The sequence below is a fragment of the Sulfuricurvum sp. genome (assembly GCF_028681615.1).
Taxonomy (GTDB): domain Bacteria; phylum Campylobacterota; class Campylobacteria; order Campylobacterales; family Sulfurimonadaceae; genus Sulfuricurvum.
Genome location: NZ_JAQUHV010000018.1, coordinates 1 through 43261, shown reverse-complemented (window position 1 = coordinate 43261; position 43261 = coordinate 1). Strand labels below are relative to the sequence as shown.

Below are 43261 nucleotides of genomic sequence, written 5' to 3'. Positions count from 1 at the left end.
CTGGCAGCTTCTTGTTTGAACTCGTCTGTATATCTCGGTGGCATTCACTTCTCCTGTCGCCTTTCGCTTCTGTCATATCGACATAATCGGCGTCTTAAAAAGTGTCTACATTTAAGGGGTCATTCCAGCGGTTTAATCTCACTCACTACAAAGACAGCGTTTATATTAACACGCCAAACATTCAGATGATCGAGAAAGTGATTATCTATAATAAGGCACTAAAGAACGGTTTAAACGCTCCATTGTGGCGCATTGAGTTTACAGTGACGATACCGAACGCCCAACACATAGCAATACCGCTTCACGATATGAAAGAGATCATAGACACCATCGAGGGGAATGTATGAACAGCAAACAGCGCAAAGCACTCGAAGCGAAAGCACGAAAGAAGATCAAGGAGATAATGAGGAAACACCCATTATTCAAAGATACGGCTATCACAGTCACGTTTAAACCCTAAGATAACCCTATGGAAATTCAACACCTTAACCCCTTGATTGTGGGGCTTATAAGTAAAAATTCAACAGCAAAAGTTCGATACAAAAACGTAGTAAAAACTTAGCAGTAAGTGGGCAAAGAAATGAACACAAAGGACACACTAAAAGCTCATTGTGTAGGGGCTTATAGAGAAAAGGAGACACTACAATGAACGCTAAAATGGGCGCACAACTCCAATTAAAAATTATGGTTCAGAACTTGAAAAAACTTGAAATCAATCTCAACATTTCTCAACACCTATTTTCTTGCTCAAACAGCAAAACGCAACACCAAAAGGGTGCTCTAATGCCGTAATTTATGGGTTATCGTAAAAAAACGCAACACTATTATTATGATTTATACAAAACAACGAATAAAGAGGCTTAAGATAGGGAGTTAAAAAGAGGTGATTTTCTCTAACCTTAAGAGCTAAAAAAAGATAAAAGCCCTATTTTGTGGGGTTTGCTCATTTAAGAGTCAATCGGCTTAAGGTTGAGATTTTACGCTCTAAACTTAAAGAGCCTATTTATAGGGATTTACTGGTTAACATAATGCGAATTATATTGGAAATAATTTATTACACAAAGAGGGTTTTTAGCCCTTATTGCGGATATTATCGACCGTATCAGCCATTATATCAAATGCTTTACTCTTTGCATAATTATCAACCCACGACGGAACCCACGACGGAACATCCCCTTTATTCCAATTAACAACAGAGTTATAGTTCATCCCTACCAATTCGGAGAACTCTTTTTTACTCAGTCCGACCGCTTTTAAACTCATTTCAAATTCGTTACTATCCACTAAAAGCCTTTATGTACATGATTAATGAGCTAAATTATAGCAAAGGTTCATTTATAATGTGTGATAGCTATTGACTTACAGCACATTTATAGTGTACTATTTTATTTAATTAGTTCACATATAATTAACAAAGGACGAATCAAATGAGAACAGATTACGAGTTGCTAAGCGACAGAATCTATGCAATAGGTCATATTACATCAGCCATAAGAGAATCAGAGCGACACGGCACTCTAACCGATGAAGGCGTAAACAGCGAAGTAACCATGATTCTCCTTGACTTATTGGGTGAGTGTGCAGAGCGTACAAAAGAACTTTATGATAAAGCGTGTGAAGCAGGGGCAAAAGTATAAAGGACCATTAATATTTTAGGAATGGGTGCAGATCAAAAAAGATTCATAAGCCCATTATGCACCCCCATTCGTAAGGGGTGAAAACCCACTGGGTTATTTTGGGTTTAATCCTCTCTCATAGCCTCGACAAGCAAGGATTATAATGTACTTTATAACGTACCTTTTTTACATAAATACCTAAAAAACATCGTAAAATAGGTATGTGTTGGTTGAGCTAGGGTCCACCAGTACACACATACTTTCAATCATCTACCATTCACTATCTCTTTTAGCCAAACAATATAGATTCGTGTTAGTTATATTCAACACCGTTTATACTCTATGTTAAAGTATAATACTCTTCTTATGAACCCATTACTCCGACGTATTCGAAACAGCTTTTTTGTTCTTCTCATTTTTCTCTATATGATTTTCGAGGAACTCATCTGGAAAAGTGCTGTTGCGCCGATCATACGATTTATTAATGCATTTCACCTCTATCGGCGTTTTTTGGACTACATTCAGTTCCAAGCCAGTCCTCTGAGTGTTTTGATCTTATTCATGGTCCCGTTTGCTGTAGGTGAAGTGATCGGTACTTTGTCTGCGATTCTGGCTGCCCAGTTGCATCTTTTAAGTGCCGGACTCCTTTATACGATGAAAATACCGCTCATTGTCGTTGCGCTCGGCATTTTGCAACACGGAAAAGAGAAACTTCTCTCCTACCGATGGTTTGCGCTGTGCTACGGCTGGGTGATGGTTCAGTTGGACAGGCTCCACAGCAGCTTGCTGTATCAGCAAGTACACTCCATACTTATCCGCCTACGTAACCGGTTTTCCAACCGTTCAGGCCATCTTAAACGCTGGATAATACGTGTCTACCGCCGTATCCGTTATTCAAGAAATAAAAGTTGACCAAAAAAAGTATAGAGAGAAAGATTCGATAGATGAATGAGGCAGTCACTCGATAACTAGGAAAGCCTAGCTATCGGGCTGAATCATCACGCCGCCATTTCTTGTTCATCAAGATGCAGATAGACTTGAAAAAATGCATCGATGTCATCAATGTGAAGTGATCTGGAAAGAAGCCATGGAGAACCGTTTTCGGCCTCATAGCTTATAAAATTGTCTTTGTCGATGTATTTCATCGGATAGAGTTCTCCGATGTCCTCGACCATGATATCAAGCGGATAGAGTAGAACATTGTCGTGTCTTAGATCCATTGTTTGCACCCATAGGGTATCCAAACTGCCCATTACATCCACTTCATCGGGTCCAAAATTCATTAATGCGACTTGTCGCATTGAAGTACCTCGAGTATTCATTGTAAATCCTTTCCGTATTTTAAAATCCAAAACGGGTGGAAATCACTCTCTTAGATTCTTTTAAATTTCTCAGTCACATTCTCTATGACCAGACTAGAAAATCATTTTGTCCTGCACTGATTGAAATATAGCACTCTATATTGATAACAAGTATTAATATTTATAGAATAGAAATAAAATCAATTTTATTTAAGTAATCGTTTCGCTACCTCATCCGATAGCGCCGAAACTATTTTCGCAACCGTATCATCCCATCCGCTTGGCGTTTTCTGTCTAAAAAGACGCATCACATTCGGATACCACGGGGAATCATCCCTATCTCGCAACCATCTCCAATCACATCCGACAAAAGGGAGCAATACCCAGCACACTTTGCCTAACGCACCGCAGAGGTGGGCAACCGAGGTATCGACACAAATCACCAAATCCAGCTGGGAAATCAGTACCGCCGTATCGGCGAAATCCTCTATCGCTCTCTCAATGATCGGCTGTTTCACCTGATTGTCACTTAACATCCCCTTTTGCAGACTCACAAAGGTCACATTCGGCACCGACCATAACGGCTCCAATGAGCCAAAACTGTGAAGAGAACGATTAGTATCATTGCCGTGTTCCGAAGATCCTTTCCACACCAAGCCTACCTTGAATCCCCCCTCAGGCAGTATCAGGTTTTCTGTAACCCATTCAGGCCGTATCTTCAGATACGGCAATCGATCGGGTATCGTCTCCAGCGTCATTTCCAAATACAACGGAACGCTTAAAAGAAAACTCCAAAAATCATGTTTTGGCGGCGTTTCTGTCACGTCTAGAATATGGTCTATCGCTGATAATTCCGAAAAAAGGCGTCGCAAAGGTTGTTTGCACATGAGCGTTATTTCTGCCCCGCGCTCTTTTAACAGTGCCGCAAATCGGATAAACTGGATATCATCCCCATACCCCTGCTCCGATACGAGTAAAATCGTTTTTCCCTCCAGCGGCTCGCCGCGCCATTGATCACATGAAAATTCGTATGCAGGAAATGAAGAGTTGACACGCGGATCGTACCGTGTTTCATACAAAGGCCACCCTTCCTTATAACGACCGAGTTCGAGGAGTAAGAACCCTAAATTGGCTTGGGTACGGACACAATCGGGTGCTATCTGTAATGCCGATTTATACGCCGATTCAGCTTCCTCGTAACGGTGCAGTTCTTTGTACATCGTTCCCAAATTTCGATAGGCCTCGGCGTACTGCGGATCGTGCGAAATCGCCTCTTTATATTCCTCTTCCGCTTTTTCAAAACGTCCCGTTTCTCTATGAAGATTGGCAAGATTGTTATAGAGTTTGGCGTCCTTCGGAGCACGTTTTATCGCTTGAGCATACACCGATTCGGATTCATCGAATCGTTTTAAATTCTTTAACAGTATCCCCAACTCATTATATGCATCAATAGCACCATCGTTCATTGCGATAGCACTGCGCCAATACTTTTCCGCTTTATCATCCCTTCCCAATGCACTGGCACTGTACGCGGCGATACTCAGCAGCAATACGCTTACCGCTTCCGGGACAACCCTCTCTATCCCAAATAACACTTCAGAATAGTTCCCTGCCTGATAGAGGGCTAATGCCTGTTCGTACACTGCATGTTGTAAAGTATCGTTTTCGGTAGTATCCATCCCTCTATTCTAGTCAATTCCAACGTGAAAATCAATTCGTGCCGCTTTATTACGGACATTAACCTTTTTGTATCAAACACTCACTATAATTACATAATTTTTTGTTCAAAAGGAACTCTATGAGATTATCTCACCTCTTAGCTTCACTCGTTCTCTCTTCTTCTATTGCTTTTGCAGCTCCGACTACACTTGCTACCGTTAACGGAAAAGCGATTACCTCTAACGATGCCAACGCCTTTTTAGCCAAAGCGATCCCGGGTATGAGTTTTGATAAACTGGATCCTAAAATGAAAAAACAAGTGGTGGATCAACTTGTGAATCAAAAGTTGATCAAAGATCAAGTCCTCAAAAGCGGTATAGAAAATACGGCTGCGTTTAAAGCGCAATACGCTGCAATCAAAGATGATCTTGCCGTCGATATGTGGATGAAACAGCAAATGGCAAAAATCACGGTAACCGATGCGGAAACCAAAGCGTTTTACGATGCTAACGGCGACAAAATGAAACAAGGGGATAAAAAACTCTCCTATGATCAAGTCAAAAAAGAGATCGCTCAATTTTTAAAAGTTGAAAAATTCAAAGCATACATGAACAAAACGACAGAATCACTCCGTGCTTCGTCCAAAGTAGAAGTTAAACTCCCGTAATCATTTGGAAAACGTGCGAACAACTCAGCCGTTTATCCTCTCAGTAGGTATTCATATCGCGCTGATCACCCTTTTTTTCGGGGGAATCAGTGTACTGCGAAAACAAGAGCCGATATTCGTAGAAAAAATCGCTCTCAAGATTTTATCTCAGCCCTCTACTCAGCCAGTAACACCTCTGGTTCAACCCAAAAAATCTGTTCCGGAACCTCCAAAGCCGACAGCCGTACCTAAATCGGTACAACCGCATGTCGTAACTCCGCCTAAAATTCAACCTGCAGTTGAAAATACTGCACCCGTACCAAAAGCCGTTATTCCTGCACCACAGCCTCCGGTACCTGTTATTGCCAAAGCATCGCTCAGCGAGCCGACAGAAGTTAAAGTACCGGCTGCGCAACCGAAAGAACAACCTCCTAAGCATCAAAAAGAAGAATACGTTTATGCCCATGCGGATAAGGTTCAGGAAATTCTAAATCAACGAAAAGTATTTCCAAAGATAGCACGAAATCTAAAACAGTCCGGAGAAGTTATCATAGCGTTTGACTTTACGCCGAGCGGTGAAGCAAACAACATCCGCATCGTTAAAAGCTCCGGCTTCGAGTCGCTCGATGATGCGGCGAAAGAATTAATAAAATCATCTGCTTCTCTCTTCCCGAAACCTCGGGAGAACGTACCGGTTACAGTACCGATCGAATATATGCGCTAATTATCCCCGCGCAGCCAATCCGAGCGCAAGGGCCTGTTCGATTTCATGTGAATATTTAGGATTTGCCTGACGAAGTGCTTTCTCAAACCGTAAAACAAGTTTGGAATCGGTGTGGGGATGGATACATAGTGATTCGAGCAGATTTTTATAGACAGGAAGCGCAGACTGTGAGATCGTTCCGAAATGGTTTACAATCATCTCAACCGCATGATTCAGCTGCGCATTGCTCGAAGCACGATTTTGGATTACGGCACTGAGCGATTCAAAGGTCTCGATTGACTCCGGAGAGGTGGATGGAGGTACTTTGCCCTTCGAACTCCATACATAAATTCCGACTAACGCGATTAGAACAAAGAGCAATCCTGCGATTGTGAATATCAAGTTGACTGTGATCATAATGGACTTACTTTTAAATTGGTTTGGGAAGTATTGTAGCGGAAAACAAATGAAGGAAAATCATTCCCGCAGATGCGGGAAGAAAAGGAGAAAGAATACGTCGTTAAAGGATTACCAGTTAACTTCGGTTGTAAGCATCCAGCTTTGTTTGTCGATCATGTCACCGACAGTTGCACCGGCATCAGTTGACAATGCACCTGCAAGGTCTGATTGTTTTGCATTTACTGTTTTACCAGAAGCAATGAATTTAACGTTTTTGTTATAGTCATATGCTACACCGTAAATGATTTGTGTACCGTCATTTACATTGTTGGTATTGTTTGCAGCATTGTTTGTATATTCTGTTTTTACGCTGTCATAGCGAGCCAATACTGTCCAGTCTTTTACCGGGCGGATTTCACCATTCACAGACCAAGTTTTAAGTTTTCTATCATTTGAGTTAGTGGTCGCATATTCATATTTTGTTACATCGTATTGTGCTGCAATCAAGAATTCAGGTTGGCTATAAACCGCGTGGAACCAATATGCATTTTTATCGTATGTTTGACTGTCATTTTGTGTTGACCCATCATACTTTTCGTCTTGGCTTCTGATACCTGCAAATGAAATATTTGCATAAGTGTCTTGATCCAATTTGTATTTACCGACTTTTTCACCGTTGCCCATTAAGTGAGCAGTCAAACGCCATTCTTCTGACAATCCAGTGCTCAATTTTTGATTCGTAGCCGGGTGATACCCTTCACCGTCAAATAGTCCAAGTTCGCTTGAGAAATATGGAGTTTTAGTTTGGAAATTCACACCAAGGTCAGCTGAGTTCATTGTATCAACTGCAAGGCTTTTACCAGTAGTAGGATTTACACTGAATTTGTCTTCCATAATAACTTTGTTGATTGAACGGTAGTACCATGAGTTATGTTCCTCATAGTCGATCCATGGACGGTGAGCAACCCCGATTTCTACACCGGTGTATGGAAGAACTTTATCAAGGTATAAGTATGCATATTTAACATACATGTTTGCATTACCGGTTGATGATTCAAGCTCATCTGTTGTATCCATTGTTACACGGAAATAATCTTTATCAGTGAAAAATGCTTTTGCTTGAAGATAGTTACGACGGAATTCGAAACCTCTAGATGTATCATTGCCTTGAGCATTGTTAGCACCGTATGTGTTACTTGTTAAACCGAAGTAATGTGTACCGCTGAAATCAAGAGTTTTAGCATGAGATTTAACGTTAACGTATTTTTTCATCCCCTCTTTGTACTCAGAAAATGCTGACTCACTGTCACGTTGAGCCATATCAACACTTTTTGCATCGATGAAATCACCCATTTCTGTACGGCCTTCACCCGGGGTCGTAAATACTTGCCCTGTTTTAGCATCTGTATAAAGTGTTAATGTATCGGCATAAACTGCACCACTCATCATTGCCGCAGCAAGGGCAGATAACGCTACTTTTTTCATAAGATTCACTCCTGTTATTTAGTGGCACCATTGTAGAAAAAATAGATTACATGCGTGTTACATTACAAAATGATTACGATAAGGAAAATAAATAATTAATAGTGGAAAAGCAACAAAAAAACTCAAGCCTGAACGCATACGCAAGGACAGACTTGAAAAACTTAAGGAATTGAAAGAAGAAGAGAGATTAAATGTGCCACTGGGGCACCTTTAAACGTACATTATACGCTTAGAGGTACCACCCCATAAGGGTGGGGGGATGAGAAATGAAATTTATTTGTTTTCTGCCCAGTATTCGCGAACAAGGTTTGTTGTTTCAACAGGAAGAGGGATATAGCCGAGTTTAACCGCTGCTGCATCACCGTTACGGTATGCGTAGTCAAAGAATTTGATTACTTCTTGGTTCGCTTCCGCTTTTTCTTTCGGCATAAGGATAAATGTAGCTGCAACGATCGGATATGTTTTATCTCCGTTTTGCATTACAAGAGAGCTATAGAAACTGTCTTTTTTGCTCCATTTTGCTTGTTTAACTGCCTCTTGGAAGTTTGCAGTACGTGCACTTACCCATTTTCCGCTCGCAGTTTGAAGCGTAGCCGCTGTAAGGTGATTTTTCTCTTTATATGCGTTTTCAACATATCCGATAGTGTAAGGAGTTTGTTTGATAAGGTTTGTTACACCCTCATTCCCTTTTCCGCCGATACCTGTTGCCCAACCGATCGCTTTACCGACACCGAATTGGCTTTTCCAGTTTTTAGACGCTTCACTCAAGAAGTCTGTAAATACATACGTAGTTCCTGATCCGTCTGAACGGTGAGCAACGATGATTTTCTCAGCCGGAAGTTTTACACCTGCATTGTCCGCTGCGATAGCTGCGTCATTCCACATAGTAATTTTACCTGCGAAGATGTCAGCAACAACGCTGTTTTTAAGTTTAAGTTGTTCATCCGCAACACCCGGGATGTTTACAACAACATCGATAGAACCGATTACCGCAGGGAATTGAAGCAATTTTGCTGCAGCAAGTTCTTTAGGAGTCATCGGAGCATCAGTTCCGCCGAAATCTACGATACGTTCAGAAATTTGTTTAATACCGCCGCCTGAACCGATTGCTTGGTAGTTAACACGAGTATGTGTCGCTTTTTGGTAGTTATACGCCCAATCATAATAACATGGTGCCGGGAATGTAGCCCCTGCTCCACTGATTTTGTCGGCGGCCATGATTGATGTCGCTGCAACTGCTGCGATTACGAAACCTTTAGTAACTTTGCTTAGCATTGGATATGTCCTTGGTATTTGATGGCGACATTGTAAAAGCTTCGGGTAACGAAACGATTACAAAGCACAAAGTCCCTCTGTAATCTCACGGTTATAAAGTAACGTTATAATCGCGCACTATCATTTACTATAAAGGCACATGAATGCTACCACGCTATGAAAACAAACTGAACGAAATCCGTGGAATGATTTCAACTCTACTATCTCAAATCATCCACTCAAGCGAAGAGACTCTCCACGCTTTCGAAAACGACAACATTGATTTGTACGAGACGTCACGGGTCTATCTCAAAAATCTTCAACTTGACGCCAATAAGATCGACAATGAAATCATCAAAACCTTTGCCCTTTTCGGTCCTGAAGCGGACGAATTACGCTTATTGGTAGCGTATTTGAAAATGACCAACGAAATCGACCGCATCGGCGATGCGGTTAAAAAATACAGCAAACGTTTGCATGACCATTGTGCCGGCGGATGCGATATGACTGTTTTAAGCAGTGCAATTGTTCAACTGCACAAAACGACTCTGCATGCGCTACAATACATTGCAGAATGTTTGCAAGACATGGAACGATGCGACGCAGATGATGTGTATCGCAAAGTCATGGTTGAAGAGTCTAAAAACGATGATCTTTTTTCAATTATGGAAAAAGAGCTTTTAACCCTGATTATCAATGCCAATGAACTCTCAATCGAATACGTCAAAGTGTTGGGAACATTGCGCAAATTGGAGCGTATCGGTGATCGTGCCGTTAATATCGCTTCGCTCATGCTCTACGCACAAAAAGGCGGAGAGATTCAACTCTACAACTAAAAGAAAGGACAAGCCGTGAGTTCGTTAATTGTGATCGTCGAAGATGAAAAAGATATTTTGGAACTGATGGAGTATCATCTTGCCAAAGAAGGTTTTGAAACGATCGGTTTTTTAACGACGAAACATGTCCAGGAAGTTTTAGAAGAAGAACATGTTGATTTGATATTAATGGATCGCAATCTCCCCGGTGCCGAGGGGAGTGAGTTTGTCGAGTCACTCCGTAAAAAAGGGATTCATACTCCCGTCATCTTTGTCAGTGCCAAACATAAAGATGAAGATATCGAGCAAGGATTTGAGCGCGGCGGAGACGATTATATTACCAAACCTTTCAGCATGAAAGAGCTTGTACTCCGGGTCAAGGCGATGCTGCGCCGTACAAAAAAACTCTCATCCGAGGGGAATCTCACCTACCGCGATATTGTTCTCAATCTCGCGGCACGTTCTGTAACGATAGAAGGTGAAAACATCGAACTGACCAAACTCGAATTTGATCTTCTTCATGCATTGATTGTAAACCAAAATGTCGTTTTGGACCGCGATTACCTCCTCGAACACGTCTGGGGAGGCGAAGAAGTATTCCAAGACCGTACCGTAAACGTCGCCATCAACCGTCTCAAAGAAAAAATTGATCCCGACAAGACCAAAGAATATATTAAAACCGTACGGGGAGTCGGATATACCCTGTGCTAAGAATCCATCAGCTTTTTTTCCTCAATATATTAGGTCTCTTTACCGCCGCCCTTTTGGTTGCCTCGGTTATTAGTTTTTATACCCTCAAAACAATGATTATCGAGGATGGTAAAGAGCGGCTTATACAAAGTATTGAGCTTCTTGAACCCCAAATCGTTGCTTCTAACGATCTCGATTCTCTCGCCCACTCTATCGCACAAAAAGCCCATCTGCGTTTAACGGTCGTTGCAGAAAACGGAGTGGTCATAGCTGAAAGCGACACCGATAAAAAAACGATGGAAAATCATTCGAACCGTGTTGAAATCATGGAGTCGATGCGAAAGCCTTACGGAATTACGATTCGCTACTCCAAAACTCTAAAAACCGACTTTGTTTATGTTGCAAAAAAAATATCCACTCCGCACGGCATACTCTATTTTCGTCTTTCCATGAGTTTAAAAGGAGTTATGGACCACTTCTATACGCTTTGGATCAAACTCTTTATCGCCTTTACCGTGTTGGTTGCCATTGCACTTGTTATCGCCTATAAAATATCGAAAAAAGCACGTCATGATATTTTGCAAATAACCCATTATTTAGATCAAATCTCCGCTAAAAACTATAAAGCCATTCTCAAACCCGAATATTTCCGCGAGTTTTTACAAATTTCGATAATGCTCAAAAACTTGGTCAAAAAGCTCCAAAACCGCGATAAACAAAAACGTAAGCACACTGCCAAACTTCGTCTCATCAACAAACAACAAAATGATATTCTCTCAGCCATCAGCCACGAGTTTAAAAATCCGATTGCCGCGATCATGGGATATGCCGAGACATTGCACGATGACTTGAATATTGATCCTAAAATCAGAGAAAAATTTCTGGACAAAATTCTTGCCAATACCCATCGAGTAACCCTCATGCTAGACCGCTTAGCACTCTCTGTCAAACTTGAAAACAACGATCTCTCGATCAAACCGACCCTATTTGACATCTCCGAAGTTTGCCATGAATCGATCTCTATTTTGCAGATCAAATATCCTTCACGTTCTATCAAGTATATGGGGCTTTCCAAAACCGTATACGCCGATCGAACGATGATCGAACTCATCATTACCAACCTTATCGATAATGCGCTCAAATATTCCGAAGAAGAGGTAAGTGTTACCCTTAGCGATCATAGTTTTAGCGTTACCGACAAAGGGATCGGTATCGCTCACTCAGAGCTCGATAAAGTCACCTCTAAATTTTATCGTGTCCATAAAAACCGCTGGGACAATTCAATGGGGCTGGGGCTCTCTATCGTCAGCTATATCCTCAAGCTCCATGATTCCACCCTCACTATCGAGAGTACATTGGGAGTCGGTTCAACATTTGGCTTTTCGCTTGATTCTTTAATCCAAAAAAACAAACTGACCAAAAAATGATCTCCCTTCCCGACCCCTTACTGCACCTGATAGAACATCTTGACAGGGCCGGAATTAAACCGATACTTGTCGGAGGATTTGTCCGTGACACGTTCACAGGGCATCCGACAAACGATCTGGATATCGAGCTCTATGGAGTCCATTCGATTGAATCGCTCGAAACACTCCTCCAGCCGTTTGGAAAATTGAATCTCATCGGTAAAAGCTTCGGCGTCCTAAAGCTGGCCTATGCAGGATATACGATTGATTTTGCCCCTCCTCGCACCGAATCCAAGTCCGGATTCGGACATAAAGGATTCGATGTAGCATGGCAAAGCGATATTGATTTTACCGACGCCGCCCGTCGACGTGATTTCACCATCAATGCTATCGGTTACGATCCCATCACAAAAACACTGCTTGATCCCTTCGGAGGGGTAGAAGATTTAAAAAACAAACGTCTAATGTGTGTGGATCCCGAAACGTTTATCGACGATCCGTTGAGAGTATTGCGTGCCGTACAGTTTGCGGCACGATTTGAACTAACCTGCGATAAGCGTCTGCTGGAATTATGTCGGAGTATGATCGAACATGGTGCACTTGAAGAACTTCCGAAAGAACGTATTTTTGAAGAGCTGAAAAAACTTCTGCTCCAGAGCGCACGTCCCTCACTCGGGCTTATCCTGCTAAAAGAGATGGGTGCACTTGCTTTTCTCTCTCCGCTCGATCGATTTGAAACCACACCTCAAGATCCTCAATCTCACCCTGAGGGCTCCGTATGGAACCATCTGCTGATGGGCATAGATGTCATGGCTTCCATCCGTACCGGAGAGAGTAAACATGACCTGATTTTAATGTTAGCGATGCTGCTGCATGATATCGGGAAACCCGATTCTACTATTATTGCCGATGGCGTTTTAAATGCCCCGAAACATGCTGAACGCGGAGTCGATATTGGCCGAGCATGGTTATCTAAAATTACAGAAGACAAATCTCTTATCGATGCTGTTTTACCTCTAATCCGGTATCACGGCTCACCGAGGAAACTACATAAAACTCACGCTTCGGACAGTGAAATTCTTCGTCTCAGTACACATGCGTGTATCGAGGATCTAATCCACATTGCCAAAGCCGATTTTTACGGACGCACTTTTATCGGTACAATACCGAAATCTTTTGAAGCCGGAGATTGGCTATTTGAGCGTGCAAAAGCCTTGGGCGTATTGTATGAACCGCCTCAGCCGCTGCTAATGGGACGGGATCTGATTGCGTCCGGATTGACGCCGTCTGAAACGTTCAAAAGTATTTTGGATAGGGCCTATGAAGCCCAACTTAATCAAGAATTCAGCACGCATGAAGGGGCATTAAAGTGGCTCGTAACAGTGTTGTAATCATGATGTAATAAAATTTCTTACCTATTCTAAGGCAAGGTGTTGCATGATCGATAAAATCTTCTCCAATCTAACCCGTTTTAGCGCCCTGCTAATCCTCGTGATTGTCGCATGGATATTCGTAGAGCTCTTTAACCAGTCATTGGAAGCTATTCACGCATTCGGTTTTGATTTTATAACCAAAGACGAATGGGCTCCGAATCTCGAAAAATTCGGTGCATATGCCGCCATTTTCGGCTCGGTCGCTTCGACATTTTTAGCAATGCTTTTTGCTATCCCTGTGGCCATCGGTGTTGCAATTTTCCTTAGTGAAATCGCTCACGACAAAATCAAAGGCTTTTTCGGAGTGAGCGTTGAACTCCTTGCGGCTATCCCATCCGTCATCTACGGTATGTGGGGATTGTTTTATTTTGTCCCTATTATCCGCGATATATTCGGCGGAATGGGGATCGGTCTTCTCAGCGCCGGTATCGTCCTCTCCATCATGATTTTGCCGTTTATGGCAGCGGTTACCCGCGATGCGATGAATACGACGCCTGATATTCTCAAAGAGTCAGCATATGCCCTCGGCGGTACGCAATGGGATGTTATCAAAGATGTTATCATCCCTTATGCACGTGCCGGAATCATCGGTTCGATCATTTTGGCGCTAGGCCGGGCAATCGGTGAAACAATGGCGGTTACATTTGTTATGGGGAATGTCCATCACACTCCAAAGGCGATTACCGATCCGACCACTTCTATTCCGGTAACGCTCGCCAATGAGTTTGCCGAAGCCGATGGATCGCTTTATTTCTCGAGCTTGTTCGAGTTGGCTCTGATTCTTTTGGTGATGAGTTTCGTTGTCATCGCAGTCGCCAAGTTTTACTTTTTACGTAAAGAAAGGAGAGGAGTATGACAGCGGTCCAAAAACGGGTTTTAGTCAATAAAATCGTCCTCGGTCTCTCAACACTGAGTGCAGTTATCGCTATCGCATTTTTGTTTTGGATTTTGGGCGTTTTAGTCATGAAAGGGGTCGGTGCTCTCAACTGGAATATTTTCATTTTTGAAGGTTCTCCTCCTGGATATGAGGAAAGCGGTCTCAAACATGCGCTCGTCGGTCAAGCTATCCTTGTCGGATTGGCAACCGTTATCGGTGTTCCTCTCGGTATTTTAGCCGGAACCTATCTCAGTGAATACGGTAAGAACTCAAAACTTGCCCATTTGATCCGTGACATCAGCGATATTATGATGTCTGCACCATCAATCGTTATCGGAGCGTTCGTCTACGCCGTCGTCGTTATGCCGATGGGACACTTCAGTGCATGGGCAGGTTCTATAGCTCTGGCCATCATTATGATTCCGATCATTTTACGCACGACCGATGATATGCTTCAGCTCGTACCCGGTACACTTCGGGAAGCGGCATTTGCCCTCGGCGCACCGAAATACAAAGTGATCATGGACGTCGTCTATCGCGGTGCCAAAGCCGGGATTTTAACCGGTGTACTACTCGGTATCGCACGTGTCGGAGGGGAAACGGCACCGTTGCTCTTTACCTCGTTTAACGATAACTTTTTTACAACCAATCTGAACGATGCGATGCCTTCGCTTACAGTTACGATGTTTAACTATGCGATCAGCCCTTACGATGATTGGCAACAGCTGGGATGGGCAGCGGCCTTTATCCTTTCGATGTTTATTCTGGGTCTCAATATTGTGGGACGACTTATCTTATTCTTTGGAAAAAGGAAATAACCTATGGCAAGTATTATCGATATCAAAGACGAATGCGCACTTCAAGTACGTGATTTTGAATTCACTTACAAAGGCGCTGAAGCACCGAGTTTGAAAAAAGTGACCATGCCGATCGCCAAAAACTCGATTACAGCGCTTATCGGTCCATCAGGATGCGGTAAAACCACCCTCTTGCGATCATTTAACCGAATGCACGATCTTTATCCCGGCAATGCCTATAAAGGGGAAATCGAGTTCGAAGGACGTAATATCCTCGATGCCAAAGAAGACTTGATCCATCTTCGAACCAAAATCGGGATGATTTTCCAAAAACCGACCGCGTTTCCGATGTCAATTTTCGACAACGTTGCATACGGAATGCGTTTGCAGGGGATTAAAAACAAAACGGAACTGAGTGACCGTGTCGAAAAAGCACTCAAAGACGCGGCCATCTGGAAAGAGGTAAGCGACCGTCTCAAAAACGATGCAAACGGTCTTTCGGGCGGTCAACAGCAGCGTTTGTGTATCGCCCGCGCGATTGCGGTAGAGCCTGAAGTTCTTTTGTTTGACGAACCGACATCGGCGCTTGACCCGATCTCTACACAAGGGATCGAAAAACTGGTCATCGAACTCAAAGAAAAAGTCAGCATCATCATTGTAACCCACAATATGCAGCAAGCAGCGCGTGTAAGCGACTATACCGGATTTATGTATTTGGGAGAACTCATTGAGCTCGGGCATACCGAAGAACTCTTCGTCACTCCGAAAGAAAAACTTACCCAAGAGTACATCACCGGTAAATTCGGTTGATTTAGTATTCCCCTATTCCCGATTGAATCGGGAATCTATCCTTCTTCTAATTATTTCTCTTTTACTATTTTTTCACTATCAATTTCTACTACTGTATGAACGTTTCCGCGAGGGTAGTAATCTGCAACCACTTTTAAGCGCTTAGGAGCGATTTTTTGCTCAAATACACTGTAGATCTCATTTGCACTGTTTTCATGCGAAATATGGCGGTTTCTGAATGAATTAATGTAGAGTTTGATGGCTTTCAGTTCAGCCACCCATTTATCCGGCGTATATTCTACGTAAATGGTTGCAAAATCGGGATATCCGCTGCGCGGACACAAACAGGTAAACTCAGGTAATGTTACTTTAATCACGTAGTCCCGTTCATGTTGATTCGGCCATATTTCGAAATCTTTTTCGATGTCAAAATTTTCGACAATTTGTTCTCCGTATTTCATATCTATCCTTTAATTTAATCTAAACGCCAAAGGGACAAAACCTTTTTGACCTATATTTGATCCATAGTTAAAATTCTACCTAGATAGTTGCCTTGCCGATAGTTGATTTTCAGCGATTGGACAAGATTATCGGTATATTCATCCTCTATCATGGATATCCATGTTTTGGCTCCGCACAAATGCGCACTCAGATTAAGCCCCTGAATGATATTCTGATATCCCGCTTCTTTTATATGACGGGTATAAAGAGAATCAAAGCGGACAACATCCACTTCCAACTCTTTTAAATACAACAGCGTCGTATGATATCCTCCCAAACGATCGAGAGCGATTTTATACCCTGCTCTTCTGTAATGGCTGATTTGGTGCACAAACCGCTCTAATTGATAGCAATACTCTTTTTCTTCAAACATCAGCGTTATTTTATTTCGAGCTGACGGAAAACGCTCAAATAAAGTCATAGCATGTTCAAAGAAATGGGGATTACGCAAGGTAACGGGAGAGATGGTCACAATAAAATCCCGTTTCCGTTCATCACATAAAGTGGCAATTGTTTCCAATACATCGCTTTCAAGCCAGCGCATTCTGTTGATTCTGTTAAGAACCGGAATATAGCGGCTTTGATGGATGAATCTTCCCTGTGAATCAATCAGTTTGACGGTCGTATCATAAATCGGATGGGTCTCACAGCATACCGGCCAGAATCCGATAGAAAAACGCTTCTCATCCAGTGCCTCAATGATTTCGTTTTCCAGTTGATTAATGGAATATATTTCCTCTTTTTCACTACTGATCCGGTCATTATGAAGCTCGTACAAACGGCTGATCAATAACTCAATATCATCGGAAAGACGTGAATCGAGCATCACTGCCTCAAGGCTGACTTCAATTTCATTATCAACATAATGTTGATATTTACTCAGCAATAATTCAATCAAAGAATTATATTTTTCTTTTTCACCCGGTAAAAAGAGTAAAAAATCACCCCCTTTAAAACGGCATATAGGGAGTTTTTCTATCTTTTTATCGTAAAAAAAATGATCTAATTTCATCACCGTATTTTGTAAAGCAATATCACCGTTTTTTATCCCATAGCGTTCATTAATCGACCATAAATTTTCAACGGTAATCAATAGAAGGGTTTGCGTATTTTTAGTAAGTGCTTTGGAAAAAAGACGGGAAAAATATTCCGGTGTGAATGTATGTGTGATCGTTTCAGTAATATTTTCCTGAGTACTTTGATAAATCAGATAAAAAATAAAATAGACCATTACTCCTAACAAAGCAATAGACAGAATGATTAAAGAGGTAAAAGTGGTGTAAGCCTGTGTAAACAGGGCAGTAAGGGTAACCGCACTTAGAAAAAAGATCGGTAATCCCATCCGTAATGCTAATGCAAAACGGTGTTCCCTCTCTTTTTGTTCAGTATAGGTCATAAAAAATTAGATATCCAAATGTTTGACGTCTTTAGCGTGCGTTTCAATGTAGTTACGGCGAGGTTCGACATCATCACCCATAAAGAGATTAAATGAATCACCTGCAGATTCGGTATCTTCGATCGTAATACGGAGCAATACACGATTTTCAGGTGTCATTGTCGTTTCCCAAAGCTGTTCCGGATTCATCTCCCCAAGACCTTTATAACGTTGGATGTATGAGCCTTTCTTCGCGAAATCGGTGATTTGGGTTAAAAGTTCTAACAAATCACCTTTTAAAGGTAAATTCCAATCCTGAATTTTTTGATAAATATAGTTCGCTTCGGCAAAATGCGGAGATGCAAACAGTTCATCATTGATATGAAGTTCTTCCAAGCCCTCTTTTGTTTGTACAAAGAGATGCATGTCTTCATCACTGACACTCTTACTGAGGATATTATTCCCTTTTGCAGTAAGGAATACTTCAACTTTAGTGTACAACTCTTGAAGCGGTAATGCGACTAAATCCGGATTTTCAATGAAATAACGGATCAATTCCACAAGAGCATAACGGCGTTCCAAAGCATCAAGTGTGCTGCGGTAATGATCCACCATTTTAAAGAAAGATACAAGATCATTGACACCGATATTGAGTTCTTCAGACTCCAATGCTTCGATTCCGTTCTCGATTAAGAAAGCGTTCATCACACGATCGTCTTTAAAGTAAATCTCTTTTTTCCCTTTTTTATAGCGGTATAGAGGCGGTTGTGCCAAATACAGATAGCCGTTTTCAACAATTTTCGGAAGATATCGGAAAAAGAATGTCAACAGAAGTGTTTGAATATGGCTGCCGTCGACGTCGGCATCGGTCATAATAATGATCTTATGGTAACGAAGTTTCTCTTCGTTAAACTCTTCTCCGATTCCACATCCAAGAGCCGTGATCATATTGGTAATCTCTTCGGATTTGAGAATTTTGTCCAAACGGGCTTTTTCAACGTTGAGAATTTTACCTTTGAGAGGCAAAATTGCTTGGAATACACGGTCACGCCCCTGTTTTGCCGAACCGCCCGCAGAGTCCCCTTCCACCAGATACAATTCGCTGATTGAAGGATCTTTACTCTGGCAATCTGCCAATTTACCCGGCAACGTTCCGACTGTCATCGCATCTTTGCGTCGTGTCAATTCACGCGCTTTTTTTGCCGCTTCACGTCCGCGTGCAGCCATAAGGGCTTTTTGAACGATTGCTTTGGCTTGGATCGGGTTTTCTTCGAAATATTTAGTCAATTTTTCGTAGGTAACTTTTTGCACCAACGGTCGAACGTAGGTATTTCCGAGTTTTCCTTTAGTTTGTCCTTCAAACTGCGGCTCGGGAACACGTACCGAAACGACACAGATAAGCCCTTCGGAAACGTCTTCACCCGTTAGAGGTACATCTTTTTCTTTGGCATTACCGTTTTGTTTGTTGTAGTTTGAGATAACACGGGTAAGCCCTGCTCGGAAACCCGCTTCATGGGTACCGCCGTTAGGGGTATTGATGTTATTGACAAACGTGAAGGTTTTATCATCATAGCTGTCGTTATACATGATGGCGATGTCCATCTCGATATCTTCGATTTTTTCGCTAAATGCAAACGGAGTCGCAACAACGGTTTTTTTATTTACATCAGTAACGAATTGGCTGATACCACCCTCGAAGTGATAGGTATTGCTCGCACCGTTTCGTTCGTCTTTAAAAATGATCGTAATGCGCGGATTAAGATAGGCTAATTCACGGAACCGTTTTGCCAAATAGTCATAATCGAAAATAATCGTTTCGGTAAAAATAGACGGATCTGGGAAAAATTCAATCGTTGTTCCACGTTTACGAGTTGTTCCGGTTACCGCTAACGGTTCTTGAGGAATACCGCATTTGAAATTTTGCTCAAACGATTGACCTTCACGGAAAATGGTCATTTTCAAATCGGAACTGAGTGCATTTACTACCGATACCCCTACCCCGTGCAAACCGCCTGAGACTTTATAGGTATCTTTGTCGAATTTTCCCCCTGCGTGCAATACGGTTAAAACAACCGTAGCCGCAGAGATCCCTTCCGTCGGATGCATGTCGGTAGGAATACCGCGACCGTTATCGCTAACCATCGCCGTACCGTTTTTGGTCAATGTTACCGTGATCGTATCACAATGTCCTGCCATCGCTTCATCGATCGAGTTATCAACGACTTCGTAGATCAGGTGATGAAGTCCGCGATGACCGGTATCACCGATATACATACCCGGTCGTTTTCGAACGGCTTCGAGACCTTTTAGGACTTTAATATTACTAGCACCGTAATTTTCCATTGTTGCTCCAGCTTTTAAGCGTGTTTAATGCTTTATTTTAGCGAAGAAAAACTAAAAAGAAGGTTTTATGAAGATATAACCCTCCTAGAGGGTTTAAATGGGGATAAAAAGGGAAAGGTTAAATCACAATCGGCATTACGATTGTTTTAAAATTTGCATCTTTGATTACGAATGGCTGATTTGATTCATTTGCTTCGAGAGTAAATTCAGTGCTGTTGACTTGAGATAAGAAATCCAAGATATAACGGCTGTTGATTGCGAGAATAAAAGGAGTTTCAAATCCGTTTTCAATTTCTACGGCAGTTTTTGCTTCGATGTTATCATCGCTTAAACTTTCAAACAAAATAGCGTCTTGTTGGAACGTGAGTTTAAGATCATTGGAAATAGTCGTTATTTGCTTAATAGCGGTCACTATAGCGCTTTTCGGCAATGTAATGGAGCGTTGAGCTTCTCTAGGGATAATTCGGCTGTAATCAGGGAATTTACCGTTGATGAGTTTGGTATAGAAAAGTGAATCTTCGGATTTGATAATGAGATGGGTGTTGTCGTAATAGATTTCAATATTGTCGGCAAACAGTTTTTGGATTTCGATAATTGCTTTTTTAGGGACAATGATAGAAAGCTCTGCATCATTTTGGCTGTCGATGTGAACAAGGGCAAGACGACGAGTATCGGTAGCAACAAAATTGATTTGATTGCTTTTGATATCGATCAATGCTCCGTTGAGTTCAAATTTAGGATTATTGGTATCGGCTGCAGGAGTTATTTTTTTGAGGGATTCAATCAATACGTGAGAGTTAATCACAATATTCGGTTTGCCTTCTGTAGTTGGGAAAGAAGGGAATTCTGAACTTTTATACGTAGGAAGTTTAAAGTTTGAGCGTTTTTGACGAATGTGAAGAGTGTCTTTATCAAGAGATAATTCGATTTCTTCGTCTTTTAAAATACGAATGATATCGAGCAACTTTTTACCGTTAGCAGTAAGAGAGCCCGGTTCTTCTACAGTTACGGAATTGGTTTGAATGACAAGTCCTATTTCATAATCGGTTGCTTTGGCTGTAAGGGTTCTACCATCAGTCGAAAGCATGATGTGTGATGTGATTTGGGAGGTATCTTTTTTTTCTAAAAAAGGCTGTAGGTGTAGAAGGATATTTTCCAAAACCGATTTGTCAACGGTAATTTTCATAAAAGACTCCCTTTATTATTATATATCATAAGTTATAGTAGTTAGTAATAAGGGGGTGTGAATGGGTGAAAACACGCCATAAACTCCCATCTCTCCTGCTTTTGCAATGTGATGAAACGATTTGGTTTCATTCACATCTATTCACTTAGTACGAATTATATCTTTTTTAAAACCTCTTTACAAACAGAAATTTTATTCGGAAGTGGCCATTGAGACTTTATTGGAGAGCTCTTCGACTTTTACACGGAAATCTTCATCGTTTTTCATGAGTTCCTGGATTTTTTTCATCGTATGACTGACGGCGGTATGATCTTTCATTCCAAAATACTGCGCAAGCTGCGGCATTGAGTTCGGAGTTAGAGAACGTGCGAGATAGATAGCGATACGACGCGCATATACAATGTTGCTATTTCGGCTTTTGGATCGGATTTCACTCGGTTTAATATTGAGTTCTTTGGCTACGGTATCCATGATGAGATCGGTCGTAATATTGCTTCGTTTTTCGGCCATTTGTTCTTTTAGGACATTTCGGGCAAATTCGATAGTGATATCCACACCCATTAGCTGTGAATAAGCATTGAGTTTAGAAAGAATTCCCTCGATTTCACGAGTGTTATTTTCAATAATCGTTGCAACGTAGTTAATAACATCACGGTCGAGTTTCACACGGTTGATTTCACATTTTTTCTTGATAATTTCGATTTTGGTTTCGAGTTCCGGGGGCTGAATATCGGCAACAAGACCCGATTCAAAACGGCTTTTGAGACGCTCTTCGAGTCCGCCGATTTTTTTCGGGGGTTTATCGGAGGTGATAATGATCTGCTTGTTTTCATTTCGCAATGCGTCAAAGGTGTGGAAAAACTCTTCTTGTATTTGGTTTTTGTTACTCAAAAACTGGATATCGTCGATCAGAAGCAAATCACATTTGCGGTATTTATCTTTGAACCGATCCATAGTCCGATTGCTCAGATGGCGGGTAAAGTCATTTAAAAATTGTTCTACAGAGGTATAAATGACGGTTTTGCCCTGTGCAAGCATGACGTTTCCGACTGATTGCATAAGGTGGGTTTTACCTAAACCGACACCGCCGTATAAAAAGAGGGGATTATATGCAATTCCCGGTTTTTCACTGACGCTTTTTGCAGCTCCGAAGGCAAATTCGTTTGAGCCGCCTACAACAAAGTTTTGAAACGTATAAGACGGATTAAGTAAAGAACCTCCCGGACGTTCGCTCGGAACAGGGGCAACGACGTTTTGATGTGATGAGGAGGTTGCCGATTTGACCAATATAGAGACGGTTGGTTTGACATTGGTTTTAATTTCAAACAAATGAGCTATTTTGTCGGCAAATTTAGTTCTGACCCAGTTGGCAATAAGGGCATTAGGCGCGCGAAATACGGCTAAGTTGCTTTTTGATTCGGCTTCATCGTAAGAGAGTTGTTTTATATAGCGTTGATAGTCAATCTCATTGATTTCACTTTTGAGCGCATTTAAAACTTGTGTACCGATCGAATTCATCTTTTCCCTTACCCTGTGAATAGTGTTGACGAATAATATCGATTTTTGCCTATAATTAGGATCAAATTAGATGTGAATAGAGTTTATTCACTGATGTGAATAGGAAAAATAATGAATATTTTGGGAATCGATCCGGGAACGAGAAATTGCGGATATGCAATCATAGCGATCGAGGGACAAAAATTGCGCCTTGTTGAAGCCGGACTTATTAAGATAAAGGCGGAAGAACTTCAATACCAGATTCCGCAAGTGGCTGAAGCGATTGAACAACTGTTTCATTCTCATACAATCGATGAAGTGGCAATGGAAGATATTTTTTATGCTCATAACCCAAAAACGGTTTTAAAACTGGCACAGTTTCGCGGAGCGATCACTCTTAAGCTTTTACAGGAGTTTGGAATGTTTGCGGAATATACACCGTTGCAGGTAAAAAAATCGTTGACCGGAAAAGCAAAGGCGGCAAAAGAGCAGGTAGCATTTATGGTGAAACAGATTTTAGGGATTACAAAAGAGATAAAACCTCTGGATATTACCGATGCGATGGCGGTAGCCATAACTCATGCACAAAGAGTGAAGTTGGAAATAAATCAAAAAAGCAGGGAGAAAAAATAAACGGGCTTTCTGCCGAAGAAAACAAAGTGGTAACGTAGTCAAATGAACTTTGCTCATTTGGCGTAATAAAATGAATAGTAAAAGCGACCAACACACCAGGAGGGTCGCTAAGTTAGAAGTTTATCCAAAGAGTCTTAGATATCCTTAATGATTTTGGATTGATCATTCCTTTAAGTGTTTATCTCTGTTATCACACTAAAAGATTTCTTAATCAGTGAAAAAAATGTATTTTTTTTTAAAACTGTGTAATATTCACACTGTGATATCGTTGTGAATAAGTTCTTCTACATTTGTATCAAAACAGGATAAAAAACTTCCTGATTTAAGAAATAATTTATCTAAAAATACCCTGAATTCACCTTTCTTCAAACCGCCTTAAACCCCATAAAATAGGGATTTGATCAAATTTCAACCCTTTAAATATTTATTAAGCCGCTGTTATAAAAAGTTATTCACATTCATGAAGATTTTTTTTTCTATTTTTTGCACGTAATCTATCAGTAATCAAAACGTAATCTCTTTGAAATGCATATTGTTTAATCTTTCAAAAATAAGAAACACAAATAAGTGTCTCTCTTAAAAAGGGTAAATACGATGGTTAGTGCAGAATATATTTTACGCAAAGAACATCCGAAAGTATTTCAATATCCCTCACTTGTCAATAAAACGATTGTCGGATTAACGAGATTGCTTCTCCATGAAAAATCTATCAATCGATTTATGGAACAGCATGAAGAGAAAAACGGATTGGAATTTATTGATGCCGTTTTGAAATATTTAAATGTTTCATATAAAACAGTCCATCGTCAGATTGAGAACATTCCCACTATGGGAAAAGTGATCATCGTTGCCAATCATCCTCTGGGTGCTCTGGATGCTCTTTGTTTGATCCAAATGGTATGTTCGGTACGTCAAGACAAAAAAGTAAAAATTGTCGCCAATAAAATGCTTGGTGAAATTACTCAGCTCAAAGAGTTCATGATAGGGGTAGATAATTTTAACGACAAACTCTCTAAACATGCTCTTCGTCAAATCGATAATGCACTTCAGACGGAAGAGGCGGTAATATTTTTCCCTTCGGGAGAAGTTTCACGTGCGGGATTGTTCGGAGTGAAAGAGGGATTATGGAAAGGGGGATTTGTAAAATTTTCCAAACGTAATTCGGCCCCCATCTTGCCGATCCATATTAAAGGTAAAAACAGTCCGCTCTTTTATGCCGTTTCCTGGATTTACAAACCGTTAGGGGCTCTGCTGCTAAGTCATGAGATATTTGCTGCACGAAATCATGTTTTTGATTTTACGATCGGAGAGATGGTAAGTGAAAAAGTCATTGGTGATTTCAATCTAAGTGAAAAACGGCATGCCAGATTGTTCCGTAAACACCTTTTACGGATCGCAAAAGGGAAAAAAGGTATTTATCCTACCGAATGCTCTATTGCGCATCCTGTATCGCGTCAGGAGCTTCGTAGCGAGCTTCGCAAAGGTGAATTGCTAGGACATACCAGTGACAACAAAGAGATCTATCTTATAGAGCATGAAAATGCTCCGAATATCATCAATGAAATCGGACGTCTTCGTGAATATTCATTTCGCAAAGTGGGAGAAGGGAGCGGTCATGCACGCGATATCGATGCATATGACCGTTACTATCACCATTTGGTATTATGGGATGACGAGGCCTTGGAAATCGCCGGAGCGTATCGTATCGGCGAATGTGAATGGATTCTTTCGTGGTTAGGCAAAGAGGGATTGTATATGAGCGATTTATGCGACATGAACGATCAATTCGATTCCGTATTGGAAGATGCGATTGAACTGGGACGCAGTTTCGTGCAGCCGAAATATTGGGGCAGCCGTGCATTGGATTATCTCTGGCAAGGTATCGGTGCTTATCTCAGTCATAACCCGCAGGTTAAATATATGATGGGACCGGTGAGTATATCCGGGAGTTTTCCAAAACATGCCAAAGAGGCACTGGTCTATTTTTATAGCCTTTATTTCGGTTCCGACAATACGATGGTAAGGGCAAAGTCCCCTTATTTTCTGTCGGATTACGTACGTTCAGAATTTGAAGAATTATTTGATGGAAATAATTATACGGAAGATTTTAAACGGCTGAAAGATTACCTCAAGGCTCTTGATGTTTCTGTCCCTACCCTCTATAAACAATACAGTGAATTGTGTGAAGAAGGGGGAGTTCAATTCATGGATTTTGGAATTGACGAAGACTTCAATAACTGTATTGACGGCTATATATTGGTCGATATTCGTAAGATCAAAGAGTCAAAAAGACAAAGATACATTAGAGCGGGTGAATAAGTTTCATCGCTTCAAAGCACTCTTTTACAAAATCTTTTTCCGAAACAATACGATAATGCTCACTCTCATAGGTGAACTCAAGCGAATGGGCGTGAAGCAACAGACGTGTTGAACTCCCAATTCGTAGCCGTTCTTCTGCTGACAACTCTTTGTTAATAAACCGAATGACATCTTCTTCCGCAGGACCGTATACCGGATCACCGATGATCGGATGTTTCACGTGGAACAAATGAACACGTATTTGATGCGTGCGTCCGGTTAGCGGTGATGCTTCTACGAGGGTCATATCCTGCTCAGGAAAGTATCGGAGAGGCTTAATAAGAGTGTGAGCCGGTTTCCCCTTCGGATCAACTTTAACGACCATACTGATTAATAGATTGGGATGGTCAATTCTAAATAGGGGCTCTTGTATGTCAAGATCGTGTTTGACATGACCTTTTACCATTGCAAGATAGCGTTTGGAAATAGCTCGTTCTGAGAATAACTTTTTTAAAACAGTCTCACTGGTTTTAGTACGGGAAACTAAAACCAATCCGCTCGTTTCTTGATCGATACGATGTGTCGCGTTAGCATCGTCACCAAACTGATGTTTGATCTCATCATTCAGTGTATAGGGGGAACGTCGGCTATGAGGATGAACGCTCAAACCGCTGGGTTTGTCGAAAACGGCAAAGTCGTTAGTAACAAACATCGGTTTGAAACCACGCGATAACGGTTCAAAACAGATGAACTCAATATCACCTTCAATATATCCGAATTGATCGTCCATAACGGTGCCGTTTTGTGTTAGACGCCCTCTTGCTATAAGACGTTGAGCTTCACTTCGGGACAGGCCCAGTTCACTCATTAAAAATGAGAGGGCGGTTTGGCGTATTGGAGAATGGAGCTTTTTAGTGATAAAAGGCATTATAATTATTTTACTTTCATTGCTTCAAAACATTGTGTAATGAAGTCTTCTCTGGAAACTATGTAGTAGGGATTATCACCATACACAAATTCGAGTGAATGGGCATGAAGTAAAAGACGGGATGCACCGGTATTTTTAAAACGCTCTTCTACGGACATTTCTCTATCTAAAAAACGGACGGCATCGTTTTCGTCTTGGTTATATATAGGATCTCCAACGATTGGATGTTTCACGTGAAACAAATGGACACGAATCTGATGCTGTCGTCCCGTATAGGGGGAAGCCTCTACAAGGGTAGTGTCCGTCTCGGGAAAATAACGCAGAGGAGTGATAAAGGTACGTGAGGGTTTACCTTCGGGATGAACGCGTACAATCATTCGTACAATAGTACTTTCATCTTCACGACGCAAAAGAGGCTCTTGGATATCGAGAGGCTCTTTTAGATGGCCTTTAACCATAGCGAGATAACGCTTGGTGATTTCACGGTCTTCAAACATCATTTTCAAAACACGTTCAGAGGTTTTATTGCGTGCCGCTAAAACCAGTCCGCTTGTCTCCTGATCGATACGGTGAGCAATGTTGGCATCATGCCCGAAGCGATGTTTGATCTCATCATTGAGTGAATAAGGGGTGTGACGGTTTTGAGGGTGAACGAGCAAACCGCTGGGCTTATCATAGACAGCAAACTCTTCAGCAACAAACGTCGGATTGAGTCCCATCGATAACGGCTCGAAACAGACGAAATCAAAATCCCCTTCGATAAATCCGGCGTTGTTGGACATGGCTACACCGTTTTGAAAAAGTCTCCCTTTGGAAATAAGACGCTGTGCTTCACTTTGAGAAATTCCCAACTCTCGCATTAAAAACAGGAATGCTTTTTGACGGGTAGGAGCATGGAGCTTTTTGATGACGAAGGGCAATTTAATTCCTTTTTAGGGAGGGTTGGATAAACTCTATTTATATAATAAGATGCGCATTTTAGCATAGTAAGGAAGCAGATATGGTAGATCGTTACGCCAGAGAAGAGATGAAATCAAAATGGAGTATCCAAGCAAAATATCAAGCATGGCTCGATGTCGAGAAAGCGGTTGTTGTTGCGTGGAATAAATTAGGTCTTATTCCGGATGAAGATGCTAAAAAAATTGTCGAGAACGCAGGGTTCAGTGTTGAGCGTATCGATGAGATCGAAGCGATCACTCGCCACGATTTGATCGCGTTTACTACTTCCGTTTCTGAAACTCTCGGAGAAGAGAGTAGATGGTTCCATTACGGAATGACATCATCCGATACGGTTGATACGGCTGTCGCTCTTCAGATGCGGGATTCATTGGCATTGATTATCGAAGATGTAAAAATGGTCATGGAGTCGATCAAAAAACGTGCGGAAGAGCACAAGATGACTTTGCTCGTCGGACGTTCACACGGGATCCACGGTGAGCCGATTACGTTTGGTTTGGTGTTAGCGGTTTGGTATGATGAAATGGCTCGACATTTGACGAACTTGGAACAAACGATGGAAGTGATTTGTGTCGGCCAAGTATCCGGAGCGATGGGAAATTTTGCTCACGCACCGTTAGAGCTTGAAGAATATGCGTGTGAAGCATTAGGACTCAAACCGGCTCCGGCGTCTAACCAGGTTATTCAGCGTGACCGTTACGCACGTCTTGCTTCGGCATTGGCATTGTTGGCAAGCTCGATCGAAAAATTTGCCGTGCAGGTTCGCCATTGGCAACGTACCGAAGTGTATGAGTGTGAAGAGTTTTTTGCCAAAGGGCAAAAAGGTTCATCCGCAATGCCGCATAAACGCAATCCGATTTTGACCGAAAATATCACCGGGTTAGCCCGTATGGTTCGTGCCTATGTTATACCTGCGATGGAAAACGTCGCGTTATGGCATGAGCGTGATATCTCTCACAGCTCAACTGAGCGTTTCTGGCTACCGGACAGTTTTGTAACAAGTGACTTTATGCTTCACCGTTTTAACAGTGTTATTGCAAATCTCGTGGTCTATCCTGAGAACATGATGCGTAATCTCAACTTGACCGGAGGACTCGTTTTCTCTCAACGCGTTTTACTCGAGCTTCCACTTAAAGGGGTAAGCCGTGAAGATGCGTACCGTATCGTTCAACGCAATGCGATGAAAGTATGGGAAGGATTGCAGCAAGGCAAAAGTGCGATCAACGAAAAGGGTGAGAGTCTCTATCTTCAATATTTATTGGATGATGAAGAGCTACGTCAAAGTTTGAGTGAAGAAGCGATTCGCGAATGCTTTAATTATGATTATTATACTAAAAATGTCGATAAAATTTTCGCGCGGGTGTTCAAATAATTATCATAAAAATAGTTTCTTTCGGTATAAGAAACAATACAATATTGAGTGATTATAATACACCATATTGTCTGTCTCATTTGAGACAGATACGCCAAAGAGATTCTCTTTTTGGTATTCAAAATAGACGGATTATTAAGGGAGAGAGATGCTAACTATAGTTAAACGAAACGGCCGCCGTGAACCGTTGGATATTTCAAAAATTCAAAAATATACTTCTGCTGCTGTTAAAGGGTTGATAAACGTATCGCAAAGCGAATTGGAAGTCGATGCACAGATTCAGTTCCGTGACGGTATCCATAGTAATGAGATTCAGCACACCCTGATTAAAACAGCGGTTGACAAGATCGACATCGATTCTCCCAATTGGACGTTTGTAGCATCCCGTCTCTTTTTATATGATCTTTATCACCGTGTAAACGGTTTTACCGGTTATGGCTCATTAGAGAGTTATTTTGAACGAGGTGAAGCTGAAGGACGTATTTTACTCGGTCTGCGTGATAAATTCGATTTAGCGGATTTGGATGCGTATATCGTACCTGAACGTGATCTTGAGTTTAACTATCTCGGCGTAAAAACTCTTTATGACCGTTATCTGATCAAAGACCGTAACGGCGATCCGATCGAGCTGCCTCAACATATGTTTATGGCCGTTGCAATGTTCTTGGCACAAAACGAAACCGACCGTCAGGGATGGGCGAAAAAGTTCTATGACATGATGTCCAAATTCGAAGTGATGATGGCGACCCCTACTCTCTCCAATGCCCGCACCAATCGTCATCAGCTTAGCTCGTGTTATATCGGTTCTGCGCCGGATAATATCGAAGGGATTTTTGACGCCTACAAAGAGATGGCATTGCTCTCGAAATTTGGCGGAGGAATCGGCTGGGATTGGACACAGGTCCGTGCGATGGGTTCATTCATCGACGGGCATAAGAACGCGGCCGGCGGAACCGTACCGTTTTTGAAAATCACCAACGATATCGCGATTGCGGTCGATCAGCTCGGAACCCGCAAGGGAGCTATCGCCGTGTATCTCGAGCCATGGCACATGGATGTCAAAGATTTCCTCGATGTGAAGAAAAACTCCGGAGAAGAGCGCCGACGTGCGCATGACTTGTTCCCAGCGCTGTGGATCAACGATATGTTTATGAAACGTGTCGTAGAAGACGGAATCTGGACGATGTTCGATCCGTTCGACGTAAAAGAGCTCAGTGAGCTTTACGGAGATGCGTTTGAGAAACGTTATCTCGAACTCGAACAAGATCCAAATATCGTAAAAGAACATACCAAAGCGAAAGATCTTTGGAAAAAGATTTTGACGTCGTATTTTGAAACGGGAAGCCCGTTCCTGTGTTTTAAAGACAGTGCGAATCGTGCCAATCCGAATGACCATTACGGCATTATCCGCAGTTCAAACCTTTGTACCGAGATTTTCCAAAATACGCAGCCGAACCATTATCTGATCAAAATCAAATACGAAGACGGATCGTTTGTCACTTTTGAAGAAGATGAGATCGTAAAAGTCGACAGCGGAATCGAAAAACCGGCGAACAAAGTTACGGCACTCGATTCTCTCGGAGGCCGTCCGATCTACATCGTGGAAAAAGAGAAAGTCGACGGTGCAACAGCGGTGTGTAACCTCGCATCGGTTAACCTCTCCCGTGTCCATACGAAAGAGGATATCGACCGTATCGTTCCGGTAGCGATTCGTGCTCTTGATAATGTTATCGATCTCAACTTCTATCCGTTGGAAAAAGTAAAACGTACAAACATGCGCAGCCGTGCAATCGGTTTGGGTGTTATGGGTGAAGCGCAAATGCTTGCCGAAAACAAAATCGTTTGGGGCAGCCAAGAACATTTCGACAAAGTCGATGAAGTGATGGAGTCGGTGAGCTATAACGCGATTCTCGCTTCCAGCAACCTCGCCGTCGAAAAAGGAAAATATGCCGAGTATGAAGGCTCAAAATGGAGCCGCGGAATCCTCCCTATGGATCATGCGACTGCAGAAGTTCAAAACCTCGTGGATCGCGGCGGATTGTTTGCACCGAATTATGAGTGGGATGAGCTTCGTGAAACGATCAAACGTCAGGGGATGCGTAACGGCTATCTGATGGCGATCGCACCGACCTCTTCTATCTCTATTCTTACCGGTACGACACAAACGATCGAGCCGATCTACAAACGCAAATGGTTTGAAGAAAATCTCTCAGGATTGATTCCGGTTGTTGCACCGAAACTCAGTCCGGATACATGGGGATACTATACTCCAGCGTACGATCTCGATCAAACGATCCTCGTCAAAGCGGCGGCAATCCGTCAAAAATGGATCGATCAGGGGCAAAGTCTCAATATCTTTATCACCCTAGATCGCGCCAGCGGGAAATATCTCAACGATATCTACATGCTCGCATGGAAACTGGGTCTCAAATCGACCTACTATCTACGCTCACAATCGCCGGAGCAAAAACAAGACACAGCAGACCGCTCGATGGAGTGTGAAGGGTGCCAGTAAAGCCCCTGAGCGTCTCAACGCTCAAAAACCTGCTAGAGCGTATCGATTTTGCCCGACAGGGTGAAATCCGCTCCCTTACCCCCCTATCCCCTACTTCCATCGAAATCCGTTTCAGTGTTCAGGATATCGCACGCGGTTATGACTGGATCGATGTGATGTTTCGAATAGAAGGTGTGAACGACGCCAAACTCGTGAGTGATAATGTTCTACGTGCATTGGATATGTCGGAGGGGATAACGGTAGAGCTAACACCTAACAGTGCCGCGTTAGCGATCGGCAGTTACAGCGGACGTTGTGACGAAGCACCGTGTTATATTCTCGGAACCTCGATCGGATACGAAGAACTCCCTTTTAGCGGGTAAGGAGCTTTTTTACGCACGATTCGATCATCGTATATACGTGCTCGAACCCTTCAAATCCGTCAAAAAAATACGGATCGGGGACATCTGCCCCCTCGTGCCCATAATCTCCCAATTTCACTAAATTAGTACATCCCATCGCTTTGAGATCGTTATAGTTGCTTTGATCCAGTGCGACGATCAGATCAAAGGTTCTGAAGTCGGCTTTGCAGACCTGACGGGCACGAAGTTTTGAAATATCAATATTGTGATTATGAGCGACGGTAACAGAGTGTTTGCAGGGAGGTTCTCCGGCGTGCCAATGGCTCGTTCCGGCAGAGTCGACCGTGATGTTGTGGCCGCCCTCTTCTATCAAACGGCGTGCAACCCCTTCGGCGATCGGTGAACGGCAGATATTTCCCAAACAGACAAAGAGGACGGATTTCACTTTTTCTCCAACAAACAGATAAAGAACCCGTCGATGGTATCGGTCGGCAAAATACGGACGGCATTTTGGATCCGTTCATCGAAAACCTCTTTTCCCCACCGTTTTAAAGGCTTTTGGATGTTATAGAAGGGCAAAGTCAGGGGCAATGTCGTTAAATGCTCTCCATGACGCTCTAAGAGGTGCTGGAGAGGGCTTTCATTCTCTTCGGGAGAAAATGAGCAGGTACAATAGAGCAATTTACCGCCCGGTTTGAGGGCATCGAATGCGGAGAGGAGCAATCGGCGCTGGAGTTTCGAGGTCTCTTTGACCTTGTGGATCGTCCAAAACGACATCGATTTAGGCTCATGGGTTTTGAACCGCGCTTCGGAGGAACACGGTGCATCGAGTAAAATACGGTCAAACATCTCGGGACATTTTTTCCCCACGCTCCGTCCATCGGTCATGTAGGTGTGGGCATTGGTCACCCCTTGGCTTTCCAGATTGTCGCGCAGTCGGAAAAAACGTTCTCGCGACAGTTCTACCGCCGAGAGCCATCCCGTGTTTTCCATCATCTCTGCAAGCATCAGCGTTTTACCTCCGGGAGCGGCGGCGAGATCGAGTACCGTCTCTTCGGGCTTGGGGGCGAGGATGAGCGGTGCGATCATGGAGGCGAGATTTTGGATATAGAGCCTGCCGCCGTAAAAGGGATCGCTCTGGGTGAGGCGAAGTTTCTCTTCGGGAGCGATACGGTAGACGCCCTCCAGCCACCCTACCCGCTCAAAGGGGATATCTGCGGCAGTTAACTCCGCTTCGAGGGCTTCGGGTGTCGATTTGAGCGTATTGACCCGAAAGGTGACCTGTTTAGGAGAATCAAAGGTACGGATGATGGAGTCAAACTGTTCATGTGGAACAATTTGGGAGAGTCGCTCGACAAAAGCTTCAGGAAGGGTTGTCATCGTTTGCGTACCGCCATACGGACAACCGAAGCGATTCCGATATGCCCTCTTCCCTCGTTGAGTTCCGTTTCGGTTTCGCAGAGTTCGAGTATATCGCACGGTGTTTGTTCTAAAAGTGTGCGTAACTCATCGGCAGTATAGAGAAGCGTTTCATCTTTAGGGCCGCCGGTAGTGCGTGGAAGCTGATGTATAGAGAAAAACTCTCCTGCGAAAATAGCACCGGGTTTGAGATGGTCGATGACTTTTGAAAACACATCACTGCGGAGCGGTTCAGCGAGGTGGAGAAAGGAGCAGAAAATCGCATCATAGTGTTCACCCGGCTCCCAGTCTTCCAAATCGATGTGAATAAGGCTCAGGGTAAATCCAAGCGAGTGTGCCAAAGCTTCTGCTTTTGCCAAACCGATATCGCTGGCATCGAGTGCGGTGACGGTGTGCCCTTTACTCAGGGCATAGGCTGCGTTGCGCCCTTCCCCCTCTCCTAAAAAGAGGATATTTTTCCCCTTCTCCAGCGTGTCGATGTGGGAGGCGACGTATCGGTTCGGCTCTTTACCGTAAAAATACCCCTCTTTGGCGAAGCGTTCGTTCCAAAATTCGCGCTGATCACTCATCGTACCACTCCGTCCAATACCGGAACAAAATCGCATACTTCGAGGGGATCTTCATGGATGACGCCGCCCCGCTTTGTAAATCGGGTGATGACCTGTTCACGCCCCCGCTCCATAGGTGCCAAGAGTATTCCCCCTTCTCGCAGCTGATCGAAGAGTTTTTGAGGGATGGCCCGTGCCGAAGCGGAAAACAAAATACGATCGAATGGGGCATACTGCTCCCATCCGTTTTGTCCGTCATCGGTTCGGGTGTGAATATTTCCCAAATGGAGATGTCGGAAGCGCTCTTTTGCCTCCAGCAGCAGCGATTCGATACGCTCGATCGTAAAGACACGGCGGAAAATTTTGGACAATACTGCCGCCTGATAACCGCTGCCGCATCCGATTTCGAGTACGCTGTCGCACCCTTCGGGACTGAGGTACTGGGTCATTTTCGCCACCGTCAGCGGTGAGGAGATGTATTGCTGCGCACCGATCGGCAGTGCATCCAGACGATAGGCATTGTGCCGCATAGCGATCGGGACAAACATCTCCCGATTGGTATGGACGATCGCCTCTTTTATGTTGGCGCGAAGAGGGAATTTTTTAGCGATCTCCTCGGCCATGCGTGAGGTTTTAATGATGGTGATTTTATCGATGCTCATTCGATTCCTACATTGAGATATCGGCGCATTGAGAGGACGGTACGCTCTTCAAAATGCGAGGTTAAAAGTTCGGCTCCGCTGTTACGGATCTCCCCGCCGAAGGGGGTAATGATGCCGCTCATGGCACTGGTATCCTCATTGGCTGCATCAGAGGCGATAACATAACATTGATTCATGAGCGCAAGTGCGTTGGTTAAAGTGGTGAAATGGTCTGCTCGAAGTTTCCCCCATTGAGCCGGGAGTGCGATGATATCGCACCCCTCCATACGCTGCCAGAGTGTTTTAAACCGCAGTTCGAAACAGATGAGGATACCGATGGTGATCCCCTCGAATACAAAGGGGGTTATCGCACCCTCTTCTCCCGCAGTAAAATGCTCATGTTCCGCACCCAACGCAAAGAGTTTCGCTTTGGCTTGTCGGTGAAGAATGCAATCGTTGTGAAGCATATACGCGACGTTGTAAAAGTTATTGCCCTCTTTGGTAATCGCGGTGAAGATCAAAAGGCGATTCGGTACACATTTACGCAGTTTTTCAAGTGCTGCAACGGTAAATGCCGCAGCTTCGTCAAATCGATCATAAGCAAAGCCGCTTAGAGCAACTTCCGGGGCAACGATAATGGCATCTTCGGGAGATTGGTCGATCAGTGTGATGAGACGGTCGAGGTTTTTTTCAAAATCCTCGTCCGTTTCAAAACAAAGCGATACGATGGAGCGGTTTTTAGAAGTCGTCAAAGCTGAGGCTTCCTTTGGAATAGTTCGTCACGGTTCCCTCAAAGAAATTCGTTTTTTGATCATTGAATTTCGAGAAATCATCCACCCATTTAATCGGATTGGAGACATTGTAGAGGGGTTTTAGCCCGACTGCGGTGAGGCGGTTGTCGGCAAGATACTGAATGTATTGTTCCACGATTTCATTGGTAAGACCCAAAATTTGTCCTTGGGTAATGTACTGACCCCATGCCACTTCTAATGCGACCGCTTTGCGGAACATATCATAGACCTCTTCGATGAGTGTTTCGGTGAAAAGATCGGGGCGTTCGCGGCGCAGGGTGTTGATGATGTTTTGGAATAAAACGAGGTGGGTCACTTCATCACGCTGGATAAAGCGGATCATCTGTGCGCTTCCGAGCATTTTACCTGAACGCGCGAGGGTGTAGATATAGGTAAATCCGCTGTAAAAATAGATCCCCTCTAAAATTTGGTTTGCAAAACAGGCTTTGACAAAAGCGCTTTCACTTGGATCATTCGCAAGCTCGGTATAACGTGCCGCAATCGAGTCATTTTTGGTTTTAAGCATCATATCACGTCGCCAGAGATCGTAAATCTCTTCACTGTTTTGGCTGATAGAGTCGACCATGACCGCGTAACTTTGAGAATGAAGCGCTTCTTCGAAACTTTGGCGTACCAAGATGAGGTTGATTTCCGGTGCCGTCACATACGGGTTGACGTTATCCATCAGGTTGTTCGTTTGGAGACTGTCCATGAAAATAAGCTGGGAGAGTGCTTTGTCGTATGCGGTTTTTTCCATCTCAGTGAGGTATTTGTAGTCGACCGCATCGCGTGTCATATCGACCTCTTTTGGGAACCATGTGTTGTTGAGCATCATTTCCCAGAGGTTATATGCCCATTGGTATTTGATGTTGTTTAACTCGAAAATACCGGTCGGATTACCGCCGAAAATCTGGCGATCGTTTACATGTTCTTTGGAGGTTGGATTGTAAATTTGTTTACGCTTCATTACGGCTGTCCCTACTGTGCAGTTAAAGTAAATGATTATGTCGAAATATAGATTTAAGTATGATAAAATGAAAAGAGTTTTTCGATGGGGGTAACGAGATGAATAAAGGGATAATCCTCAAATCGTTGGCAGCAGGCGTGGCGATTTACAGTGCAGCAGGTTTTTTAGGAGTACCGTATCTTCTCAAAAACGTTGTTCCCCAAAAAGTGGATGAAGCAACACATGGGGGAAAATTGTCGGTTCAGGCGGCATCATTCAACCCCTTTACCTTTCACTTAAAGCTTAAAAATTTCTCCTTTAAAACGCCTCAAAACGGCGATTTCTTTGCCCTCAAAGCTTTTTCGATCAATCTCGACCCCACGGATTATTTGTGGCGCGGCGGTTTGGTTATCAAAGATATCCGATTGAGCGAGCCTAAGATCACGATTCGCCGTGATCAAAACGGAGATTTTAATTTCAAATGGCTTACTGAACTAGGGGACAAAACGGAGACAGAAAAGAAACCTTCTGAGCCTTTGGGACTGATTATCAAACATTTCGCTCTGAATGAGGGGACGCTGGATTATAACGATTTTTCAGACGGAAAAGCGTATAGCGTCGGGTTGGGACCGATAGGATTCAATCTCGATAATATCGATCTGCGGCACCTTTCTAAAGCAAATGGAAAAATGCGTGTGTATGCAACGATCAACGAGGGGGGATTTATTGAACTGAAAAGCAAAGTCAACTCTCTCTCCCCGCTTACGCTGGATGGAAGCGTAGCGTTTGATTCGGGAAAACTCTATACGCCATGGCGTTATTTTAAAGAGAAGTTTCCGATTGAAGTGGCTGATGGAACGGCAGGCTTCAGATTTGATTACCGTTTTAACAGCAATGACATCAATGCGACCGAACTCTCAAACCTCCATTTTGAAATGGACAAACTGCGCGTCATACCAAAAGGAGAAGATCGTAATCTCCTAACCCTTGCTTCGCTCAAAGTCACAAACGGTAACGTTCAGCCTCTGCGAAAGATTTTTAATGCGGAATCTCTCAATGTGGGAGGGGTCAATTTGGCTGCACAGCGGTCGCATGAGGGGAAAATCGATTGGCTCGACTATATCGATCAGATCCAAAAAGCATTCCCGGAAGATAAAAATGAGACTAAAGTTCCTTGGCGTTTTGCATTGGGAAATGTGAACGTCGAAAATGTCGGAGTTCAGTGGAGCGATTTTGCCCCGCGTGAACCGTACACGGCAAGTCTGAATAACTTCTCCCTTCACACCGGTGCGCTTAGCAGTGACGAAAAGACTCCGTTGACACTCTCATTGGGAACAGAAGCCGTTCGCGTAACACGCAAAAGTGATAATGCTCAAGCTTTCGGGATCGAGGGAATCGGAGTGGAAGGGGTTGAAATCAACCGTTTCGACCATATGGCAACAGTGAAAAAAGTGTTGATTTCCAAACCCTCAGCATCGTTAAAGCGGCTTAAAGACGGTTCGATCGATGTGACCCGCTATCTGTATGCTTCACCACAGAAGGCCGAGTCAGAGCCATCTGTTCCATGGGGATATCAACTGGATGAAATTACTCTTAATGACGGAACTTTCGGATTTACCGATGAGGTCCCTCACAAAAAGGTAGCGTTGAATTTTGAACAGTTGAACGGGAATGTTCGCTATTTTAGCAGCGATGCGAAGGCTAAAAATGATATTTCCCTTTCGACGAGAGTCAATGAAAAAGGATCATTAGAACTCAAGGGGGATCTTGTTCGGGCTCCGCTTCGAAGTAACGGAACGTTTACCCTAAAAGGGATTGATTTATCGATTTTTGACCCGTATCTCGAACCTGCCACCTATGCATCTCTGCGTCGAGGGACGCTGGCGGTTGCAGGAAATTATGACTTTACCCCTGCAAAAACCTCGGTAAAAGGGAAAGTAGCACTGAGCGATTGGGTTGTCAATGATACGAGAGACGACAGTGTATTGTTGGGATGGCAGAATATCGGTGCGACACCGTTTGTCTATGCCTACCCCGATAATCGGCTTAAAATCAACCAGCTGGCGATTGACGGATTCTATACCAATACTCTGATCGATTCGAAAAAAGTTCTGAACTTCTCCACGTTGAGTAAAAAAAGCCAAAACGATACCAATACAACTGCGACCAAGTCGTCGGGGAACCCTTTTGGAGTTGATATCGTCAAATTGGTTTTGAGAGACAGTAGTGCAAACTTCAGTGACATGTCTTTGCCTCTGCCGTTTAAAACGTATATCCATGATTTGGAAGGTTCGGTACTGGGGATTTCGACGACGAAAGACGTCACGACGTTTGTCAAACTTCGCGGGGGTGTCGATCAATACGGATTGGCAAAAATCGACGGCCAGCTCAATACGGCAGCCCCTAAGAAATACACCGATATCAAAGTGGGATTCGACAATCTCGATCTCAAAAACTATACTCCGTATTCTCTCGAATTTTTGGGGTATAAAATTGACGGGGGGAAACTCTTTTTAAATCTCGGATACAAAATCGACCAGGGACAAATGAATGGAGACAATAAGGTCGTTATCAAACAGATTCAGCTGGGTGCCGAAAAAGAGGGGGGATCACCGTGGCCGATGCGGCTGGTCGTTGCATTGCTCGAAGACAGTGATGGGGTTATAGATGTCAGTCTCCCGGTTGAGGGGGATGTGAATAAACCCGATTTCAAATACGGCAGTGTCGTATGGCAGGTGATTAAAAATCTCTTTACCAAAGCGGTAACGTCACCTTTCCGGCTGCTTAGTTCGATGCTGGGGATTGAGAATGACAAACTCGCTTCGATCGATTTTGAGGGGGGATCAGCCGTTCTGCAGCCTCCTCAGATTGAAAAACTCGACCAGATTGCCGGTATGCTCGAAAAACGTCCTAAATTGACATTGGATATCTATGGCGGATGGGACACGGTTTCCGATACACACGCCCTTAAAGCAAAAAAACTGGTCCAAGCGGCATTAAAACGGAATAAAAATTTAAAAATCGATACTCCTCAGGCCATGAGTCTCGATCTCCTCGAAGATATGGCAGATGATTCTCTGGATTCCAAAGAAATCAAAACGATTAAAAACAATCTGGAAGAAAAATATCCGGAAGAAGCGGCATTTGTACGCCATTTCAGTGATGCATTGATAGAGAAACTCATTGCGATTCAAACGCTTACACCACAGGAGACACAGCTGTTGGCACATCAACGTGCAGAAGCAATACGATTATACCTGATGAAAAATGCGGGTCTGGAAAAACGACTGGTACTCAAAGCAGAAGAGGCAGCCAAATCTTCAACAGGCGGAGAAATTCCGACTCGGCTGGAGATCGTTGTACCATAATGGTGAATATTTGGTTCAATCGGGCTTATTTTTAAATTTGTCCGATTCTCCCTATAATGTCATAATTGAATTTTATAGGAGAAGCGATGCCATTTTCACCTGCAAAGCGTAAAGGTACCCTCAGCGGTATCCTTTTTGTCGCCATCTTTGCCGCAGCCGCGACGATGATTGCCGACATCAGTGCCATTAAAAATCTTGGAATTTCACCGTTAGTTGTGGGGATTGTGTTGGGGATCTTTTTTGCCAATACCCTACATAACCGTATCCCTTCCGTCTGGGAAGGGGGGATTACTTTTTCAGGTAAAAAAATCCTCCGATTCGCAATCGTGTTTTACGGTTTTAGAATCACATTTCAACAAATTGAGCAAGTGGGAATAGAGGGGTTTATGGTCTCTTTGATCATGCTTTCCACCACGTTTATTCTCGGAACTTTTTTAGCTCAAAAGTTTTTTAAACTTGACCGGGATACCTCAATGCTGACTGCTGCAGGTGCATCGGTATGCGGAGCTGCAGCCGTTCTGGCAACAGAGCCTGTTTTGAAAAGTGAAGAGCATAAAGCTGCCGTCGCTGTATCCATGGTGGTCCTTTTCGGGACTATTTCAATGTTTTTATATCCTGTATTGTATGCTGCCATCATCGCTCCCGCAACAGGGTTTTTGCATATGGACCCTTCAACGTTCGGAATGTATGTAGGAGGTACAATTCATGAGGTAGCTCAAGTCGTAGCCGTACCGGCATCCATTCCGGGTGCCGATCAATCAATGGCCAATACAGCGGTAATTGTAAAAATGACACGGGTTATTTTGATCGCTCCGATGTTGATTGTATTGGGAATTTATCTCTCGTATGCTGCCAAGAAAAGCGGGACTGCAGGCGGCGGTGTGAAATTGGTCATCCCTTGGTTTGCCGTATATTTTATCGGTATGGCCGGTGTCAATTCGCTTATACTGAACTTTACAGATGCACATACGGGTGAAGCGATTGCCACTACGATCACTTCTGCGATTGCAAATATCAATATCGTCGATACGTTCTTGCTTACGATGGCAATGACAGCACTGGGAATGGGGACACGATTCGCTAAATTCAAAGGATTAGGCTTGGCCCCTATTTATGCGGCAGGATCCATGTTTATTTGGTTGGTAGTAGGTGGTTTTGTCATTACCAAATGGGTTGTGGCAACATTTTAATTATCTTTTCCGATAGCTCAATGCTTCAAGCAGATGAGCTTTTCCAATATTATCTTCCCCTTCGATATCGGCGATCGTCCGTGCGACTTTAAGTACACGGCTTACCGCCCGAAATGATAACCCGAATCTTCCTATGGCCTGATCGATTACTTGCTGAGTTTCCGAATTTAACGGACAGTATTGGGTTATTTCCGCATCACTCAGCGCACCGTTTAATCGTTCTTGCCCCCGTTGTTTCTGACGCAAAAAGGCTTGACGTACGATCGCATGTAGATCGCGGGAAGTGACACTGGGTTTGTCTTCGGAACTGACAGCATGCATCTGAACATATAAATCAATGCGATCCAAAAAAGGGTCTGAAAGACGTGATTTGTACCGGCTGATTTCTAAGTCGCTGCACCGGCAGGCTACGGATGTGCTAAAAAGATTTCCGCAAGGGCAGGGATTCATGGCGGCAACAAATAAAAAATTGGCATCGTAGGTCACTTTTGTATTGACACGTGAAATGCGTATATGGCGGTCTTCCAGCGGCTCGCGTAATGCTTCAAGAACGGTTTTAGAAAAATGGGGGAGTTCGTCAAAGAATAAGATTCCGCCGTGTGCCAATCCAACTTCACCGATTTGGGCTTTATGTGTGCCGCTGACAGATTCATTAAACTATGCTACAATCAAGAGCTTACTACGGAGTTAATCAAATGAAATTTCATTTAACTTTACTACAAAATATAGTTAACTGTGCTACAACCTTTCCAAATACCAATAAACTGTCCTACAATATTTCTGGAGTAGCAGTATGAAAATCTCGATGAAAAATAGAAAGATCGGTTATACCTATGGGAGCGTGTCAGGACGTTATTCATTTCGTAAAGAAAAAACTATTGCGTTTGAGTCAATGCTTGAAAAAGATTTTATTACGTTATGTGAATATAACGACCTTGTCTTGGATGTGATCGAACAGCCGGTAACGCTTTTATATATTAATGAAAATGGCAGAGAAGTACCTTATACACCAGATTTTTTGGTCTATTTTAAATCGTCGCCTTACTCTGGTGTCATATCTGATCATCCAAAGCCAATGTTGGTTGAAGTAAAACCTGCTGATAAGCTCAAAGAACAGTTTTGCGAATACCGACATAGATTTAAAGTAGCTACGAGATATGCGATGGAAAATGGTTTTGTTTTTAAAATTTTTGACGAAAAGAGAATCCGTGGACAGCAGCTTAAAAATATCAATTTCATTGCCCGACATAAAAACCTTGTTTACTCGGAAAACGAGGAAGAAAGGATTTTGGGACATCTAAAAGCTATCGGGCATACCGCAATCGATCATTTGCTTGCATATTTGTTTGTTACCGAGGTTCAAAGGGGAATAGGGCTTGGTCAAGTATGGCATTTACTTGCAAATAAAAAAATTGCATGCGATATGAGTTTGCCTTTGGGACATCATACGGTCGTATGGCTCAATACACCAAATTATTATGAATCCAATGAAGAGGAATTTTGAAATGACGGCACAGAGCACAGGGCATAAACTCGATAGAAGACTTTTAAAGTTTATGGCTGAAGATTATGTTGAATGTGGTGGTAAAGTCTATCAGATAAGTCTGATCATCGATTTTGATGAAGTGATCGGCATTGATATCGAAACAAAACGTCCCGAACGTTTACTAATTAGAGATTTAAAACCTGTGAGTTTGGATAAAGTTCAAGACAATGGATTTATTCATCGCGATCTTACAGATATAAGTGACGATGACTGGAGGGAGCTGGAAAGAAGATTTGCTGCCATTGCACCGATATTAAATGGAGCGAGCCGAGCTGAAATTGAACAACATGCAAAAAGCATCAATATTCACTTTACGACTCTATATCGGTGGTTGAGAAACTATAAATCTACTGGGACACTTACGGGACTTCTTCCAAAAAAGGAGGGTAGAAAACCTGGAGAAATTAGAATTGACAGCCGTGCAGAAAAGATTATTCATGAAAAGATTAATGAGCATTATCTAACACGAGAGCGTCATTCGATTCAATTTGTTATGAATAAAATATTCGATCAGTGTAATCAGGAAAATTTGGTTTCGCCAAGTAAAAATACGATCCGTAACCGCATTTCTCGAATTACTGAATATGAACGACTGAAAAAGCAGGGGAATGCTTCGGTAGCAAAGGATAAATTTGCACCCGCGCCCAACAAATATGAAACGGATTATCCTTTGCAAGTGGCACAAATTGACCATACCCAAGTAGATATCATTTTGGTTGATGACGATAGTAGATTGCCGATTGGGCGGCCATGGATCACCTTGATGATTGATGTGTACAGTCGGATGATAATGGGATATTTTTTATCATTGGATGCGCCGAGTACGACATCGGTTGCAATGTGTATCGCCAATGCGGTTCTTCCCAAAGTGGAATGACCCCTTAAATGTAGACACTTTTTAAGACGCCGATTATGTCGATATGACAGAAGCGAAAGGCGACAGGAGAAGTGAATGCCACCGAGATATACAGACGAGTTCAAACAAGAAGCTGCCAG

At 43.0% G+C, this 43261-nt stretch carries 41 protein-coding genes and 1 pseudogene; 21 read left to right on the top strand and 21 right to left on the bottom strand.

The window, feature by feature from the left end; genetic code table 11:
• Positions 1 to 101: 101 nt before the first annotated feature.
• The gene (locus PHE37_RS12380) at positions 102 to 347 is read left to right on the top strand and encodes a hypothetical protein (RefSeq protein WP_299994333.1); all 246 of its coding nucleotides are present in this window, start codon (positions 102 to 104) and stop codon (positions 345 to 347) included.
• 724 nt (positions 348 to 1071) lie between these two features.
• On the opposite strand, the gene PHE37_RS12375 is transcribed toward PHE37_RS12380, so the two are convergent.
• Positions 1072 to 1284, bottom strand: a complete 213-nt coding sequence (locus tag PHE37_RS12375) for a hypothetical protein (RefSeq protein WP_299994331.1) — start codon at positions 1282 to 1284, stop codon at positions 1072 to 1074.
• A 143-nt stretch (positions 1285 to 1427) separates the two neighbouring features.
• On the opposite strand from PHE37_RS12375, the gene PHE37_RS12370 reads away from it, so the two are divergent.
• Both PHE37_RS12370 and PHE37_RS12365 read left to right on the top strand, forming a co-directional pair.
• Positions 1428 to 1637 carry a hypothetical protein gene (locus PHE37_RS12370; protein ID WP_299994329.1) on the top strand — a complete coding sequence of 70 codons (210 nt, stop codon included), beginning with the start codon at positions 1428 to 1430 and terminating at the stop codon, positions 1635 to 1637.
• 345 nt (positions 1638 to 1982) lie between these two features.
• Complete coding sequence (locus PHE37_RS12365) at positions 1983 to 2528, top strand: hypothetical protein (RefSeq protein WP_299994327.1); 546 nt, start codon at positions 1983 to 1985, stop codon at positions 2526 to 2528.
• A gap of 86 nt (positions 2529 to 2614) precedes the next feature.
• Here PHE37_RS12365 and PHE37_RS12360 read toward each other — a convergent pair whose 3' ends face one another.
• Entirely contained in the window at positions 2615 to 2938 is a 324-nt protein-coding gene (locus tag PHE37_RS12360) for a hypothetical protein (protein WP_299994326.1), read from the bottom strand.
• 185 nt (positions 2939 to 3123) lie between these two features.
• On the bottom strand, positions 3124 to 4596 hold the full coding sequence (locus PHE37_RS12355; RefSeq protein WP_299994324.1) for a tetratricopeptide repeat-containing glycosyltransferase family protein: 1473 nt from the start codon (positions 4594 to 4596) through the stop codon (positions 3124 to 3126).
• Positions 4597 to 4715: 119 nt separating this feature from the next.
• Between PHE37_RS12355 and PHE37_RS12350 the strand changes: the two genes are divergently transcribed.
• The gene (locus PHE37_RS12350) at positions 4716 to 5243 is read left to right on the top strand and encodes a hypothetical protein (RefSeq protein WP_299994323.1); all 528 of its coding nucleotides are present in this window, start codon (positions 4716 to 4718) and stop codon (positions 5241 to 5243) included.
• 13 nt (positions 5244 to 5256) lie between these two features.
• Complete coding sequence (locus tag PHE37_RS12345) at positions 5257 to 5946, top strand: energy transducer TonB (RefSeq protein WP_300008683.1); 690 nt, start codon at positions 5257 to 5259, stop codon at positions 5944 to 5946.
• Here the strand turns inward: PHE37_RS12345 and PHE37_RS12340 are convergent, their stop codons facing one another.
• From PHE37_RS12340 to pstS, 3 genes are all read right to left on the bottom strand, one after another.
• The gene (locus PHE37_RS12340; RefSeq protein ID WP_300008681.1) at positions 5947 to 6342 is read right to left on the bottom strand and encodes a hypothetical protein; all 396 of its coding nucleotides are present in this window, start codon (positions 6340 to 6342) and stop codon (positions 5947 to 5949) included.
• Positions 6343 to 6453: 111 nt separating this feature from the next.
• Positions 6454 to 7809: a hypothetical protein gene (locus PHE37_RS12335; RefSeq protein WP_299994316.1), complete on the bottom strand. Its 1356-nt coding sequence runs from the start codon at positions 7807 to 7809 to the stop codon at positions 6454 to 6456.
• A gap of 273 nt (positions 7810 to 8082) precedes the next feature.
• Positions 8083 to 9084 (bottom strand): phosphate ABC transporter substrate-binding protein PstS, encoded by a 1002-nt coding sequence (gene pstS / locus PHE37_RS12330; RefSeq protein ID WP_299994315.1) that lies wholly within the window; start codon positions 9082 to 9084, stop codon positions 8083 to 8085.
• Between the two features lie 143 nt (positions 9085 to 9227).
• On the opposite strand from pstS, the gene PHE37_RS12325 reads away from it, so the two are divergent.
• Genes PHE37_RS12325 through pstB form a run of 7 tightly spaced genes read left to right on the top strand, consistent with a single transcriptional unit; the run spans position 9228 to position 15891 of the window.
• Positions 9228 to 9899 carry a PhoU domain-containing protein gene (locus PHE37_RS12325; RefSeq protein WP_299994313.1) on the top strand — a complete coding sequence of 224 codons (672 nt, stop codon included), beginning with the start codon at positions 9228 to 9230 and terminating at the stop codon, positions 9897 to 9899.
• Positions 9900 to 9914: 15 nt separating this feature from the next.
• Positions 9915 to 10589: a response regulator transcription factor gene (locus tag PHE37_RS12320; protein WP_299994311.1), complete on the top strand. Its 675-nt coding sequence runs from the start codon at positions 9915 to 9917 to the stop codon at positions 10587 to 10589.
• Positions 10583 to 11995 carry a HAMP domain-containing sensor histidine kinase gene (locus tag PHE37_RS12315; RefSeq protein ID WP_299994309.1) on the top strand — a complete coding sequence of 471 codons (1413 nt, stop codon included), beginning with the start codon at positions 10583 to 10585 and terminating at the stop codon, positions 11993 to 11995. Before PHE37_RS12320 ends, PHE37_RS12315 begins: the two co-directional genes overlap by 7 nt.
• Positions 11992 to 13365 (top strand): HD domain-containing protein, encoded by a 1374-nt coding sequence (locus PHE37_RS12310; protein WP_299994308.1) that lies wholly within the window; start codon positions 11992 to 11994, stop codon positions 13363 to 13365. Before PHE37_RS12315 ends, PHE37_RS12310 begins: the two co-directional genes overlap by 4 nt.
• Positions 13366 to 13411: 46 nt before the next feature.
• The gene (pstC, locus tag PHE37_RS12305) at positions 13412 to 14263 is read left to right on the top strand and encodes a phosphate ABC transporter permease subunit PstC (RefSeq protein ID WP_299994306.1); all 852 of its coding nucleotides are present in this window, start codon (positions 13412 to 13414) and stop codon (positions 14261 to 14263) included.
• Positions 14260 to 15102, top strand: a complete 843-nt coding sequence (pstA, locus tag PHE37_RS12300) for a phosphate ABC transporter permease PstA (protein ID WP_299994304.1) — start codon at positions 14260 to 14262, stop codon at positions 15100 to 15102. Before pstC ends, pstA begins: the two co-directional genes overlap by 4 nt.
• Positions 15103 to 15105: 3 nt before the next feature.
• The gene (gene pstB, locus PHE37_RS12295) at positions 15106 to 15891 is read left to right on the top strand and encodes a phosphate ABC transporter ATP-binding protein PstB (protein WP_299994301.1); all 786 of its coding nucleotides are present in this window, start codon (positions 15106 to 15108) and stop codon (positions 15889 to 15891) included.
• A 50-nt stretch (positions 15892 to 15941) separates the two neighbouring features.
• On the opposite strand, the gene queF is transcribed toward pstB, so the two are convergent.
• From queF to dnaA, 5 genes are all read right to left on the bottom strand, one after another.
• Positions 15942 to 16331, bottom strand: a complete 390-nt coding sequence (gene queF, locus PHE37_RS12290; RefSeq protein WP_299994299.1) for a preQ(1) synthase — start codon at positions 16329 to 16331, stop codon at positions 15942 to 15944.
• A 50-nt stretch (positions 16332 to 16381) separates the two neighbouring features.
• The gene (locus PHE37_RS12285; RefSeq protein WP_299994298.1) at positions 16382 to 17767 is read right to left on the bottom strand and encodes an EAL domain-containing protein; all 1386 of its coding nucleotides are present in this window, start codon (positions 17765 to 17767) and stop codon (positions 16382 to 16384) included.
• Positions 17768 to 17773: 6 nt separating this feature from the next.
• Positions 17774 to 20089, bottom strand: a complete 2316-nt coding sequence (gene gyrB / locus PHE37_RS12280) for a DNA topoisomerase (ATP-hydrolyzing) subunit B (protein WP_299994296.1) — start codon at positions 20087 to 20089, stop codon at positions 17774 to 17776.
• A 118-nt stretch (positions 20090 to 20207) separates the two neighbouring features.
• Complete coding sequence (gene dnaN, locus PHE37_RS12275) at positions 20208 to 21275, bottom strand: DNA polymerase III subunit beta (protein ID WP_299994294.1); 1068 nt, start codon at positions 21273 to 21275, stop codon at positions 20208 to 20210.
• A gap of 192 nt (positions 21276 to 21467) precedes the next feature.
• Positions 21468 to 22793 carry a chromosomal replication initiator protein DnaA gene (gene dnaA / locus PHE37_RS12270; protein ID WP_299994292.1) on the bottom strand — a complete coding sequence of 442 codons (1326 nt, stop codon included), beginning with the start codon at positions 22791 to 22793 and terminating at the stop codon, positions 21468 to 21470.
• Between the two features lie 111 nt (positions 22794 to 22904).
• On the opposite strand from dnaA, the gene ruvC reads away from it, so the two are divergent.
• Both ruvC and PHE37_RS12260 read left to right on the top strand, forming a co-directional pair.
• Positions 22905 to 23405 (top strand): crossover junction endodeoxyribonuclease RuvC, encoded by a 501-nt coding sequence (gene ruvC / locus PHE37_RS12265; RefSeq protein WP_299994290.1) that lies wholly within the window; start codon positions 22905 to 22907, stop codon positions 23403 to 23405.
• 594 nt (positions 23406 to 23999) lie between these two features.
• On the top strand, positions 24000 to 25724 hold the full coding sequence (locus PHE37_RS12260; protein WP_299994288.1) for a lysophospholipid acyltransferase family protein: 1725 nt from the start codon (positions 24000 to 24002) through the stop codon (positions 25722 to 25724).
• Here the strand turns inward: PHE37_RS12260 and PHE37_RS12255 are convergent.
• Positions 25708 to 26631, bottom strand: coding sequence for an RluA family pseudouridine synthase (locus PHE37_RS12255; protein ID WP_299994286.1), 924 nt, complete (start codon positions 26629 to 26631; stop codon positions 25708 to 25710). The two genes, PHE37_RS12260 and PHE37_RS12255, sit on opposite strands and share 17 nt — an antisense overlap.
• A 5-nt stretch (positions 26632 to 26636) precedes the next feature.
• Entirely contained in the window at positions 26637 to 27551 is a 915-nt protein-coding gene (locus PHE37_RS12250; protein ID WP_299994284.1) for an RluA family pseudouridine synthase, read from the bottom strand.
• A gap of 80 nt (positions 27552 to 27631) precedes the next feature.
• Here PHE37_RS12250 and purB point away from each other — a divergent pair, with 80 nt between their 5' ends.
• From purB to PHE37_RS12235, 3 genes are all read left to right on the top strand, one after another.
• Positions 27632 to 28960: an adenylosuccinate lyase gene (purB, locus tag PHE37_RS12245; protein WP_299994283.1), complete on the top strand. Its 1329-nt coding sequence runs from the start codon at positions 27632 to 27634 to the stop codon at positions 28958 to 28960.
• A gap of 148 nt (positions 28961 to 29108) precedes the next feature.
• Positions 29109 to 31475: a ribonucleoside-diphosphate reductase subunit alpha gene (locus tag PHE37_RS12240; protein ID WP_300008679.1), complete on the top strand. Its 2367-nt coding sequence runs from the start codon at positions 29109 to 29111 to the stop codon at positions 31473 to 31475.
• Complete coding sequence (locus PHE37_RS12235; RefSeq protein WP_299996869.1) at positions 31466 to 31837, top strand: hypothetical protein; 372 nt, start codon at positions 31466 to 31468, stop codon at positions 31835 to 31837. Before PHE37_RS12240 ends, PHE37_RS12235 begins: the two co-directional genes overlap by 10 nt.
• Here the strand turns inward: PHE37_RS12235 and PHE37_RS12230 are convergent.
• Genes PHE37_RS12230 through PHE37_RS12205 form a run of 6 tightly spaced genes read right to left on the bottom strand, consistent with a single transcriptional unit; the run spans position 31827 to position 36182 of the window.
• A complete protein-coding gene (locus PHE37_RS12230; RefSeq protein ID WP_299996867.1) occupies positions 31827 to 32261 on the bottom strand; it encodes a low molecular weight protein-tyrosine-phosphatase in 435 nt (144 codons plus the stop codon). The two genes, PHE37_RS12235 and PHE37_RS12230, sit on opposite strands and share 11 nt — an antisense overlap.
• Positions 32258 to 33196 carry an RsmB/NOP family class I SAM-dependent RNA methyltransferase gene (locus PHE37_RS12225; protein ID WP_299996865.1) on the bottom strand — a complete coding sequence of 313 codons (939 nt, stop codon included), beginning with the start codon at positions 33194 to 33196 and terminating at the stop codon, positions 32258 to 32260. The genes PHE37_RS12230 and PHE37_RS12225 overlap by 4 nt, the downstream gene beginning before the upstream one ends.
• A complete protein-coding gene (locus tag PHE37_RS12220) occupies positions 33193 to 33804 on the bottom strand; it encodes a class I SAM-dependent methyltransferase (RefSeq protein WP_300008677.1) in 612 nt (203 codons plus the stop codon). The genes PHE37_RS12225 and PHE37_RS12220 overlap by 4 nt, the downstream gene beginning before the upstream one ends.
• The gene (locus PHE37_RS12215; protein ID WP_299996860.1) at positions 33801 to 34445 is read right to left on the bottom strand and encodes a protein-L-isoaspartate(D-aspartate) O-methyltransferase; all 645 of its coding nucleotides are present in this window, start codon (positions 34443 to 34445) and stop codon (positions 33801 to 33803) included. Before PHE37_RS12215 ends, PHE37_RS12220 begins: the two co-directional genes overlap by 4 nt.
• Positions 34442 to 35176 (bottom strand): carbon-nitrogen hydrolase family protein, encoded by a 735-nt coding sequence (locus tag PHE37_RS12210; RefSeq protein ID WP_299996857.1) that lies wholly within the window; start codon positions 35174 to 35176, stop codon positions 34442 to 34444. The genes PHE37_RS12215 and PHE37_RS12210 overlap by 4 nt, the downstream gene beginning before the upstream one ends.
• On the bottom strand, positions 35163 to 36182 hold the full coding sequence (locus PHE37_RS12205) for a ribonucleotide-diphosphate reductase subunit beta (RefSeq protein ID WP_299996854.1): 1020 nt from the start codon (positions 36180 to 36182) through the stop codon (positions 35163 to 35165). Before PHE37_RS12205 ends, PHE37_RS12210 begins: the two co-directional genes overlap by 14 nt.
• A 98-nt stretch (positions 36183 to 36280) precedes the next feature.
• Here PHE37_RS12205 and PHE37_RS12200 point away from each other — a divergent pair, with 98 nt between their 5' ends.
• Together PHE37_RS12200 and PHE37_RS12195 are read left to right on the top strand one after the other, a co-directional pair.
• On the top strand, positions 36281 to 39529 hold the full coding sequence (locus tag PHE37_RS12200; protein WP_299996852.1) for a DUF748 domain-containing protein: 3249 nt from the start codon (positions 36281 to 36283) through the stop codon (positions 39527 to 39529).
• 86 nt (positions 39530 to 39615) lie between these two features.
• Complete coding sequence (locus PHE37_RS12195) at positions 39616 to 40719, top strand: YeiH family protein (protein WP_299996849.1); 1104 nt, start codon at positions 39616 to 39618, stop codon at positions 40717 to 40719.
• Here PHE37_RS12195 and PHE37_RS12190 read toward each other — a convergent pair whose 3' ends face one another.
• Both PHE37_RS12190 and PHE37_RS12185 read right to left on the bottom strand, forming a co-directional pair.
• Positions 40720 to 41040 (bottom strand): hypothetical protein, encoded by a 321-nt coding sequence (locus PHE37_RS12190; protein WP_299996872.1) that lies wholly within the window; start codon positions 41038 to 41040, stop codon positions 40720 to 40722.
• Positions 41032 to 41352, bottom strand: a pseudogene (locus tag PHE37_RS12185) (ATP-binding protein); the annotation flags it as partial. The gene PHE37_RS12190 and the pseudogene PHE37_RS12185, both read right to left, overlap by 9 nt.
• A gap of 160 nt (positions 41353 to 41512) precedes the next feature.
• On the opposite strand from PHE37_RS12185, the gene PHE37_RS12180 reads away from it, so the two are divergent.
• Together PHE37_RS12180 and PHE37_RS12175 are read left to right on the top strand one after the other, a co-directional pair.
• Entirely contained in the window at positions 41513 to 42223 is a 711-nt protein-coding gene (locus PHE37_RS12180) for a TnsA endonuclease N-terminal domain-containing protein (protein ID WP_299996845.1), read from the top strand.
• Position 42224: 1 nt separating this feature from the next.
• On the top strand, positions 42225 to 43142 hold the full coding sequence (locus tag PHE37_RS12175; RefSeq protein ID WP_299996842.1) for a helix-turn-helix domain-containing protein: 918 nt from the start codon (positions 42225 to 42227) through the stop codon (positions 43140 to 43142).
• Positions 43143 to 43261 lie beyond the last annotated feature (119 nt).

Coding starts and splice junctions, on each gene's coding strand:
- PHE37_RS12370 (WP_299994329.1), top strand. CDS start 1,428: ATGAGAACAGATTACGAGTTGCTAAGCGACAGAATCTATGCAATAGGT.
- PHE37_RS12365 (WP_299994327.1), top strand. CDS start 1,983: ATGAACCCATTACTCCGACGTATTCGAAACAGCTTTTTTGTTCTTCTC.
- PHE37_RS12360 (WP_299994326.1), bottom strand. CDS start 2,938: ATGAATACTCGAGGTACTTCAATGCGACAAGTCGCATTAATGAATTTT.
- PHE37_RS12355 (WP_299994324.1), bottom strand. CDS start 4,596: ATGGATACTACCGAAAACGATACTTTACAACATGCAGTGTACGAACAG.
- PHE37_RS12350 (WP_299994323.1), top strand. CDS start 4,716: ATGAGATTATCTCACCTCTTAGCTTCACTCGTTCTCTCTTCTTCTATT.
- PHE37_RS12340 (WP_300008681.1), bottom strand. CDS start 6,342: ATGATCACAGTCAACTTGATATTCACAATCGCAGGATTGCTCTTTGTT.
- PHE37_RS12335 (WP_299994316.1), bottom strand. CDS start 7,809: ATGAAAAAAGTAGCGTTATCTGCCCTTGCTGCGGCAATGATGAGTGGT.
- pstS (WP_299994315.1), bottom strand. CDS start 9,084: ATGCTAAGCAAAGTTACTAAAGGTTTCGTAATCGCAGCAGTTGCAGCG.
- PHE37_RS12325 (WP_299994313.1), top strand. CDS start 9,228: ATGCTACCACGCTATGAAAACAAACTGAACGAAATCCGTGGAATGATT.
- PHE37_RS12310 (WP_299994308.1), top strand. CDS start 11,992: ATGATCTCCCTTCCCGACCCCTTACTGCACCTGATAGAACATCTTGAC.
- pstC (WP_299994306.1), top strand. CDS start 13,412: ATGATCGATAAAATCTTCTCCAATCTAACCCGTTTTAGCGCCCTGCTA.
- pstA (WP_299994304.1), top strand. CDS start 14,260: ATGACAGCGGTCCAAAAACGGGTTTTAGTCAATAAAATCGTCCTCGGT.
- pstB (WP_299994301.1), top strand. CDS start 15,106: ATGGCAAGTATTATCGATATCAAAGACGAATGCGCACTTCAAGTACGT.
- queF (WP_299994299.1), bottom strand. CDS start 16,331: ATGAAATACGGAGAACAAATTGTCGAAAATTTTGACATCGAAAAAGAT.
- PHE37_RS12285 (WP_299994298.1), bottom strand. CDS start 17,767: ATGACCTATACTGAACAAAAAGAGAGGGAACACCGTTTTGCATTAGCA.
- gyrB (WP_299994296.1), bottom strand. CDS start 20,089: ATGGAAAATTACGGTGCTAGTAATATTAAAGTCCTAAAAGGTCTCGAA.
- dnaN (WP_299994294.1), bottom strand. CDS start 21,275: ATGAAAATTACCGTTGACAAATCGGTTTTGGAAAATATCCTTCTACAC.
- dnaA (WP_299994292.1), bottom strand. CDS start 22,793: ATGAATTCGATCGGTACACAAGTTTTAAATGCGCTCAAAAGTGAAATC.
- ruvC (WP_299994290.1), top strand. CDS start 22,905: ATGAATATTTTGGGAATCGATCCGGGAACGAGAAATTGCGGATATGCA.
- PHE37_RS12260 (WP_299994288.1), top strand. CDS start 24,000: ATGGTTAGTGCAGAATATATTTTACGCAAAGAACATCCGAAAGTATTT.
- PHE37_RS12255 (WP_299994286.1), bottom strand. CDS start 26,631: ATGCCTTTTATCACTAAAAAGCTCCATTCTCCAATACGCCAAACCGCC.
- purB (WP_299994283.1), top strand. CDS start 27,632: ATGGTAGATCGTTACGCCAGAGAAGAGATGAAATCAAAATGGAGTATC.
- PHE37_RS12240 (WP_300008679.1), top strand. CDS start 29,109: ATGCTAACTATAGTTAAACGAAACGGCCGCCGTGAACCGTTGGATATT.
- PHE37_RS12225 (WP_299996865.1), bottom strand. CDS start 33,196: ATGACAACCCTTCCTGAAGCTTTTGTCGAGCGACTCTCCCAAATTGTT.
- PHE37_RS12220 (WP_300008677.1), bottom strand. CDS start 33,804: ATGAGTGATCAGCGCGAATTTTGGAACGAACGCTTCGCCAAAGAGGGG.
- PHE37_RS12215 (WP_299996860.1), bottom strand. CDS start 34,445: ATGAGCATCGATAAAATCACCATCATTAAAACCTCACGCATGGCCGAG.
- PHE37_RS12205 (WP_299996854.1), bottom strand. CDS start 36,182: ATGAAGCGTAAACAAATTTACAATCCAACCTCCAAAGAACATGTAAAC.
- PHE37_RS12200 (WP_299996852.1), top strand. CDS start 36,281: ATGAATAAAGGGATAATCCTCAAATCGTTGGCAGCAGGCGTGGCGATT.
- PHE37_RS12195 (WP_299996849.1), top strand. CDS start 39,616: ATGCCATTTTCACCTGCAAAGCGTAAAGGTACCCTCAGCGGTATCCTT.
- PHE37_RS12190 (WP_299996872.1), bottom strand. CDS start 41,040: ATGCATGCTGTCAGTTCCGAAGACAAACCCAGTGTCACTTCCCGCGAT.
- PHE37_RS12180 (WP_299996845.1), top strand. CDS start 41,513: ATGAAAATCTCGATGAAAAATAGAAAGATCGGTTATACCTATGGGAGC.
- PHE37_RS12175 (WP_299996842.1), top strand. CDS start 42,225: ATGACGGCACAGAGCACAGGGCATAAACTCGATAGAAGACTTTTAAAG.